The organism is Psychrobacter sp. AOP3-A1-26 (genome assembly GCF_052378235.1).
Lineage (GTDB): Bacteria > Pseudomonadota > Gammaproteobacteria > Pseudomonadales > Moraxellaceae > Psychrobacter.
The window spans coordinates 1-51930 of sequence record NZ_JBQSXN010000015.1; the positions used below are offsets into that span (position 1 = coordinate 1).

Here is a 51930-nt window from a genome sequence, read left to right on the forward strand (position 1 = left end):
GAGCCTATGTAAATAGGCTCTTTTTTTATACATTGAAAAATCATCATTGCTTTACTTAAGTTTATGATCATTTATTATTTATAATAAAAATACCAATCAACCGTTGTTATAAGGAATGTTTTTGTTTATATTATCGACACTTACATTTTTAAGCGTCGATAGAAGTGTGGATATCAAAAAAAGTTGATTGCTAATCTTTACAAGACTGTTCATTTAAGAATCAAAAAACTTTAGCTGTTAATAGAACTTCTATTTATTTTTATAACTCTTACATTAAAGTGGAAATTATTATGAATAAAAATAACGTCATTGATTTAGATAGTTTAAATGTCGATGAGCTACGTGCCATCACTGAAAACGCCCAGCAGCTTATTGAAAAGAAACAACATCAGCGTCTGTATGATGCTTATATGCAGTTTGAAAAAATTGCAGAAGACAGCAATGCGACCATCGAAGAGGTTTTACAGGCGGGCGAGAAACTAGAGAAAAAACGCAACATTAAATATCGTAATACCGATAATGACGAAGAAACGTGGACGGGTCGAGGCCGTAAGCCAACGTGGTTGGTCGAAGCGTTAGCAGCAGGCCGTAGTCTGGAAGATTTTGCTATATAGTTTGGCAATAGTACATTATTACAACCTTATCGCTTTTATTTCGAACGGACGATACTTAGGTTATAAGGCTTATTTATAACGGTCTATTTATAAATATTAGCTTTTATCGTTAGACAGAAGCCAGTATCTTGATTACCAGTATTTTGGTAAAAAGATACTGGCTTTTTTTCTGTCATCTGTATGCTATTGTTTGTTATGATAATGACGTTTTTGTCTTCTATAAGAGTTATACAACCGTGCCCCAAGTATCCGCGTCGTCTCATAAGCGTCCCCGTAAGCTGTGGTGGCTGGTTGGGCTTATATTATTTTCATTATTTGCGGTATTACAAATGCCAGCGTCGTGGTTACTGGAGAAGTATGCCCCTGATACACCTTACGTGCAGCATGTGTCTGGCAATTTATGGCAAGGCTCAGCGATTTGGCAGATGCCTGTGTCAGCGACATCGCTTACAGGTACGGCTGAATGGTCGTGGCAGCCATGGCATTTGTTATTGGGTAAGCTAAGTGCTGATGTCGATATCAACTCAGAGCAAACTCGCCTAAACGGACAAGTTAAAATAGGTCTAAACTCGTGGCAAGTGAAAAACATGAGCGGTAAAATTGCACCTGAAACCTTAGCTAATATCGTCGATTGGCAATTGCCCAATACGCCAATTCAGGTCAATAACGTCTCGCTCAAACGTCAGTCTGGCTCAAATATGTCAGCGGACACTGACCCATCAAGGTCATCTAGTAAGCTAACTGGTTTTAGTCAAGCAGATGGTCAATTGACATGGGTGGGTGGTGAAATAGGCTATCCTAGCGGCGGCAAGGTTTTTTATCTGACCATGCCCGCATTGCATGCTGAATTAAGTGCCGAACAAAAAAATAATAAAAACCTGCTTCATATCAATTTGTTAAACAATCAAGACAAGCGCTTAGGCGACCTATATATCGATAGTGACAATATGTTGGACGTCAGTTTGACCCAGCGTTTACTAGAAAACATGCCTGACTATAAAGGCCAAGCCCCGCAAGACACACCGGTTGTCAGTGTGCGTCAGCCGTTGCTAAATGGGCTGGGAGCACGCTAAATGATGAATGTCTCCACAAATTTAAAACCAGTGTTCAATACTCTCAATCGCTTTTCGGGTTGGTTATTATTATTAGCCATTGGCTGGTTATGCTGGACAGCAGCACGGCTATTGTGGCTGTTATTGGCTGCGCCGTTAGCGCCCGCATTGCCATTAGCGCCTTTGAAAAACACGTCTACATCGGGCAAAGATTATAGTAGTTTATTCGCTATTTTTGCCGATCCTGACCCTATCGCTGCGGTCGTGCAGCCACCACCCAATATCAGTTTAAAAGGAGTGTTGTTGGCAATACCAGAGAGCATGTCTTCAGCACTATTGGATGTCGATGGTGAGGTAAAAAACTATCGTATCGGCGACCCGTTAAAGGACAGTGATTATACTCTGATCGCCGTCGATTGGAATGAAATCATTATCGCTGACGCCAACGATAAGCAAACGGTTATTAGCATGCCAGAAGCGATGCCATTAGACCAAAGCGCTATGATGGCAGGCGCGGTTAGCAATCAGCGTTTGCCAAACAGTGACACGTTACCTGTTGTTCCTCAATCAGCGCAAAATCCTGATATGGAACCAGCAGCGGCTAGCAGCGACAGTGACGAAAGCAGTCCACAATCTGCTATCGAAGAAGCGGTCACGGCATTGCAAGACAACCCTGCCAGCTATCTAAGCAGAATGGGTGTGATGGCATCAGGTGAAAGCTATCAAGTAACAGCAGCGATGCCTGCCAAATTGCGTAATCGTCTAGGGCTTGAGCCGGGCGATAAAGTGCTGACTGTCAATGGCCAAAGCGTCGGCAACAATCCTGCACAAGATGCTGGGCTGCTACAACAGGTACAGCAAACAGGTGAGGCGCAAATAGAAGTACAACGTGGCGATCAAGTCATTACTATACGTCAGCAGTTTTAGATGAAATATAGTTGATATACTTTAAAAATAAATGTTTGTTAGCTGCTATCCTTAGCGATATGATAGCCAAAAATCCTAGCACCCATTAAACGCAGCACATACTAAGTGACATCACTGTAGGTAAACATCAATATGGTAAGTTTTTATAATTTTTCAGTCACACCTTTGCACCATATCTTGCAGCGTCTGATGCGACTGTGTCGTCCGTTTTGCCTAGCGGTGCCACTATGGGCGGCGAGTACGGGTCTGGCGAGTGCTGAAAGCTGGAAGGTTAACTTACAAGATGCCGATATCAAAGCCTTCATCAATGAGGTGGCCACCATCACTGACCAGAACTTTGTCCTTGATCCTCGTATCAACGGTAATGTGACGGTCATCTCTAATAAAGCCTTGTCCCGTGATGAGATTTACCAGCTGTTTTTGAGTGTGATGCAGGTCAATGGTATTGCCGCCATCGACTCAGGAACCACCGTTAAGCTGGTACCAGATAACGTCGCCAAACAGTCTGGTGTGGCAGTCGATTTGCGTGGTGACAGTGTCGGTGAATCGCTGGCAACTCGCGTTATTTATTTGACCAACACTCAAGCTGCAGAAGTCTTGGGTGTCATTCGTCCGCTAATGCCGCAGTCGGCGCACGCGGCGGCTGTACCGGGAGTCAATGCGCTAGTATTATCTGATCGTGCGGATAGCCTCAATCAACTGACGGCGCTCATCCGTGATTTGGATAGTAATGTGAATGATAGCCTGCGCGTGATAACGCTACGTCATGTCGATGCCGAGCGCATGATGGAGCTGATTAGTGCACTGGTTGCGAGCGCTGGTAGCGGTCAAGCACAAGGCGGCAACAATCAGCTGAAAGTTATCGCCGACACGTCCAGTGACAGGTTGCTAGTCAAAGGCAGCCCTGAGATGATTGCCAAAGTTCAAGAAATGGTCAATCAGTTGGATACGACACCGACAAGGCGTTTGAGTGGTTTGCGCGTTTTTCGTTTAAAATACGCCAGCGCCAATCATATTGCAGAGATGCTACGTGGGTTGCTCGCCAATCAATCGATTAATAGTTCTGGTGCAACTTCCTCCTTAGAGTCAGCATCATTGGACGATGCGGGTAATGGAGGTTCTGCCTCGACGACTGAAACTAATGGCATCAACGCGGGCTCTGCAACCTCAGCTATATCAGGCTCAGGCTCATCTGGTGCAAACACAGGTATAGGCGGTCGACCCTTTAGTATTATCGCTGACGAAACCCAAAACGCGGTCATCGTCAATGCGGCGCCTGAATTGATGTTTGAGATTGAAGATGCCGTCAACCAATTAGACAGTCGCCGCGCGCAAGTCTTAATTCAAGCGGCAATCGTTGAAGTCTCAGGTGATGATGCGACCCAGCTTGGCGTGCAGTGGGCATTGGGCAATGCCAATAGTGGTTACGGTGTGGTGAACTTTAATAACGTTGGTGCGAGTGCTGTTTCACTTGCCGCAGCGGCTTTGTCAGGTGGTGCAAATATTAGCGCCGCCGCAGGTTCTATTGCAGGTGCTCTGGTTGGTATTGGTGATAGCCGCAAAGATAGCGAGGGCAATACAGAGTTTTATGGCGCAATCTTGCAAGCGCTTGACTCCTCAACCAGTGCCAATCTGTTGTCTATGCCGTCAATTTTGACCCTAGACAATGAAAAAGCCAGTATTTTAGTCGGTCAAAACGTGCCTTTTGTCACAGGTTCTTATACCACAGGCAGTGACTCTTCTACCAATCCATTCCAAACCATTGACCGCCAAGATATTGGTATTAATCTCAATGTTATCCCGCATATTGGCGATAATGGCACAGTGCGTTTGGAGGTCTCGCAAGAGGTTTCCTCAGTTGTGCCAGGCAGCGCTGGAAATGCGAGTGGCTTAGTGACCAATAAAAGCCTTATCAATACGACGATTTTAGCCGACGATCAGCAAACCATTGCTCTAGGTGGCTTGATGCGTGACAACACAACCACACGGCAACAAAAAGTCCCGGGATTAGGTAGTGTACCCGTCATCGGACGGCTGTTCCGCTCTGACAATGACAGCACTCAAAAGAGTAACTTAATCATATTCTTACAGCCAACCATTCTCCGTGATGGCGGGGCGGTTGCTAGCGTTACTGAGCGTAAGTTTAATCAGATGCGCGTCTTACAGTTGGTTATTGATAAAAACGGTACCATTAAGCAACTGCCACTGAGCGGGACTGAAGGTTGGAATGGCGACGTCAGTGCAGATTATAAGCTGATGCCACTCAATCCATTAGTGCCTAAACGCGATCAAACGCCAAATGCTGCGCCCCAGGGATTTACCAAAGTAGATAGTCCTAACGATGGCATAACAACCTATCCGCTAAAACGCTAAAATGTTAATGTTTCGATAAATAACCGTCTTGGCGCGACGTCAACTAAGCAATAACCTCCTACCTCCAAGTCTTTATAAGTACGGTACAATAAATCAAATTGTACCGTACATTAGCTTGCTTATTCATAACACAGATAAACATAGCCCTCTGACTATCCAAGTATAATAAGTAATAGTTAGATAATGAACATGAATACTGCGTATGATGATGTAGAGGTTAGGAGTCAATATAATGACCGAGCAAAAAAACACAAAGAAACGCCTTGCCTTGGGCGCTATTGCTATCGCTTTGCTGATTATCCCTCGGCGTAGTAGCCGAAAAGCGGATAACAAGTTACCTGCCCGTGATAGCATAAAAAAATAGCCGCCACCAGTGTCACATTTGAATATTCAGCAAGCTTTAGTGCTGACAGAGTATTTTGATAAAAATATTAATAGAGTGTTTTGATAAAAATATTAATTTTGGAGTCTGTTTATGACCTTTGTTGATTCATCTGCCATGGCCAAACAGACATCACCCAGTATTTACCCCCTCATTGATACTCATACTCATTTTGATGCCCCCGTTTTTGATAACGATAGACAGCTACAAGCGCAGCAAGCCTATGAGCGAGGTGTACGTCATTTGGTGTTAGTAGGGTATCTGTATCGGCATTTTGAGCGGCTATATGACATTGAACAGGTATTAAACCAGCAATCATTAAATAAGCTGTCGCATCTTTCTACATCACAATCCTCTACCATGAAAGCTGATGACGATGATGAAGGTAGTGATAAAAGCAGTGATAAATTACGTATAATAAGTCATGTGGCGTTAGGGCTGCATCCGTTTTATATTGAACAGCATAACCAAGACCACCTAAAACAGATGGCAAAAATTATCGCTGAGCGGCGCCCATTAGCCATTGGTGAGATTGGCTTGGATACCTTTACCGATGCTATGAAAGTACCCGCTATATTTGCCAAGCAACAGCAGTTTTTTAAGGCGCAACTGGATATGGCGGTAACTCATCAACTACCAGTGATGCTGCATATCCGTAAAGCGCACGCAGAAGCATTAGCAATACTAAAAGCGCATGATTATGATGCGCATCAGTTAGGTGGTATCGCCCATAGCTTTAGTGGCGGCGTCCAAGAGGCCAAGGCGTTTGTAAAGTTAGGTTTTAAGCTTGGCGTGACCGGCCAAGTGACCAACCCAAATGCTAAGAAATTGCGCCACGCTATCCAAGCTGCCGTCGACGTTTACGGTATTGAGTGTTTGGTGATAGAAACCGACTGCCCAGATATGACGCCTATCATGTGTCAAACGTCAAACGGCAGCCAATCAGCTCGATCAGCCTCATCAGCACTGGGGCAGAGTCCAAATAATGAATGGGGCGATGCGCCATCACATAACAGAAATGTGCCTGCCAATCTGCCATGGGTGTTATCAAGCTTAAGTGAGTTATTAGATGTGTCAATTGCCAAGCTTGCTGAGCAGTTATGGCACAATAGTTGCAGTGCTTTACAGACAGAATGGCGCTATCCCATATAAAATTAGTAGGCTATACCAGCAATAATAGAATAGTAATAATAGAGTATTTAAACATTTATGAGTGAAACACAACCATTTGAGCAAGCATTCGTTGAGCCGTCTACTACTGAGCACTCTGCCATAGGGGGAGCAACAGCAAAAGGCGTTACTAAAGAAGCCGATGAGCAATATGAACGCCGTTTCCAAGGCACGCGGACGCTTTATGGAACCGCTACAGTTGATACTTTTGCCGCGGCTCATGTCTATGTTATTGGAGTAGGCGGTGTTGGTTCGTGGGCAGCAGAAGCACTGGCTCGAACGGCAGTGGGTACGATTACGTTGATTGACTTGGATGTGTTGGTGGCGTCTAATGTGAATCGCCAGTTGCCAGCCTTAGACAGTAATTTTGGGCAGAGTAAAATTGCCGCGATGGCGGCGCGTATTCGTGAAATCAATCCCAAAGTAACGCTAAACTTGGTTGATGATTTTTTGACCACAGAAAACGTCACTGCCTTGCTGCCGAGTCGTGACCAAGCAAAGGCGGCTATTGCACAAGGCCAGCCTATCGTTGTGCTAGACTGTGTGGACGATATGGATGCTAAGTTGGCTATTGTGCTCCATTGCCGTTTTAACAAACTAAAACTGGTCTGTGCTGGCGGTGCAGGTGGTAAGATAGATCCCAGTCAGATTAGAGTGAGTGACTTAAAAGACAGTTATCAAGATCCGCTACTCGCCAAATTACGTAATAAACTACGTCATGAAAAAGGCATTAATAGGGCATTAAAAGAAAAGTTCGGGATTAAATGTGTCTATTCGATAGAGCCGCCGCGTGTGGATAAGAGCTGTCAGGCAGGTGGTCTACAATGTGGTGGTTATGGCTCAGCAGTGGTCATTACATCAGTGGTCGCAATGATGATGGTGAGTGAAGCATTACAATTATTGATAAAGCAGCCTCACGCCAAGTCGAACGTTTGATATTACTTAATGGAGTCCATCTTGTCTATATCTAACCCACCTCAAAGCAGTTACCCAGTAGCGGTAGATGAAGCAGAGCGTATCACTAAACTTAAAAAATATCAGGTGCTCAATGACAATGATGAGCCTGCATTTAAGCGTCTTGTTGATCTAGCAAAGCTGTCTTTTGATATGCCGATAGTCACCATTACCTTTATGGATGAAGAAACACAGTATCTAAAATCTATTCATGGTCTTGGCGATGTATGCCGTACCACACGTGAAGTCGCTATTTGTAACTACACGGTGTTATCTAACGACGTTTTTGTGGTAGAAGATTTATCAAAAGACAGTCGTTTTAGTCAAAACCCATTGGTTACAGAGTCTCCTTATTTACGGTTTTATGCTGGCGCGCCGATTATCATTCATGAGGGCAATAAAAGCTTCCGTTTGGGCTCTTTGTGCGTGATGGATATGAAGCCTAAGTATGATTTTGATGAACAACAAGCAAAGATATTGGCTCAGTTTGCCACGATGGCAGCAGATGCCTTGCAGCTACAGGATAAACAGCGTGATGCCAAACTTGCCAATGAAATGAAGTCAGATTTTTTGGCCAACATGAGTCACGAAATCCGCACACCAATGAATGGTATTATTGGTATGGTGGATATGCTGGGCGAAACAAAACTCAGCAGCGAACAACAAGAATATATAGACAATATTAAAGTCTCCAACGAGCATTTGATGGCCATTATCAATGGTATTTTAGACTTATCAAAAGTAGAGTCTGGCAAGATGAGCATTGACTTTATTCCTGTCAATCTATCTGCATTGTGTAATGAAGTGGTTAGCCTGTTTACCGCCAAGGCCCGTCAGCGAGGATTGATTTTAGACTATCATTATACGGAGTCACTATCGCCATATATCGAAGGTGACCCGGTGCGCCTTAAACAAATCATCGCAAATTTGGTTAATAACGCGATTAAGTTCACTCGTGAAGGCGGGCGAGTCAGCATCGATGTTAAGCATGTGCCCAATTGTCATTGTGATGAGGTTGATGAGCGCCGCACTAAAAAAAGGAACAACACTAAAAACGGTCAGGCGGCAGCAGATAACCCGATTGATAGTAATACGGTTTATTATGAAGACATGACCCTATGTATTGAAGTAACTGATAGTGGTGTGGGTATCAAACCCGAATCTTTGGAAGCGATATTTGAGGCTTATGACCAAGCGGATAAGTTCACACATCGCCTCTATGGTGGTACTGGGCTCGGACTCTCTGTTTGTAAGTCTTTGGTCGATTTGATGGGTGGGTATATTAACGTAGATAGCGAAGTGGGTGTTGGCACTACGTTTAGCGTTCTACTGCCATTACCTGCCATTGATGAAAACAAGTATGAGACATGGCAGGATTCAAACGACTTTACCATGATTGATCCCACTCATGAGCTTGCGGGCCATATACTGTTGGTCGAAGATGATGCCGTCAATGCTATTATCGCCAAAAAAGCCCTCACTAATAGTGGTCATACGGTAACCCATGTCACTGATGGGCAACAGGCTATCGAGACTTTTTCCCTGTCTCCTGAGCGTTATGATGTTATTTTGATGGATCATCATATGCCAATTTTGGATGGCGTACAGGCAACCATTAAGCTGCATGAAATCTATGATCCTAAAGAGCTGCCGCCTATTATCGCTTTGACTGCCAATGCCATGGATGGTGAGCGCGAAAAATATTTAAAGGTCGGAATGCAAGATTACTGCACCAAGCCTTTTACCCAAGAACAGCTGAATGCGCTTGTGCAATATTGGCTAATGCATAAGCAGATATTGGTAGAAGAGTAGTGCTGTCAAACTCGCTTAGTCTACTAAAGGCAGTACTTGCATTCGTATTTCTAGCTACTCAAGATTTTGGGAATGGTATTAGGGCGTGTCCTAGCCCGTGACGATTATTGTCATCGATACAAAAAAGCTGAATCACTCATAGGGTGGTTCAGCTTTTTTATTGGTTAAGAGATAACCGCTATCTCTTGTTTCTAAGTACTGTTATTTCTAAGTACTGTTATTTTTAAGTACTGCTGTTGCTAAGTGCTATGAGCTAACGCGAGTTTGATAGTCACCAGTGCGGGTATCGACACGAACGGTTTCACCTTGCTGGACAAATAGGGGCACACGTACCACAGCACCTGTCTCTAGTGTCGCAGGTTTACCGCCACCGCCAGAAGTATCACCACGCAGACCAGGATCCGTTTCGGTGATTTGTAATTCAACAAAGTTAGGTGGCATCACTGACAATGGCACACCATTGAACAAAGTGATGGTGCAAAGATCATTGCTGTTGTCTTTTAACCATTTTATTGCATCGCTAACGGCTGTTTTATCTGCTTGCAGCTGCTCAAAAGTCTCAGGGTGCATAAAGTGCCAAAACTCACCGTCATTATAAAGATAGTTCATTTCAGTATCTAAAACGTCTGCTGCCTCCAAGCTCTCTCCAGACTTAAACGTTTGCTCCAATACTTTACCACTACGAAGATTACGCAACTTAACACGGTTAAAAGCTTGACCTTTACCAGGCTTAACGAATTCATTTTCAAGAATGGCACAAGGGTTGCCATCTAGCATGACTTTGAGACCAGCTTTAAATTCATTGGTAGAAAAACTTGCCACGAGAGACTCCTAGGGGTTGTTAATATTATGATCGGTCGTTAAATTTAAATAGAGGGTTTACTGTGTAAAAACTACCGTTACGCTTAGGGTTGTAAGAGGTAATTGGTATATTTTGATAGGATACACCCTAAGAGCGTATAATGTCGGCTTTTGGGTATAGGTAGTAGGCTGTCATGATAAACCATTTAATCACACAAAAAAACTGGCAAACGCAATTATCCGAAGCCATTACCTCGGTTGATGAGCTATTAAGCCTTTTAAAGCTCGAATCACTGCGTGCAGACGTCTATGTGCCTAAGCATTTTGAGCTACGTGTGCCACGTGGGTTTGTGGCAAAAATGACTGTCGGTAATAGCAATGACCCCTTATTAAAACAAGTTTTACCCGACCAGCGTGAGCAAATCAACGTAACAGGCTATGTGGCAGATCCGTTAAGTGAAAACACACAAAACCCAGTCAAAGGGCTACTGCATAAATATCAATCAAGAGTATTGTTAACCATTACTGGTGCCTGTGCCATTCATTGTCGTTATTGTTTTCGTCAGCATTTTGATTATAGTGCCAATATGCCAACGGCGGATGCAAAAGAAAATATCGTCAATTATGTCACTGCACATCCCGAGATTAATGAAGTTATTTTGAGCGGTGGTGATCCATTAAATGTGACTAATAGACGTTTATTTGCATGGCTGGATACGCTAGAGTCACTCCCGCAAATAACGACTATTCGGTTGCACACACGCCTGCCATTGGTCATTCCAGCGCGTTTAGATGATGCGTTATTGGAGAGACTATCCCAAAGCCGCTGTCATATCGTGATGGTAGTCCACTGTAACCATGGCAATGAAATCGATAGCGTTACCTCAGAACATTTACAGCGTGCTCGCGCGGCTGGTATTACTTTGTTAAACCAAGCGGTATTGCTAAAAGGTATTAATGACAGCGTTGAGACTCAAGCGCAATTAAGCCAGTGCTTGTTTGCTGCTGGTGTCTTGCCTTATTACTTACATGTATTAGATAAAGTGGCGGGTGCTGCTCATTTCGATAGCGATGAGCGGTCAGCCATCGAGCTTTATTGGTCATTATTGGCGGCGCTACCAGGATATTTAGTGCCTAAGCTGGTGCGAGAGCTGCCGAATAGACCGTTTAAGGTACCGATTAACATTTACAATGCTGATTAATATAGGCATTATAAAGTATTTGGAAATTAGTGAACAAATAATGACTATTGAGTGGTAAGTAGGTTAATAGGCAATCGCATTAAAATGAGTATTCTCTATGGGTTGCAAATATTTATGTTATAACTAGGGCGTATCCTCAGTCTGAACGCAAGCGACTATAGTCAGTTGAATGTAAAAACGATACGGCGAGACTGTAGTGAGACTACGGCGAGTCTAAGAAGTTTTTGTTTAAAAAAAATATTCAAAGTTAATAAATATTCAAAGTTAATAACAGGTACTAGGAATACTGATGATAACTTTATCGATGTTTCAAAATCATTTGTCTGTGACAGCGCCAATGTTGTCCTCAACTAGTCAGTCGGTTAACGATCAGGAATATTATTTACTAAAACTGTTGGCAGCCTTGCCCGCGCAAGCCGAAGAACAGCAAGCTGAATATTTGGAAAAAGCACTTACGATGTTGCGCAGTACTGATATGGATGACCAACAACGTCTTAAGTTAACGTCTGCTGTGATCGATACAGCCAATCAATTTATTGCCACTCTACGGCAGTATTATATTTATGAGACAGGCGCGTTGAGTGAGGCGCAGTTGGACTATGTGGCTCAAATAGAATCCCTATACTATCAATTCATTATGGTTTATGACGGTGTTCTACGCCGCAATCGTTCATTTTTAAACCTAGACGGTCAGCAGAAACATCTGACAAAAAGTGGCTGGAAGCGCTATTTTAGTGCCGAAAAATCTTCGTCAATTATGCTGGCGACTGCTATTTACCAGATGCTATTGATGTATCAAAAGCTATTGGGTGAAGATGCGTTGTGCTATCGCAAACCATCGTCATACTTATGGTCCAAAATTAACCAACTGTATCATCTTGCTCATCAACATCATGCCGCAAATATAGATTTGAGCGTATATATCACCACAAAACGCGCTAACGATATACATCAGTTGTATTGTCAAATATGCTTGCACAGTTTGTTAAACCTGCGTGCCATGCGTCGTCCTAATATTTTGCTCGTGCAACGCCTATTGCCTGAATGGGCGAAGCAGATGGTTGCGACGATAGAACCAAAAACAGAAACACGAGTGTTCGTTGATTTATGTAGTGACCATCCGCCTAGTTATTTAACGGCAAAGTCTGGAATTAACCCATACGAAGATCACTATGTTTGTTTGTTTATAGAGCTTGCGCCAATGGTGGAGTATTTTAAATGGCGCAAGCAAGCATTAGCTGAGGGTAGCGGCGAAGGAGTAGAGTATTGGTTGCTTAATAAAATAGCGATGACCATCACTTATCGATACTTACAGCCGCAACTGACTTTGACAACTAAACACAGTGCTAAAAAATCGGCAGTTTTGATTACTGGGTTTAACAACATTCATTATCGTGCCAGTCATTCGAGTAGCTTTACAAGTTTGATGATTGTAAAGAATCTACCAGATGAACAGCGACCTCGCTATGATACTGTTCGTAAAAAGCAAGATAGTAATAGTGCGTTAACTATTGAAGCCATTGAGACTTTTGATAGTCATGATGAGCTCTCGCTATTCCGTACGCTGCGCTTGTCACCAATGGTAGATAATCTCAACGCGGTAGGTAAGAACAATGAGGTTGTCACGACGGCACCACCGCCATTACACATTATGAGTCTTTTTTTGGTTTGCCGTTCTGATGATGCCATGCCGGCTGATTGGTCAATAGGGGTAGTACGTTGGCTTGACCTTGATGACGAAAGCCCAGAGGTTGAGTGGCAAGTGCTCGGGCATCAGCTGGTAGCTTGTGGGCTGCGTTTAGAAGGCGGAGAAACGCGCAGTCGACATTTTGTACCTGCGTTTGTCCTTGGTAGGGATGAGCAACTGCAAACCTTGGGCACTCTCATTGTGCCGTCTTCTTATTTCCAGTCTAATGATAGGGTCGTTATGCGCATCAATAACAAACAAACCCTTCTACGCCTCAAACGTAGGTTGCTGGTTACCGATGAATTCAGTCAGTATGAGGTCGTCCAACTGTAGCTCAGAGCGTGTCTTTATTTTTATCACCATTTTCAAAACAAGGACACCGCCTAGTATTTCCATCCAAATAGTCACACCGATAAATGCTGGTTGTAAGTTAATCTGCAGCCGTTTAAATTATTGTCTATAATGACTGACATCGTTACTATTTACTTTGCGATAATCGTATCGCTTTTATTTTGAACCGACTATCGTATTTTTTGTACTAAGTTGGTTTGTGTAAAAGATATAAGTTATCAAAAGTGAGACATAACAATAAGATCGCAAGATTAAAAAAGGCTTTTTATGCGCACTCAGTCCACCTTAAACCTATTAGTTATCGATGACGATCAGCTCTATGCTGAACGCCTTGTGTACTTATTAGGTTCTTATTACGTCAATGTACACTTAGGATTTTTGGATGACAAAGAGGAGCTACTAAAGCTGCTACGGCAATCTTGGGATGCTTTGGTTTTTGGTAGTGCCTATGATCTGAGTTTTACCGATGTCGTGGGCATCATTCAAGAACAAGATATTGATCTACCCGTGATCTGTTTGCTAAATGAAGAGATGGCAGCGGCGAGTAATGACGAGGGACTGCCTGATATTATTAGTGGTACGATGGTCAAGTCGCTCAAGGTAGAACAAGAAATGGCAGTGGTGATGTCTATTTGTCTACAACATGACAATTTGCGCAGTCGCCGCGAGCTAAAAACATTACGGTACGTACTTTCTGAAGCCGAGCAGCGCGCTAACGTACTGATCAAAAACTCTAAAAGTGCGGTTGCCTACATAGACCAAGGCATTCATATTTTTGCCAACGATCCTTATCTGCAATTATTTGGTTTTGAGTCGATGAACGATGCCATAGGCGTGCCTATTATTGATCTGATTGCAGGCGGTGATAACGTCAAAGGCTTCAAGCAGTTCTTGCGTCGATTCGATAAGGGTAGCCGACAAGAAGTAGAGTTTGAGTTTGAAAGCGTACGCACAGACGGCAGTACTTTTGAAGCAAAGCTGCAATTGGCTGCCGCGACCTTAGATGGTGATCCGGTAACTCAGGTTATCATTCAACAAAACAGTAGCAACAGCGCTGACGTTGCCAAGCGTTTGGCAGCGGCTGAGCGCAAAGACAGCTTGACTGGTATCGATAACCGCTACGGTTTTGAAGCGCAGATGGCGACGATACAACAGCAAGCGCGGCAAGGGGCGCTCACGGCGGGGTTGTTATATATACAGCTCGACAATGTCGGTAAAATCAGGAGCAGTCTTGGTCTGCCAGGTATAGATGCAGCTGTCAAACAAGTGGCCTATACTCTAGATGAACTGGTATCAGATGGACACGTCAGTCGTTTTAGTGATACGGCCTTTACCATATTGGTAGAGGACAAAACCACCGCTGAGCTTGAGCAGCTTGCTAAACATATTGGTTCGCGTATTAGCGATATGCTCATCGAGGTAGATAAGCGTACGACCAATACCACAGTCAGTATTGGTATTGTCAAAATTGAGAAAAACACAACAGAACTCAATATAGTGCTTGAGCGGGCGATGGACTCTATCAACCAGATTATGGTTGAGACCTCTAACCGTGGCGATAGTTATCATTTATATGACCCAAGCGAACATGCCAATAGTGATGACCATGCACTGGCTGAGTCTTTAGTCGATGCGATTGCCAATAACCGTTTTGAGCTAACATTCCAGCCGATATACGACATCAGCAATGATCGTAGCGACTTTTTTGAAGTATATCTACGTTTGCCATTGGCCGATGCTGATAATACTGTATTGACGCCTGATCAGTTTATGGCGGTTGCTAAGACCCATAAATTGCTTGAAAAAATAGATCGCTGGGTACTTATCAATGCCTGTAAAAAAGTGAGCGATGTACGTAAAACACATCCCGAAGCGAGATTGTTGGTGCAACTGACAAGTGCCTCACTCATTGATAAAAACCTACCAAATGTCGCCAGCCAACTAATCAAAGCGGTAGGCGGCGCGGCGGGCGCGCTAACATTACAGTTTAATGAAAAAGATATCTCAGATTATTTAACGGTAGCGAAGTCTCAGTTTTCGGCCCTTAGTCAAATTAATTGTCAGATTGGTATCAATAACTTCGGTTCTTCTGCCAAATCTATTGAAATTGCTGGTTATGTACAGCCAAATATGGCGCGTTTAGCGCGTAGCTATGTACAGGATGTTGATTCAGCCGATAACCTAGATACGGTCAAGTCGCTGATCCTACACACCAATGAAGTCAATGTCGATGTACTGATGCCTTATATTGAAGACGCGGCGACTATGTCTGTGGCATGGAGTGTGGGTGCGCGCTATCTGCAGGGTTATTATTTAGAAGCGCCTAGTAGTACTATAAAAGTATCTAGTGAGTCTTAAAAGCTATCAAGAAAGCCTTTGAAAGTGCCTGATTGATACTTATTATTAGTAACTCATTGCAGTAACAGGCAGTTTTTAACCACAAACGACTCACTACCTATGCACGGCTATGTATGTCCATCAATTTTGCATTGTATTATGCTTGACGTGGACTCATACATAGCAATGCCCCTCTAATTAAAGATTAAAAAACATGTTTATTACCAATAAGTATCAACTGTTAGGTATGTTTGCCGCGGTGTTATTACTCACTGCTTGTGATCGTACGCCACCTGATTATAGAGACCCTGTCACGCTACCACTTTATACAGAGGGCGATGCTGATAATGGCGCTCTTATCTTTCAGGACGCTTGCGGGCAATGTCATCAGCTGAATCCTGGGCTCAATAAAAAAGGGCCGCAGCTGATGAATGTTTATGGTGCGCCAGCGGCTGAACTAGAAGATTATACCTATAGTGAAGGCTTGCAAGCGTCAGGTTGGGTATGGGACGCTGAAACGCTTGATCCTTATATCGCCGATGCTGAAAAAGCCATGTCAGACTCAAAAATGTTATCAGACCCGATGCCAGATGCTAAAGAGCGTGCTGACGTGATTGCTTATCTATCAACGCTGCGTGCGCCCGCACCGATAGTAGAGGATGAGGCGAAGTAGTCTTTAATTATTATTCCCATAAAAAATGAGCAAATAACACTATATGACCCATGCAGCTACTGACTACTACCATAATCAGCAAAAAATCGCTCAATTGATGACACAGTTAAATCAAATCGTATTAGACAAGCCGCAGGTAATTAAACTGTCGCTTAGTGGTATCTTAGCTGGTGGGCACTTACTGTTGCAAGACTTACCGGGCATGGGTAAGACCACTTTGGCGCAAGGATTGGCTCAACTGTTAGGTCTACGTTTTAGCCGGGTGCAGTTTACCAATGATATGCTGCCGGCAGATATTTTGGGCATGAGTATTTATGATCAAAATAAGCAGCAGTTTGAGTTTCGTCCCGGTCCTATCTTCACCCAGCTATTGCTTGCTGATGAGATTAATCGCTCTAGCCCTAAGACCCAAAGTGCATTACTTGAAGCAATGGAAGAGCGTCAGGTGACGCAAGATGGGCAAACCTATCCCTTAGCGCAGCCATTTTTTGTGATAGCCACTCAAAACCCATTACAGCAAGCCGGTGTCTATCCGCTTCCTGAATCGCAGCTCGATCGGTTCTTATTATGTTTGTCGCTGGGCTATCCATCGCCGGCAGCAGAGCGCGAGCTTCTAAAAGGCCAGAATCGCCGTGAGTTATTAAAAGATTTGGACGCCGTACTTGATACAGAAGCTGTTTTATTAGCCCAGCAAGGCGTTAAGCAGGTTTATGTTGCTGATGTGGTCTTAGATTATCTACAGCGTCTGGTCGCAAAAACTCGTGCGAGCGCCGAGTATCATGGCCTATCACCGCGTGGCGTACTGTCGCTTCAGCGTGCTGCTCAGGCTCATGCTTATGTGTCTGGACACATGGAAGTGACGCCTGAAGATATCCAAGCGGTATTTGCAGCGGTCACGGATCATCGTCTTGGCCAGCGCTTTGTGCATGTGACGGGTGGGCAAGCCACGCAAACCATCGCGCAACGAATTTTAGCAGAAGTGGCTGTTGTATAGCTGATTCACTTTAAAACTGATACGAGTGCTACTGGAGTAAATTTTTCGCAGCCTCTGTCACGCCTGCGAACAGCAAGCAAGAAAAATTAGCACCAGTAGTACGGGATTATTGACGTGTCGATTTTATTTAGAACTGACTATACTTTAAAACATTAGCTATCTAAACTTTTCCATTTCACGTTCAATACCTAATTTCTAAACCTAGTTTTTAAAACCATATTTAAAATACGATTATCAACCCACTTCGCCGCATCTCATTGAGATGGCCAGTTCTATGGTAATGATAGGGTAATCATGAGTTTTTTACCAAAAGCCTTAACCGCACCAATCAGCTCATTGTTAAGCCGTTGGTTTGCCTCGCGAGCACCAAAAAGTGATAGCGCTACCCTTAATTTGCGTAACGTTTATATATTTTTTAGCCGTGAAGGGATGTTGTTTGCGGTGCTGTTGGTCATCACCTTTATCGCTGGTATCAACTATGGCAATAACTTGGTACTTGGATTGTGCTTTTATCTCGTCAGCGTTTGGCTCATCAGTTTTCATATAACCTTTGCGCATGTTTCAGGATTGCACGTTCAGCTGTTGGATGTGACCATGGCAGAAGCAGGCGCGCCTGTTTGGGTCACTTTGCAGGTACGTAACGATAGCACTCAGCCGCGACGGCAGTTGTTATTTCGCTTTGAGCAGGCTGTTAAAAAAACGAATAAAAAAGCCGATAAGAGACTTAAAGAGAGTGCTGATAATCAAGAATCAGTATTAGTCACACAGTTGCAAAGCGAGCAAGTTATTCGTTTGCCTGTTCAGGCTCATTCTCGAGGTCAGCTTGAATTGCCACGCTTAATCATAAAAACTGTTTATCCTTTAGGTATCATGCGCGCATGGTCATATGTGTATTTTGCGCGCACGGCTTGGGTCTATCCCAAACCTGAAGCCTTCGATTGGCAAGACCAATATTCTGCCGCCAGTTTGGAGGATTTACCGGTAGGTGGGCAATATCGGCAAGGTCAAGACGACTTTGAACGGCTGGATAACTATGTCGAAGGGGAGTCGCTGGCACGGGTTTCTTGGGGGCATGTGGCACGCGGTCAAGGTATGTTTACCAAGCATTTTGCCGATCCTGTTGGTCACGAACAAACCTTGGATTATGCAGATATGCCAGCGGCGCACCACGAGCAAAAACTTGCACAAATGGCGTACGGGGCAATGACACTGGGTCAGCTAGGTGTACCATTTAATATGCGCTTACCAAATGATGCTCATTCTGCTGCCACTATGGGTGAAGGAGAAAGCTTTGCGCAGGCTTGCTTGCTAAGATTGGCGAAAGCACCATGAGTAATTTCAAACGTTACCCTTCAAATGAGACAGTTGCCATAAGTCTTGCAAGCTTTGAGCAATTGGCATTGGGTCAGAACAGTAATGCCCATGCAGGCCTTGAAAGCAATAATAAATGGCATCGTAAGCTATTGGCACTACCTGCTTATTATTGGGTATTAATTACCCAAGTGCTCGTTATTTTACCGCATGCAGCGCATTTACCCTTATGGTTAATGGGCTTTGCTATCGTTAGTGTGCTTGCCCAGCTGCCCCTTATTAAAGCCAAATTTAAAAAAGGTCGTCGTCTAAAGCGTGTTTATCAAAGTATGCAAATGCTGGGCTTCTTATTAGGGCTGGCAGGGCTATGGCTGACTTATAATACAGCGTTTGGACTGGATATGGGCGTGGCATTTTTAGTGCTATGTCTGATTAGTAAGCTATGGGAATTGTATAAGCGCCGTGATGCTTATGTGGTATTGAACTTATCGCTGTTTGTACTTGCGGCGCTATTTTTGATGGATCAAGGAATTATTACGACTTTAGCAGTGATTGTTGGTGTGGTGATTGTGTTATTGGCGTTTATTGCGCTAAATGATGATGGCAATACTCGCGGGGATGGTCGCCTGCGCACTTTGGGAGTATTGGGCGTTGGTGCGTTGCCGTTATTAGTCGTGCTGTTTTTATTCTTCCCGCGTCTGCCACCGTTATGGTCAGTACAGCTATCAGGTCAACAAGCGACCACGGGCGTTTCTGACAGTATGTCACCGGGTGATTTTGCCAATTTAGGACAATCGACCGAATTGGCTTTTCGCGTCGAGTTTGACGGTAATCGCCCACCGCAACAACAGTTATATTGGCGTGGATTGGTATTTAGCAACTTTGATGGAGTGACGTGGCGTCCAAGTGCTAAGCAGCGCCAATGGCAACCTGCATTGCAGAGTCCGCCTTGGATTAAAAATGCAATTGAGACTATCCCTGATGAGGCGAAAGCAACGCCGAACAGCTATCAAATTATCTTAGAGCCCACTCAGCAAAATTGGCTGTTTGGACTCGATTATCCGTTTGCTCAGCAGCAAGATATCAGTATTACCTCAAACTTTACCTTATTAAAAGACCAGCCCGTCACCCAGCAGCTGCGTTATGATGTATTGCAGTTTGCGCCGATGCGTATTGATTCTAATCTCACTGAGGAATCAAGGCGTTTGAATCTTGCTTTACCTAACAACGGCAATCCGCAAGCACGAGCGCTAGCGAAGCAGCTTTTTGCACAATCAGGCTCAGACCCAGTTCGCTATATGGAAGCTATCGAGCGCTGGATTAATCAAACAGATTTCCGTTATACCTTATCACCACCACGGCTGAATAATAACCGCATTGACGAGTTTTTATTTGAGACCAAAGCGGGATTTTGTGAACATTACTCTTCAAGCTTTACCTTTATGCTGCGGGCGGCAGGTATTCCAGCGCGGGTGGTAGCAGGCTATCAAGGCGGTGAGCCGAGCCGTAATGGTAATGTCTGGGAGGTGCGGCAAATGGATGCGCATGCTTGGACAGAGGTTTGGCTTGAGGGTCAAGGTTGGATACGCGTTGACCCGACTGCTTTTGTTGCGCCTGAGCGTGTCGAGCAAGGCATGGAGGCGCTGACACAGGCACAAGGGGCTGCGATGTTTGGCGACGGGGCAGGTGCGCAAATTAGCTATCAACAGTATCAAGTGCTACAAACCTTACGCCGTTTGTCGGACCAAGCAAGCTACTATTGGCAAAAAGACGTCGTCGGCTATGATCAGGACAAGCAAGCAGATTCGCTATTGAAATGGTTTAACATCCGCTCAATCATGCAGCAAATTACTTGGCTGGCGATCAGTGCTATTACGATCATGGCTATTTTAGTCTTTATTATTTGGCAACGTCGCCGCAAGCGTTGGCACCCAGCAGACTTACCGCTTGCGCAATTATCAAAACGTATAGGCAAAGGTGATAAATCATTAGCACGCACGGATAATGAAGGACAACTGGCGTGGCTTGAGCGCTTAGCAGAAGCTATGGGTTCGAAAGCTGCTCAAGCAAAAATCGTGCAAATCAAGCAAAACTATCGTCAGCTACGCTATGGATATTTAAGCCCACTTGAAACTCGTGATAGTGAGTACCAAAAAGTGCTCAAGCAGCTCAAAAGAAATGTGCGTGAATTGCTTTAATGGTCGTTATCGAAAATATTGCTCAGTCAAAATAGAGCATAATGGCACGCAAATAATGCGAGCGATAAGAGTATTCAAGAAATAAAGTAGCTCGACAAACAAATCAATTAGGAAGTTTCATGCGTAACAAAAAAGACCGGATTCGCCATGCCTTAGGGTTTGAAATTATAGGTCTGCTTATCTTTGCCCCACTAGCAAGCTTAGTATTTGGTTTTGAGCTACATCTGATGGGAGTCATGGCGTTGGCCGGCTCTATCGTCGCCACATTTTGGAACTACTTTTATAATATTTTGTTTGACCGTGCCATGCTCAGGTTACGTGGTGTAGTACAAAAGACAGTTCTGATACGGGTGCTACATGCGCTGTTATTTGAAGGCGGATTGTTATTGTTATTTCTACCCGTCATCGCCTGGTATTTAAATATCAGCCTTTGGGAAGCATTTAAGATGGATATCGCAATGGCAACCTTTTATCTCATCTATGCTTTTATCTACAACTGGATTTATGACAAAGTATTTCCTATCCCTACAAGCAGTTATAGTTAAAATGCATCTACTATAGACTGTTCTATACAATAAATAAAAGGAGCGGCTATATGGCGATATATGTAGATTTTATGCAGATAGAATTTAAAGGCTATAAGTGGTGCCATATGCTGGCTGATACTTTGGAAGAATTACATGAGTTTGCGGCATACATTGAAGTAGATAAGCGCTTGTTCCATCGAAACGCCAGTTATCCTCACTATGACGTCACAGTACAAATGCGTGAAACAGCACTTAAACATGGTGCTATCCCTGCCAATCGTAAAAAGATTATCGAGTGTGCGAAGAAGCTAAAAGTAGAGTTAAATTGTCAAATAGAGCGTTCTGGTAATGTCGGATAAATGAATAAAAACCTAAAAAAGGTGGGTTATGCTTTTGCTAATCCACCTTTTTTATTTATAATTTTTATTTTGCGACGGCAGCTTTACTGACATTGTTAAGTGCTTTTGAGATGTTATCAATCTCACTATCGCAGCCTTTGATATTATGACGAGATTTTAAATATTCAGGATTGTTATAAGACAACCATACCCTTTTATCAGCACCTTCACTGATGAGAATTTTTTGTGGTAAATCAATGGCCACGCTTTGCTCGCAATTCATCAATGGCGTACCCGCTTTAGGATTGCCAAATATAATAACTTGCGTTGGTCTTAATGTTGAATTAACGCCTTGCGCATTTTTTTGATGGTCAACGCGCGCAAATACTTTCATACCTTTGCTTTCGATAATCGACGCTAGCTTATCAGCGGTATCGGTGACAGAATGATTACTTTGCAGGGTTATCAGCCCATTTTTAGTGTTGAGAGAAGTGGTTGTTTCTTTAACTGAAGTGCTGTCATTAGATGAACCCAAGATATTTTCAACACTGGCGCAAGAGGAAACGGCTAAAGCTAACGCTGCTATAGAAATAATTTTAATCATATGTAGTCCTTTTTTATGGTGGTCGTTTATCCAGCGAGTGATAGTTGGTAACATCAAATATTTATAGTGCGTCATCACATTGTGGGTCATCATACATCACATTGTGCCGTAATGAACCGTGCATAGTAAAGAGTAGCATGGCAAGACGCCTGCACAGATTTCTAGGCCAAACGCTCTGCTAGATAATCGACAAGCAGTCTAATCTTTGGCGATAAATGCCGGTTATGCGGATAAACAGCCCAAATGCCTTCTTCTGGTTCTCGATATTTATCCAATAAGCTAATGAGCTGACCGGATGCTAAGTGTTTTTTGACATAATAATCAGGCAACTGCACAATACCTAGACCTTTTAAAGCCGCATCGACTAGGCTATAACCACTGTTATATTGCACCGTCCCCGAAACTCGTAGGTTTCTTTCTTTAGATGCTCTTTGAGCATGTTTTCTAGTAATGTTTTTACTCGCTTCTTGATCATCTTCGATAAAGTGCCAATAATCACGCGTGCCAAGTAAGCAGTTATGTTGACTCAGTTCGCTCAGAGAGTGAGGTATGCCGTATTTTTCAAGATAAGCGGGTGCGGCACAGACAAAGTTAGTGCGATGACTGAGTTTTTTTGCCATCATCGTCGAGTCACTTAACTTACCAATACGAATCGCCAAATCATAACCGCCTTCAATTAAGTCAATCTTTTGATTGCTTAAAAAAGCCGTCACTTCGATATCGCTATATTGCACCATAAAATCATTTATTATTGGTAATAATTGCTGCTCACCATAAGTCACAGGCGCGGTCAGCTTAATCCTACCTTGCGGTTTTGATTGTAAGTTACTGACAGCTTGTTCGGCGGCATCTAAGCCATCAAGCACCCCGCGGCAATGCTGATAAAACACGCGTCCTTCTTCGGTGAGCGATACTTTGCGCGTGGTACGATAGAGCAATTTAACATTAAGTCGCTTCTCTAAAGCGCTAATCTGACGACTGACTTGTGCGGTAGAAATGCCCAACTCTTTTGCAGCGCGCGTAAAGCTCTCATATTCTGCTACGTAAACGAACTCGCTAATTCCATCCCAGCGCATGATTATTACCAGTGTGTAAAAGATATTTGCAAATATAGCATATTGTTATCCTTATAGAAAAAACTATAATGGTCAGTATAAAATCAAATGTTTTACAGACTGCTACAACTGTCGCTTGCCTCCATTCGGCAAGCAAGATAAGCTGAAGAGGTCTGTGTTTAACAACCAATAAAATACATTAAAAAGAGAGATAATGATGTCAGATAAATTTATCAAATCTAAAGCCGCCATTGCTTGGGGTCCAAACCAGCCACTGTCTATCGAAGAAGTGGATGTGATGCTGCCAAAAAAAGGCGAAGTACTGGTCAAGATTGTTGCCAGTGGTGTCTGTCATACCGATGCTTTTACCTTATCCGGTGAAGATCCAGAAGGTGTATTTCCAGCGATTTTGGGTCATGAAGGCGGCGGTATCGTTGAGCAAATTGGCGAAGGCGTGACCAGTGTACAAGTTGGTGACCATGTTATCCCTTTATATACCGCAGAGTGCGGCGTCTGTAAAATGTGCCGTTCAGGCAAAACTAACTTGTGCTCTGCGGTACGCGAAACTCAAGGCAAAGGCTTAATGCCCGACGGTACGACACGTTTTTATAAAGATGGTGAGCCAATTTACCATTATATGGGCTGCTCAACTTTTTCTGAATATACCGTTTTGCCAGAAATTTCTCTAGCTAAAGTCAATAAAGAAGCGCCACTAGAAGAAGTTTGCTTACTTGGTTGCGGCGTAACCACTGGAATGGGCGCTGTCATGAATACCGCAAAAGTCGAAGAGGGCGCAACCGTCGCCATCTTTGGTTTGGGCGGTATTGGTCTATCAGCGATTATCGGCGCAGAGATGGCAAAAGCCAGTCGTATCATTGCGATTGATATTAACGAAAGCAAGTTTGAGCTGGCTAAAAAACTTGGCGCGACTGACTGTATCAATCCAAAAGATTATGACAAGCCGATTCAAGATGTTATCGTTGAATTGACCGATGGCGGTGTGGATTATTCTTTTGAATGTATTGGTAACGTCGATGTCATGCGCTCAGCACTGGAATGCTGCCATAAAGGGTGGGGCGAGTCGGTCATCATCGGTGTGGCGGGCGCTGGGCAAGAGATTTCTACCCGTCCATTTCAGCTAGTGACTGGTCGCGTTTGGAAAGGCTCGGCATTTGGTGGTGTGAAAGGTCGTAGCGAGTTGCCAGGCTATGTTGAGCGTTATCTTGCTGGTGAAATCCCACTACAAGACTTTATTACGCATACTATGCCATTAGAGGACATCAATGAAGCTTTTGACTTAATGCATAAAGGTGAAAGTATTCGCTCTGTGGTACATTTTAAGAGTAAGACTTAGGTAAAATATCAAAGCTAGATAATAAAAATAAAATGCTGCTCCTAGCTGCTTATATAAGGGGCAGCATTTTTCGTTTTAATATGACTTAAGTATAGTCAGCTCTAAATAAAAGAAATACAGATATTATAACGCGCTACTGGGATAAATTTTTCTTGCTTGCTGTGCCTACGCAGACAGAGGCAGCGCAAAACTTATCCCAGTAGCACTGAATTTGTTTTATAGTGGATCGACTATAGCTTATACCAAACCATTAATCTTTTTTAAAACTGTGCATGTCCTCTAAAATAGCTGTAAATCGATCGTATAACCAAGGTTCATTATCATCAATCATTTGGTTGTATAAATGCGGACCTATCGTTTCGATAATGAAATCCAATAAAAACTTAGCCGGTAAATTACCGATATCAACGTCGAATTCATCGTTCATATAAACCCTCAGTTCGTCTAAAACGAGTGTTTCCGCTTCATCTGATAATGTCAGCAGTTTATCTTTGCTCATCTATGATAATCCTATTAAAAAAATATTTATTCTCGCATATTGGCCAATTGCTCTAAAATATTGACATAATTCTCTACACCTTGCGCGCCACTGACCAAATGCCGCTCATTAAAAACCATCGCCGGTACACTCTGGATACCTTGCTGTTGCCAGTGCTGCTCTTCTGCGCGCACCTCGGTAGCAAAACGCTGATCTTCTAATATGATTAGTGCTTGGTTACGATCGAGTCCAACCTCAGCCGCGATATCAGCAAGCACTTCGATATCGGAGATATTACGCCCATTGGTAAAGTGAGCGGTAAATAATGCTTGTTTTAAATCATGCATATGGCTTGGCTCTGTCTGATCTGCCCACTGCAAAAGCTGGTGCAGATTAAAGGTATTGTGCATACGCAGCTCATCAGTAAAATTAAACTCAAAGCCAACCTCAGAACCCACAGCTGTTATTTGGGCGCGGCTAGCATCAGATTCTTGCTTGCTCGAGCCATATTTTCCTGTGATATGTTCACGCATGTTTTGACCCTCGCTTGGCATGTTTGGGTTGAGCTCAAACGGGTGCCAGTGTATCTCATGAGCAGTATCGGTCTGCTTTAGTGCTGCTGCTAGTTGGCGATAGCCGACGACACACCAAGGGCAAACGACATCTGATACGATATCGATGCGTAGTGGCTGCTCTGATGACAACTGCTTTGAATTTTGCATATTTTTCTGCCTAATTTATTATTTATATATTTGTCTTTTATCTGGGCTGCTTTTTTTAGAGCTTATCGTGCAATACTCAATAAAAGCTAAGGCAATCAATACTAAGAGAAAGATGGCGTGATTACAATGTGCGCTAAGTTACCAATGGAAAGTGTTGACCCTAACTCTCGGTAACACTCATCATAAAGTGAGTCGAATGTGCATATGATTAAAAAACTACCCTGCAATGACTACAAAGTAAAAACAAATCGACATTTTTAATAAGACATAATAAATCAGTTAGCGCTATTTTAAAGGGCGTTTATTTTATCTCTTTTATGTTTTTCTGCCAGCGAGAAGCCAGCATGTCTACTTTGACGTTATCAATTAATAAGTTAGATTATCAGCTCGATAATCTTGATCCGCGCACGACCTTGCTCGATGTCTGTCGTCAGCATCTACAAATTACTGGACCCAAAAAAGGCTGCGACCACGGTCAATGTGGTGCCTGTACCATACTCATCAATGGGCGACGAGTTAACTCTTGTCTAACCTTGGCAGTCATGCATGACGGTGATGAGATTACAACGATTGAAGGTCTTGGTTTACCGGATTCGCTATCTGAATTGCAACAAGCCTTTAAAGACCACGATGCTTTCCAATGTGGTTATTGTACGCCTGGACAGATCTGTTCGGCGACGGCTTTGATAGAGGAGGTCAAACAAAATTGGCCAAGCTATGTGACCACCGATTTGCAAAATCCTGATGGGCTGCTGGTTCAAGAAATCTCTGAGCGGATGAGCGGTAATATTTGTCGCTGCTCTGCCTATCCAAATATTATCAATGCCATCTCGCAGGTTTTGGAGAATACAACAAAAAACGAGGTAGTGGACGGTAAGGCTTCTAAAGCGACGATAACGAAAGGCTCAACTGTCAGTGGTATTTGGTCTCCGCCGCCTAGCGAAGCGCAGCTCAGCAAGCCCACGCAAAACAAAGCCAGTACGACCGTATCAGGAGATCGCTCATGAAACGCTTTGAATATATCCGCGCTGATGCACCTCAGCAAGCAGCAGTTTCGGCCAGCCCAAAGGCAGCTTCGTTTATTGCAGGCGGTACCAATTTATTAGATTTGATGAAGTTAGAGATTGAAACCCCTATCAAGCTGGTCGATGTCGCTCGCTTAGAGTTGGGACAAGTAGAAACGACTGCTGATGGTGGGCTACGTATCGGTACGCTGGTCACCAATAGCGATTTGGCAGCGCACCCGCAAGTGATTGCCAATTATCCAGTATTATCACGAGCGATCCTTGCTGGCGCGACTGGACAGCTGCGCAATAAAGCCACCACGGGCGGCAATTTTTTACAGCGTACCCGTTGCTATTACTTTTATCAGACCGATAGTCCCTGTAATAAGCGCAATCCCGGTACTGGCTGTCCAGCTATCAACGGTGAGAATCGTACCCTTGCCATATTAGGTACTAGTGACGCTTGTATTGCTCAGCACCCCTCCGATATGGCTGTTGCGATGCGTTTACTCGATGCGACAATTGAAACGATTAAAGCGGATGGTGGCACACGAAAAATTGCGATCAAAGACTTTTATTGCCTACCAAAAGACACGCCTAGTATCGAAACTGTTTTAGAGTCTGGCGAGCTCATTACTCATGTGGTCCTGCCAGCGCCTATAAAAGGCAGCCACACTTATGACAAAGTTCGCGACCGCGCCTCTTATGCTTTTGCATTGCTATCATGCGCTGCCGTGATAAATGTTAATGATAAGGGTGATTTAGAAACAGTACGTTTGGCGTTTGGCGGTATCGGTACTCAGCCGTGGCGTAATGAAGCGGTTGAAGCCTTATTAATCGATACTAAAGGTGATAACGATACTATTGAGCAGGCGGCAGATTTATTATTAAAAGAAGCCAAAGGTCAGGGTCAAAATGACTTCAAAATACCACTGACACGCCGTCTATTAAAACAAGTTATTCAGCGCGCCTTAGCGGGCGAGGGAGCATAATTATGTCATTATTGGACTCAGTATTTGCATCAGAACCCACCAAAAAAATGACGATGAATGAACCCGTCGAAACCTTGTTTAACAAAACGGCAAGCAATTTGGTTGGTAAACCCATTAACCGTGTCGACGGTTCGTTAAAAGTCAGCGGACAAGCGCCTTATTCGGCAGAAATACATCGAGAAAATCAGCTATATGGCGTTTTAGTCAGCGCCAAGATTGCCAAAGGTCGAGTTGAAAATATCGATAGCAGCGCTTTAGAGAATATTCCTGGCATTATTAAGGTGGTGACTGATCCTAAGCACTTTTTGCGCAATGCCCAGCAAGGCGGTGCAACCAAAGCACCAACACAGGGCGCAAGTGAGATTTTTTATCATGGTCAGCCGATTGCAGTAGTGATTGCTGAAACCTTTGAAGCAGCGACCGAAGGCGCGAATGCTTTGAAGGTTAGTTATAAAGACGAAGCTGAACAAGCGGCCTTAAATTTTACCAAAGAACTTTCGAGTGCTCATGATGTCGATGAAAAAAACGGCTCAGATAAAAATGCCATAAAGGGTGACCCAGAGCAAGGACTTGCTGATTCTGCTGTAACCCTTGATCGTTTTTACCATACGCCAAGCCAGAGCAACTCACCTATGGAGCCGCACGCTACGTTGGCTTACTGGGAAGATGATAGGCTCATCATGTACACTTCAAATCAAATGATCGCCTCTTGTAAGCAGCAAGTAATGGATGCCTTGGACTTAACAAAAGATCAAGTGCAGTTGATTTCATATTTTGTCGGCGGCGGTTTTGGTAGTAAGTTGGGCATCGCCCCTGAATCGATTGCAGCGGCTATTGCTGCAAAAGAATTAGGTCGCCCTGTGTTGATTAGTATGACCCGTCCGCAAGTTATGGAAGCCACAGTAAGACGTTCAAATACTCGTCAGCGTATCGCGATTGGCTGTGATAAAGACGGCATTATCAATACCATGATTCACGATACGATTACCAGTAATCTACCGGGTGAGGCATTTTTTGAACCAACGGCTTTGTCTACTAAGTATTTATACCGTGGCGAAAACCGCCGCGTCAATTATAAAAAAGTAGACATGAACCAAGTACTCTCAGGCTCTATGCGCGCGCCTGGCGAAGCGGTCGGCATGATTGCCGTTGAATGTGCGATGGATGAATTGGCCTCGCAATTGAATATCGATCCCATTGAGCTGCGCCGTCGTAATGAGCCTGAGCAAGACCCGAGCCAAGATATTCCATTTTCGACGCGCCAGCTTACTGCCTGTATGCAACAAGCGGCAGAGCAGTTTGGTTGGGATAAGCGTAATGCCAAACCTGCCAGTCAGTTAGAGGGTGATTGGTGGATTGGCACGGGTATGGCAGCATCCGCTCGCGGTAATCAGTTAAAACTTTCTGAAGCGCGAGCAACCCTGCAAGTCGATGATACAAAAAAACTGGGTATCAAAGCTATTATCGAAACCGATATGACCGACATAGGTACCGGCTCTTATACGGTATTTTCGCAAGTCGCTGCTGATTTATTGGGCTTACCAATCGATCATATAGAGATGAAATTAGGCGATAGTGATTTGCCGCCTGCAGTCGGTTCGGGCGGTAGTATGGGTGCGGCAAGTGCCGGTAGCGGGGTTTACCTTGCTTGCGAGCAGTTACGTGACATGTTAGCGGAAAAAGTAGGTTTACATTCTGATAGCATCTGTTTCGATAATGGGCAAATCAAACAAGCAGGTCAACACAACTCTAACGTAACAGAAGCTGCTATTGAGAGCGTTAAAAATAAAGCTGAAGACTTAACAGATAAAGTCGCTGAAAAAACTGGTTTACCCTTACCAACAGCAACAGATAAAAAGTACGATTTTACCAGCTTTCACTCTTATGCTTTAGCCGACGTCGTCGCTGATTATGATGAGCAAAAAATTAGCGCTAAAGGACAAATAAAACCGGGTAAAAATGCTAAAAGCCATCGTCAGGCATCTTTCGGGGCCAATTTTGCAGAAGTAGCAGTACATAGAGTTACTGGTGAGATTCGCGTCAAACGTATGGTAGGTGCATTTGCCGCTGGACGTATACTCAATCATAAAACCGCGACCTCACAGTGTTACGGCGGTATGGTTTTTGGTATTGGATCAGCACTGATGGAAGAAGTCATCCATGACAAGCGTGATGGTCGTTTATGCAATCATGACCTTGCTGAATACCATATCCCCGTCAATGCAGATGTGCCGCAACTAGAGGTTATATTAGTCGAAGAAGATGATCCTTATACCAATCCCATGCACATCAAAGGCATAGGCGAGACCGCAATATCAGGCGCAGCGGCAGCTATTGCCAACGCTATATATAACGCAGTTGGCGTTCGAGTTTATGATTTCCCCATCACACTTGATAAGCTGCTTTATGAGCTGCCAGAGTAGATTTTGTAGTTGAACAGAGTAATCAAAGAAGCCCGTTAGCTATAACAGTTAGCGGGTTTTATAAGCTGATGATTATGGATACAAATAGTAGATAGTATATAAGAGGAATTATGAATCAGGTCGCTGATATTCTTAAGCTAGCAAGCACCGCGCAGGAGCAAAACGTTGACGCGGTGCTGGCGACAGTGGTGCGTACCGAAGGCTCGGCATATCGCCGTGCGGGCGCGATGATGCTTATTTGTGCAGATGGACGCTCAGTTGGCATGATTAGTGGCGGTTGCCTTGAGCCGCATATTATAAAACGCGCCTTTTGGTTGACTCGCAACGGTGCAAATGTGCAGGTTTACCAAACTGGCGATGAGCCGTTAGACGAAAATAATGAATATAGTGGTCGTAGTGATTTAGAGAGCGAGCTAAATTTTGGTTTAGGCTGTAATGGAAAGATACACGTATTATTTGAGCGTTTAAAAGCTGCGCTGCCATTCCTAGATATTATCCGCCACGTACGTCGTACTCAGCAGCCAGCAATGATAGCTACTTTAATCCGTTCGGATAGCAATGATATTAGACCGTTACCAGCTGGTATACGAGTAGATATAGAAACTTATATTAATAGCGGAAAACTCACTATTATTAAGGATGATAATATTTCTAATCAAGCTTTAATAGATGCTTCAAACCCTGTTACTCATGCGCTTAGAGAGACGGTTGAAGCGTTATCAAAGCATGAGGTTTCTGATAAAAACACTGAATACGTGATCTTAAAAAATGAAGGTTTAACGACAGAGTGGCTGCTACAGCGCTTACAACCACAAATACGTTTGCTTATTTGCGGGGCCGGTAACGACGTGATGCCACTGGTGACCATGGCAAAGCTGCAAGACTGGCATGTCACTGTCATTGACAGTCGCGCACAATATGCCAGTCGCCTACGCTTTCCTCAAGCTGATATCGTGATGCCATTGTTATTAGATGCACACGAGAAACTACTCAGATTGAGTGAGAATGCAGCGGTAGCTTTGATGTCACATAGCCTTACCCAAGACCGTGCTCGTCTTTTAGTATTACTAGAGCATTCGACCCATTATAAATATCTTGGGCAATTGGGTCCGCGTTATCGTACCGAGCGTCTAATTAATGAGATTAATGCCGTCAAAAAGAATCCTACTGCCTTAAAGGAAGGTATTAGTAAACTACACTATCCTATTGGCTATAAATTAGGCGGAGACGGACCTGAAGCATTGGCACTTGGTATCATGGCGCAGATAACTGCCGTTGTGCATCATAAAAAATCGCTAACAGGTACTTTAGAAACTGAACTTTCAGGTACAGCAGCCATGAGCAGTATTGCAACGCTGAGCTGCGTATGAATAAGGATAAATCGACAACAGTAGAAGCTAAAACACAGCAGCTAAATGGCGTGCAACAGCAAAGCTATACTCAACATAAAACCCATCCGCCACATAACAGCCACGCCATCATTATATTAGCAAGTGGCTTGAGTCGCCGTCTTGGTCAAGCCAAGCAATTACTTTGCAAAAATAGCGAACCATTAATTAATCATATGCTTAAGTTGGCATTGAGCACTCAGCCACAAGCTATTATTGTTGTCATTCCTCATGACAATTCTGTGACTCAAAACAAGTCGTGTATTAGTAATAGGATTCAATCAGCAATTGAGCCAATAGCTGTACAGTATGCAACTATTTATACGGTTATAAATCCTACGCCTGAAACAGGTATGGCGAATAGCTTGAGCTTGGGTATTGAGACATTGGTTAATCTTGATGACAGGCTTATTGATCGTGTGTTAATCATGGGCGTTGATCAGGTTTTATTAGATAAGCCGCATTTAAATGCATTATTAGCTGGCAAGAAGATAGTGGTTGCAAGCAGTTATAGTAACAATGATGACTGGATGTATTTAGATAGCGCAACAGAAGATAAAACTGCCGTTACTGCACAGGCTAAAAAAGATATCATCGGACTGCCTTTAGCGATTAATTATGACCTACTAAAGCAATGGCAGGCAGAGCTAGTAGGTGATAAAGGACTGCGCCACTTGATTAGAGGACTGCCGCTAAGTCATATAAGTACCGTCAGAAATAAGCAACTCAGTTATGATATCGACACACCCGAGCATCTTGCTTATGCCAAGCAACAAGGCTGGATTGATGAGTAATATTAACGATGGCGAATATTCCATGATACAGGTTTTAGAAACAGAACGTCTTTTTCTTAGGCAATGGCAGCCAGCTGATTTTGCGGTATTTGCTGAGATGAATGCCGATCCAGAAGTTATGCGCTATTTTCCTAAGTTATTAACTCCTAAAGTCAGTAATATGATTGCTAATAAATGTCAGCAGCTTATTGCTGATCAAGGTTGGGGACTTTGGGCGGTAAGTTTGAAAGACGGCTCAAAAACGTCTGGAAATTTTATCGGTTTTGTTGGCTTGAATAAAACCCATACAGATATGTCTTTTGCCCCTGCTGTCGAGATTGCATGGCGACTGCGCAAAGAGTTTTGGGGACAAGGTTATGCTACCGAGGCGGCACGTGCTTCATTAGCGTTTGCTTTTAACGAGTTAGCACTCAATGAGGTCGTCTCATTTACTGCTGCTATAAACAAGCGCTCGCAGCTTATTATGCAGCGTATTGGCATGACCAACATGCAGGATAATTTCTATCACCCTGCGCTTGATACGAATCATCCACTGGCTGAGCATGTATTATATAAAATTACGCGTCAACAGCAGCATAGTATGGATTAATTTTGATAAACCATCATAAACAGTTAGCAGGCTTATGAGTATAATACAACGCCCAGACCTTGATCTTAACAGGACTACTCGAATATATTACCACCGTCATACAAGATGAAAAACGCGCTACGATATAATATGCTTTCTATTAAATATAAAGTAAGGTCGTGTTATGAGTCGTACGTTATGGCTGGTGGTCGGTATCATCAGTATTCTTGGAGGGATTTTTGCATTCTTTAATCCGCTTAGCGCCACTTTTGCCGCTGAACAACTAGCAGGGTTTATATTCCTTTTGGTGGGGGTGTTACAGTTTATTGCCCTATTCCGCGCTCATAGTACCACTGGCAAAGTGCTGGCTGCAATCGGTGGTGTGCTTGGCATATTGATCGGTATTGAGCTGCTACAAGATCCGCTGCAAGGTATATTAACGTTGACCATGGTGGTTGCTATTTTATTTATGGCAACAGGTATCGTGAGAGTGGTTGTTGCTTTCGGCCTACGCAAGACAGTGGCTTTTATACCCGTATTAATCTCAGGACTTATCTCGATTGCGTTAGCTGTTATGATATTTAGTGGATATCCGCGCTCGGCGACCTATATTCTTGGTATATTATTGGCAGTTGAGCTGATCTCAAACGGCATATCGCTGATTATGTATTCACGTGTACAACCACCTTTGGTTCGAAATACATAGATTTTAGTGGTGACACACCCTAAAAAGACTCCATCAATGGAGTCTTTTTTATTTTATACAGTATTTTTATTTTATACAGTATCAGAAATTTCAATACAGCGTAACAGGTTTGTCCTATAAAGCCGCACGCGAAAACGTCAAGATATGCCCTTTAAATGGTACGTCAAGGTAAGTGGTATCCTCAGGCTTAATATGCTTGCTGCTAAATCCAAACTCTATCATTTTCTTTGTGAGTTTGTTTTTGCGACCACGTCCTGGGTCGACGACGATGACTTCACACTTTGGCAGGGCATGACGCTCGATGAACTCAGCCAACATATCGATGTGTTGGTCTTCATATAATAAATCACTACCGATAATCATATCAAACTGACCAAGTCCACTGTTGTCTTGGGCCCAATCTAAACGCTCAAAATTGATCTCTTTATTATTGTTGAGCGTGGTATTCCTATCGAGGAAGTACTCAACGGTTGGGTGATAATCGGTTGCGGTAATATCGGCATGGCGATGGTTGAGTAATAGGCTTGACAGCGCCATACCGCAACCCACTTCCAAAATCCGCTTGCCCGTAATATCGTAATCAAGCATATGGTTGGCCAGTACCAAGCTCGATGGCCATATCACCCCAAACATCGGCCAAGAAGCAGAGCAAATGCCTAGCTTAAGCGCCTCATCGTCTGGATCACTAAATTGCTGATTGTCACGGAGGGTGCAAATGTGGATGTCGGTGCTGCCAATTTCAATTGTTTGATAACGTACGCGCACAGTAGTCAGCGAAGTCATAAACTTTCCTAAAAAATAAGCAAGAGTGCAAGGTTTGGCAGTGATTGCCACTTTCAAATAGGAGGTTGGTTTAAGAGGATAAATGATTAATGTATGGTAGTTTTATAAAGTTTTCAATTAAATAATATAGTGAGTGATAGTATGACCTAACATTTGACAAGTTGTTGTTAATTTTGAGGGTATTCTTATTACTGGCTTTGGGGGGTGAGGTAGATGCGCCTAATATAGAGTTAGGCACATCTTTACTTTATGGAATGCACAGGCTAATGGTTTAATGTTGAGTTTAGAGTAACTGAGGGCAGGCCCTAGTTAAGGAATCTCAATCCAGACGTTTTTAACGCCCAAACCAGCTCTACAAAGGCTCGACTGTTGGTTAAGGGCTCGCCATCGATGATAAGTACGTAGCCCGAACCGTCAATCCACAAAAACACAAAACTGGTCTCAGGAATCAGCAAATCGACTTGTTGAAAGAAGGAGATAGCTTGGCTTTCTACTGCCCAGCCGCGTTGTTTTTGGCGTAACATAAATCCTGAAAAATCCGCCGCTGCCACACTGAGCATATCGGCTTCTTCTTGAGTGTAGCCGATACGCGCTAGGCAAAACCCTTCATCAGAGCCAATTGCTGCACGGCGTTTACCAGATAAGCTTGCCACTACATAGGGTAAAAACTGATCTAATGGTAAATTGGGCGCTGGCAAAAATAAAGAAAGCTTTTCAATCCATCCATGCTCAATAAAAGTATCTAGCCATTGGTCAGAATAGCGTTCAAGCCAATCGGCGGCCAGTAGTGTTTGCCCATAGGACAACAAGTCTTGCAATGCCAGCTGCTCAGCAGTAGGTTCATTTTGTGAAAACGCTTCAAAAATACCAGCTGGGGTTAAAGTTAGATAGGTTTTATCAGCATTTAAGTAAGAGGACATAGCGGCTACCATTGTGATGAAGGGGGTAAAGAGGCAATAAATTAAGTCTTAACGGTTTGCTCAAGGCGTTGTTGGCAATCGTTCCAGCGTTCATCGAACTGCCAGTCGCTTTTGCCCAAACGGAACCAAACCAAAGAAAAGGCTAGCCGATCATGACGAGCGATACAATGAGCAAAGAACTCGTTTTCGACTTGCTCAATCGTACTCCAGTCCTTATCCTCACGGGCTTGCATTAGCTCTTCGGTGATGTCCTTAGAGATTTCTTTGGCGTCATCACTACTGATACGTAAGCGTTGTTTTTGCTCGTTAAGAGAAGGCGATATCAGTACACTCCAGCGGGTCGCCAGCATACTATTTCGGCTGATATAGCTTTTTTTATCAATACAATCGCGAAAGCCTTTTTCTACATGAGGGTAGAGGCGATCTTTAATACGCGTAAACAGATTGTTTACATCGTAAGGGATGTCATACCAGCAGCCATAAAAAAAGTCGGCGACGGCGCCTTGCAGCGGCTCTTTTTCGTTTAGTAATAAGGCAGCATTGATACGTTGTTCATGAAAATGTCGGTTGTTTGGGGCGATAAATATTTTGCGTGAGTAATAACGATACACTCGGCGCGCTTCCATTTCATTTTCTTTGATAAGGTCTAAATCAGACATAATCGTGTCCTGTCAGTCATAGCCAATATTGTAGCGCAATAGGCTATGACCTAAGTTAGATGCCAGTGAACCTGCTAGTCCATTAAAGTTTCCATCAAGTCTATCATAAACTCAGCATCTTCCTCGTCCATGGCTTCAAAACCTTGAGGCATACCAAGCTCTGTTAAGGCTTCTTTACCGTCATCATCGTTATGCAAATTCAACACGGCATTCATCAGAATGTCTGTATCAGGAAAGCCGTCTTTAATTAGTAATACATGGCTAATATCTGCCAAATCACTTTCGATTAATACGTTTAATTGGGCTTTGGTCAAACGTGAAAAGCTGTGAAAAATCTCAGCCAAAAAGAATGCTGCTTGTGCATCGCCTTTGATAACTTGGCGTGCTGCTGCTTGATAGGTTTCGGTCACCGACCAATTCAAATCGCCCTCGTTTAAATCGACCGCCTCAAGCAAGCGTAAACCAATGAGCTTAACATCACGGTTATTGGCCATCGCAATGGTCGCGCCATTTGCTAGGTCTTCTAAATTATTGATGTCGCTATTGGCACCAGCGGCAATGACCATTTCATCAGATTTGCCGATAGGACGGGCAACTGCACGGTAGCCTTGCTCACGGATAAGCGTCGCTGCATCAAAAGGGTTGGCATAAATAACTTGCATGTCGCCTGCATCGATAAGCGCCTCTTGCTCAGCATGTGAGGCAGGCATATTGAGATGCATGTTTAGGTTGGCACGTTTTTGAATCAAGATATTAAACATGTGCCAGCCTGCAAAACGCTCAGGCGAAAAATCAGGGGCGATTAACATATTGTGTGTCGTCATGATTTATCCTTCCTCGTTTTGTTTCATTTCGGCGTACTGAGCGATGGCGGCGTCAATTTTGCTGCGCGAAGGCTTGCGGCGTACCGAAGTATAGCCAACCGTTTCGCCGCGGCGAACGTTAGGTACAACCGTCGCATAAACCCAATAATGACTGCCGTCTTTGCACAAGTTTTTAACATAACCATGCCATTTTTGTCCTGCTTCAGCAGTTGCCCATAGGTCTTTATAGGCGGCTTTTGGCATATCTGGATGGCGCAAAATAGATTGTGGCTGGCCGATGAGTTCATCAGCAGTGTAGCCGCTAATTTCGACAAAGGCATCATTGACGTGCGTCAAAATACCGTCTAAATCGGTACGTGAAACAATCAGCTTACCGTCAGGATAAGGGCGTTCAACACCAGTATCATAGATAGTACGTGAGGTGCCGTCATGATAGGTCAGCGTGATCTGCTCAGCTGGCGTGTCAGGCTTCATTGCGTCAGGGAGTGGAGAACCCATCGTAACCTCCTTTATTTATTGTGGTATAGATAATAATGAATAAGCGGGTTTGCTTCATGCTTATTTTCAAGGTACTGGTCTTTAATGTGCTTCTACATGCTTATTTTTCATGAGTAGCACTTATACGGTGCTGAATATGATGACGCGCTAGGATTGGGTTTTCTCAATTTTTAAAAGCTCAAGTTTCAAAAACCTCAATCATTGACTCAGTATAAACAGTGTGTAATACCTTAAATTATTTTTATGAGACAGTGAGCTCATTTTCATTTAAAGTATTATACACAGAAGAAGTCTATATTGTAGACGCCGAAGAGAACCACAGCGTTAGCACTTTAAGAACGTTAGCACGTTAAAACCAACGATTAGATAAGTTTGGCCAGCGCCTCTGAAGCACGTTTGATGTCTAGAAATATCAAACCAAGTTTGGCGTTTGGTTTTGCCATAATAGTTAGTACCGCTTCATCACCTGACGAGGTCATGATGACGTAGCCTTTTTCACCTTGAATCATGATACGGTCAATGCTACCGCGAGCCAATTCGCGTCCTGCACGGTCACCTAGTGACAATAGAGCTGCTGACATTGCACCAACGCGGTCTTCATCAACACCTGTTGGTAGAGCAGATGCAATCATAAGGCCATCGTTAGAAATCAAGGCAGAAGCCTCAACATCAGCTGATGAGCTGTTTAAATCTTCCAAAATTTGCTGGAATGAATCAGTACGCATATCGAACTCTCTATGACGGGTTATTAATTGAACAAAATAACGGTTAATAATGTTTTAAGCAGTCTTTAACTAGCGGCAATATTATAAGCCCTTACTATTAATATTGATATGATATGAGGTGAATAAAAGGCCAAATATTCAATGTTTTTTAACCTTTCAAGGCAGTTTAATAACCTTTCGTCATTCACTTCTTAATCTTATATAACAAAAGTTTGTTTTAGTGGTTTAACTATTACTTTTATTTTTAGCTTGACGCTTATTCCATACAGTAAGTTTGATAAAATCAATAAAAGAACCTAAGTTTCTAATCATAAAGCAGTCAAAATATTCAACATTGGCTTTGATTTTTTTTGACTACTAAGTTTTCGTCAACGGTCATTTTATACATTATAATTATAAAAAAGTTGTTCATCACTTTTGATGATGGTGATATTTACTAGACTTATACGCCTAAAAAATGATATATAGATGTAAGGCAAAAAAGTTTGTGCTTCTGGATGTACTATTTAGAGACACAATTAACGGACTTCTAATCCCACCAGTTCCTAGACAGAACAGCGTACAGGAGCGACTGCAATCCCACATTAGCGTTTGCCATCCGATCGTTTGCAGTAATGCGATAAAACGCCAATGTAAATCAGCACGACCACAATTTTTACCTTAAGGAACCTATATGAGCATCAGTCAGGCTATCGAAAAAATTGAATCACAATACGCCCACCAATCTGAATTTATCCAAGCGGCAAAAGAAGTGGCCCTTACGATTAAGCCACTATATGATGCGCATCCTGAATACGAAACTTTGAAGATATTTGAGCGCCTGACTGAGCCTGACCGTATTTTTAACTTCCGTGTTAACTGGGAAAACGATCAAGGTGAAGTACAAGTCAACCGTGGCTGGCGTATACAGTTCAACAATGCTTTAGGCCCTTATAAAGGTGGTCTGCGCTTTCATCCAACCGTGAACGAATCGGTTCTAAAATTCTTAGGTTTTGAACAAATATTCAAAAACGCACTGACAGGCTTGCCTATTGGCGGCGGCAAAGGTGGCTCTGATTTTGACCCTAAAGGCAAAACAGACACTGAGATTCGCCGTTTTTGCTATGCTTTTATGCGTGAATTGCATCACTACATCAGCAAAGATATGGACGTACCAGCGGGCGATATCGGTGTTGGTGGACGTGAAGTCAGTTATATGTTTGCCATGTACAAAAACCTGACGCGCGAATCTACCGGTGTTCTGACTGGTAAAGGCGTCGGTTTTGGCGGCAGTTTAATGCGTACTGAAGCGACGGGCTATGGCGCCGTATATTTCTTAGAAAATATGCTTGCCGCACAAAACGAAGAACTTAAAGGAAAGAAAGTCTTAGTATCAGGCGCGGGGAATGTCTCGCTACATGCTGCTGAAAAAGTCTGCATGCTTGGTGGTATTGTCTTGACGGTTTCCGATTCTCAAGGCACTTTATATGATGAAAAAGGCCTCAATCAAGAAAAAATCGATTGGCTCAAAGCGCAAAAAGAGCAAAGCAAACCACTAGCAGAATATGTCGATGTTTTTGGTGGTAAGTGGCTTGCAGGCGAAAAGCCTTGGCAATTCAAAGCGGACATTGCGATACCTTCAGCGACCCAAAATGAAGTCAATGAAGATGAAGCCAAACAGTTGGTAGATAATGGGGTCAAATACGTCGTTGAAGGCGCAAATATGCCGCTGACTGCTGATGCCATCGATCATATTCGCTTGTATCGTGTGCATTATGCACCAGGAAAAGCGGCAAATGCTGGTGGCGTCGCTGTTTCAGCGCTGGAGATGTCACAGAACTCAGTGCGTCAGTATCAGACCTTTGATGAAGTAGATGAGCGCCTAAAGTGCATCATGAAAAACATCCATGACTGTGCGGCTGAAGCGTCAGAAGAATATAACCAAACGGATAAAGGTTATATTGACTATATGGCGGGCGCAAATATCGTTGGTTTCAAGCGTGTTGCTGACGCGTTATGTGCTTATGGTATTTTGAACTAAGTTTTGATCAGTACTACTTCTCTATCAGTGCTATATAAAAACTTATACCATTCACAAAAATTAGAGTGGCAAGGAAAACGAGTGCAAGTACTACGCTTTGTAGACTAAACGAGTTTGACACAGCTAATCTTACTTTTTGGGTTTGGTATAAGATTGAGTTATGGTCGCTATCATGAATAGCGCCTGAAAGGACACCATACATACCGCGCCTACTTTGATGAGTAGGCGCGTTTTTTTTCTATAAACAATGATAATACATTGAGATACTTTTTTGCGCCAAAGAGCTCTCTAATCAGCGTTATGATAGGAAACACGATAACGTTAGATACTCAAAATTTAGGTAATACCATTCACAAAAATTAGAGTAGCAAGGAAAACGAATGCCAGTGCTACGTACTGTAGACTAAACGAGTTTGACACAGCTAATCTTACTTTTTGGGTTTAGTATAATTAGAAAAAAATCTATACAGCATAGATAAGGAGATAATTATTATGAATAAGGCTCTTAAGCGTTTTCAACTAACGACATTAGGTGCTTGTTTGACATTGGCTTTGACAACAGGTGTCATGACGACAGCCGCCAGTGCCTCTAGTCATTCAGATGAGGTGCGCGCTGCTCAAGCTGCAAAAATCAGCTTAAAGCAAGCCATTAATATAGCCAGTAAAGAAGCTACTGGTACTTTAGTTAGTGCCGAATTCGATGACGATGATAGTGATGCTGACGGCAATGGTGGCGTGTATGAAGTAGAGTTCAGCACTGACCGTATCAACTATGAAATCAAAATAGATGCTATGACTGGTAAAGTTGTCAAATCTGAATCTGAGCGTTTAGATAGCGATGATACTAACGATTATAAAGTACAGAAAAAGGCAAAAATCAACATTGTGGCGGCGATGAACCTTGCTGAAAAGCAAACAGGCGGTCAGGTGATGGAAATTGAGTTTAAAAACGACCGTGATTATGCAAAACATACCTCATATTATGAGGTTGAAGTACTCAAGGGTCAGAAAATTATTGAACTCAATATCGATGCCAATACAGGTTCAGTGTTTAAACGTAAGGTTAAAAAGTAATCGCCTAATGATATAAGTTAAACCATGGGTGTAGGGCGTGTCCTCAATCTAAACGATAATACCTAAATGGGCTAAAATGGCTAAATTTTGCTAAACATCGTCAAATATTTGGCTAATATCCCGATATTATCTGCACTATTTTCCTTGTTTAACTGCAATTTAACTCATTTTCATCACCATTTTTAAAATGAGGACACGCCCTAGTACTATTGCTATAAAGTTTTTCGCAGCCTCTCTCAGTTCCTTAGCTGAATTCTATACAACCCCTAATATGAATGACTCTTTTTGATTTAGATCTGGCTATGCTATCCTTTACGCCATTGTCCTTTGATCATAATACCTTGGATAGGGTTGAGTCCTATCTGATAGCATAAATCGGCAGGGCGGGTAATATCCCAAAGCGCTAAATCGGCATCACAGCCAACTTCTATACGCCCTTTATTAGGTAGTCCTAAAGCCTGCGCAGCATGGACGGTTGAGCCTGCCAATACTTCTTCAGGGGTTAAATAAAATAGCGTACAGCCCATATTCATCGCTAATAACAGCGATGTCAGTGGTGATGTACCAGGATTACAATCGGTAGAGATTGCCATGGGCACTTGATGCTTACGTAGCGCTTCAATCGGTGGCAACTTGGTATCACGCAAGGTATAAAATGCACCAGGCAAGAGTACAGCAACCGTATTACTTGCGGCCATCTTTTTTATATCACCTTCTGATAAATGCTCTAAATGATCGCTGGATAATCCTTGATATTCAGCAACCAAGGCGCTACCACCGATATCAGATAGTTGCTCAGAGTGCAGTTTAACCGGTAAGTTCAGCGCGCGCGCAACCTCAAAGACGCGCCTGATTTGTGCCGCACTAAAGGCGATGTTTTCACAAAAGCCATCGACCGCATCGACCAAGCCTTCTTTATGTAGGATTGGCAACCATTCGCAAACTTGCTCGATATAGTCATCGGCACGGTCCTGCATGTGAGACTGGTATTCAGGGGGCAGGGCGTGAGCCGCCAGATAAGTGGTGCTGACATGTATGTCGTATTTGTCCCCGAGCTGGCGTGCGACTGTGAGCATTTTACGTTCGGTGTCTAAGTCCAAGCCATAGCCAGACTTAATCTCGATACTGGTCACGCCTTCTTTAATCAAAGCAAGCAGGCGCTTTTCACTTTGGGCAAATACTTCTTCTTGACGGGCTTTACGAGTGGCGCTGACCGTCGCGACAATCCCGCCACCTTGTGCAGCGACCTCTTGATAACTGGCGCCGTGTAGACGCGCTTCAAACTCATTGCTGCGATTACCAGCATAGACCAGATGTGTATGGCAGTCGATTAAGCCTGGCGTTATCCAACCGCCATTAATATCTTTGATTTGATCCGCTTGATAATGAGAAAGGTGTGATGTCATCTGTTCGGTCGCGCCAATCCATGCAATTTTCCCGTCTTTGATACCGATAGCTGAATTTTCTAGTTGACCATAAGGGGTGGTTTTTATTGAGGCACTGCTTGCTACCGCCGATTCATTGTCCTTGTTGCCAGCATGAATATCAAAACCATACTGCGCTGAAAATGTGGCAAGATTGGCATTGATAATGATGTGATCAAAAGAGGTCATCGTTGCAGCATCAGTTGTTTGGTTTGCTGTGTTAGTCATAATATACTCCTGTTAAGTGCTGATAATCAGGTGAGTTATAAAAGTGGTTATGTGTTTAAACCAGTGTCGTTAATAAGTGTTGCTCAATAATAGTTGCTAATAGTCTCGCCGCGACTTTACAGCTGCGGGCATCAATATCAAAGGTTGGGTTAATCTCAGCAATATCGGCTATTTTTACTTTATTTGATGCCATAATAAGCTTGACCGCGCGTTCAACGAAACTCAGCTGAATACCATAGGCGGCGGGCGCACTAACGCCGGGAACAACGCTTGATGGCAAGCAGTCCATATCGATCGTTAAATAAATAATATCCACGCTATCGATGAAGGTTGTTATTTGAGCAGTAATTTTTTTCCATTTTTTATTGGTACAATCTTCATCACTGATGATATGTACACCCAACTGCTCAGCACGATCAAATAGAGCTGCAGTATTCGAAAATCGACTGACACCAATACAGCAATAGTTAAATGGCTGACCGTGCTCATCAAGGTGTTCTGCTATTTGTCGAAATGGTGTGCCAGAAGTAGCCACATCAGACTGACGAATATCTAAATGCGCATCAAAGTTGATAATGCCAATACGCGGCGTCGCGCTTGTATCAGTCGAGCTTATATCATTGGCAGCATCTGTTTGTCGTAGCGCCTGCCATAACCCTAAAAAGCTACCATAAGCGATGGCATGACCACCGCCAAGACCAATGGGCAAGCCACCTTGCTTAATAATCTGACTCACCTTATCGGCATAGTGTGCTTGGGCTTGTTCTAGAGTGCTGGCGGCAAAGCCATCATTGTCATGGCAATGTATATCACCGGCATCACCCAGTAAAGTTAGCAGCTGACCATTAAAGCGCTGTTGCAAGTCAGCGATGACTGGTAGCGTAGCAAATGCCTGACGAATCAATGGCGGAGCAGCTCTTGCGCCCACACGTCCTTGATTACGTCTGACACCTTGGTCACAAGCAAAGCCAATCAGTCCAATACGCTGTCCTGCCCTTGGTATAGCACCATCAAACGCATAAGGCTGTGCAAGCTGATACCAGTAGCAGGCGCGTGCTGTCTCAAACGGTTCGGCACGTCCTGTCCAGCGGCTCATATCCGCTGCCGTGTGGCTAACATTTATTGTAGTCATCGCCGATCTCCTTTAACATACATTTAAAGCTATCTGCTTACTTAGACTCGTACCAATTGCTACGTAATTCTTGCCAATGCTCTGCAAGGGTACCAGCTAATACTAACTGCTTTGCCGCTTCAATATCAGGCGCTAGGTAGCGGTCTTTATCATAAAACGTCACTTGCGCGCGTAGTGTTTGATGCGCGGTCGTCAATGCTTCTGAAGTATCTAGTCCACGATGGAAGTCGATTCCTTGACCCGCAGCAAGTAGCTCAATACCGATAATAGTGGCAGTGTTTTGCGCCATTTCATACAAGCGTCGTGCGCAATAGGTTGCCATCGATACATGGTCTTCTTGGTTGGCGGAAGTTGGAATACTATCGACGCTGCCAGGATGAGCGATGGATTTGTTCTCTGAGGCGAGTGCGGCGGCGGTCACATGGGCAATCATAAAGCCTGAGTTGACCCCAGCATTGTCAACCAAGAATGGCGGTAAACCACCTGAGAGAGTCGCATCGATTAGCAAGGCGATACGGCGCTCAGACATAGAACCAATCTCGGCAATGGCTAAGGCTAGAATATCAGCCGCAAAGGCCACTGGCTCAGCATGAAAGTTACCACCTGAGATAGCAACAGGACCGTCTTCATTGTTAAAGATAAGTGGGTTGTCAGTGACGGCATTTGATTCAATCAATAGTGTCTTGCCTGCTTGATTGATGATATCAAGGCAGGCACCCATTACTTGCGGCTGACAACGTAAGCAGTAAGGATCTTGTACTCTATCGTCTTGCTCGCCGTCATGGGAGGCGCGAATGGCGCTACCTTTAATAAGCTGACGGTGGGCTTTGGCGATTTCAATTTGACCATGGTGCCCACGTACTTCGTGAATACGGGCATCAAACGGTGCATCTGAGCCTTTAGCGGCATCGATAGACAGTGAGCCGACGATAGTTGCTGTCTCAAGTAAGTCACGCGCCAAGAAATAACCACGCAATGCCAATGCGGTGGATACTTGGGTGCCATTGATAAGGGCAAGACCTTCTTTGGCCGCTAGGGTAATTGGCTCAAGACCATGCTGCGCTAACGCCTCAGCGGCTGGCACGCATTGACCAGCGACATAGACGTCGCCTTCGCCCATCATTGCCAATGTCATATGTGACAAAGGGGCGAGGTCTCCTGACGCGCCAACTGAGCCTTTGGCAGGAATGTTTGGCGTGATTTGATTATTAATTAAGCCAAGTAAGCTATCAACGACCTCGCGACGTACGCCAGAGAAGCCTTGCGCCAAACTGGCAACCTTCATGACCATAATCAATCGAACCACACTATCTGGCAATGCCTCACCAGTACCCACCGAGTGTGAAACGATAAGGTTACGCTGAAGTAGCTCGAGCTGATCATCACTGATACGGGTCTTTGCTAAAAGCCCAAAACCGGTATTGATACCATAAGCGCTCTTATCACGTGCAATGATGGTGCGTACATCTTCATGTGAGGCATCTATCGCTTTATAAGCGCTGTCAGGCAGGGTCAATACGACAGGCTGCTCGTAAATATCGCGCAACATCGCAAAACTTAATTGGCGAGGGTGTAGAGTTAATTGTTTGATATTGTTCATAGGGAGAATCCTTGTTATATAGGCAATTCTAAATAAAGTCGATACGACTGTAATAAAGTAAATAACCACGTGCTACTGTTATCAATTTTTCTTGCTTGCTGTTCGCGAGCGTGACAGAGGCTGCGAAAAAATTACTCCAGTAGCACTCGTATCAGTTTTAAAGTGAATCAACTATATATTTATTTTTATAAGGTAAAAATGATTTGGGCTACTTAATCATCGGCAAGTTTAGGCCGTATTCTTTGGCTGTCTTAATCGCCAGCTCATATCCTGCATCAGCATGACGCATGACACCTGAGCCGCAATCATTGACCAGTACTCGCGATAAGCGTTTGGCTGCCGCATCAGTTCCGTCAGCGACGATGACCATGCCTGAATGTTGCGAATAGCCCATGCCAACACCGCCGCCATGATGTAGAGAGACCCAAGTTGCGCCGCCTGCGACATTAAGCATACCGTTCAATAGCGCCCAATCAGATACGGCATCTGAGCCATCTTTCATGCTTTCTGTTTCACGGTTTGGACTGGCAACAGAGCCTGTGTCTAAATGGTCGCGTCCGATAACGATAGGGCCCTTTAGCTCACCATTTTTGACCATCTCGTTAAAGGCAAGACCCGCTTTGTCACGCTCACCAAGACCTAACCAGCAAATACGCGCAGGCAATCCTTGAAACTGGATACGCTCTTTTGCCATATCAAGCCAGCGATGGATATGTTGATTTTCTGGGAACAGCTCTTTAATCTTTTGATCAGTTTTATAAATATCTTCTGGATCACCTGATAATGCTACCCAGCGAAATGGCCCTTTACCTTGGCAAAATAGGGGGCGTATATAAGCCGGAACAAAACCTGGGAAATTAAAGGCGTCTTTAACCCCTTCATCAAAAGCCACCTGACGGATATTATTACCATAATCGGTCGTTGGAATATCCATGTCTTGTAGATCTAGCATTGCTTGTACGTGAACCGCACAAGACTGAGCCGCTGCTTTGGTTAGCGCGGCATGTTGCTCTGGATTTTCTTGAGCAGCTTTCCATTCTTCAACGGTCCAGCCACTTGGTAGATAACCATTAATCAAATCATGTGCTGAGGTTTGGTCAGTGACCAAGTCCGGCTTCATGCCGCCAGCGTTAGCGCGTTTGACCATTTCAGGTAAGATGTCCGCAGCATTGCCAAGTAGGGCGATAGAAACCGCTTCACCAGCATCGGTATGCTGCTTGATAAGCTCGTAAGCATGGTCTAGATTATCAGCCTGCTTATCGATATAGCCCGTACGCAAGCGAAAATCGATACTAGATTGTTGGCATTCGATATTTAGCGAAGTCGCTCCAGCAAAGGTCGCGGCCAATGGCTGCGCGCCGCCCATACCGCCAAGACCGGCAGTCAAAATCCAGCGGCCTGCCCAGCTACCATCATAATGCTGACGACCAGCTTCGACAAAAGTCTCATAAGTACCTTGGACGATGCCTTGGGTACCGATATAAATCCAACTACCAGCAGTCATCTGACCGTACATAAATAAGTCTTTGCGGTCGAGCTCATTAAAATGCTCCCACGTGGCCCAGCGCGGCACAAGGTTGGAGTTAGCAATCAATACACGCGGTGCATTTTCGTGAGTCTGAAAGACGCCGACTGGTTTGCCTGATTGCACCAGTAAGGTTTCATCATTTTCTAATTCTTTTAGTGATTCTAGGATTTGATCGTAGCTTTCCCAATTACGGGCTGCGCGTCCGATACCGCCATAAACGACCAAGCTTTTTGGGTTTTCAGCGACATCAGGATGCAGATTGTTTTGCAGCATGCGATAAGGCGCTTCGGTCAGCCAGCTCTTACAGTGTAGGGTACTGCCGGTCGGTGCGGCTATATTGCGGCTCTCGTCACGGCGGGTCATTTTATTAGTCATCATCGTTCCTTATGATTTTCTAAGTAGTGGTTCTTTTAAACTAAAGCTTTTAAAGTTGTATATACAAATTATCAGGAATGTTTTTTTTATGCAAGGTTTTTTATTTATTACCCATTAATTTTTTAGTGATTTTGTAGTTAGGTACTTACCATGTAGTTTTGCTGAGGCTTGTCAGGTTATCTCGTGATATTATGGCGCTATTCCCATGAGTACAGTTGACGGTTAAAGGCGGATATGACAAAGACAATTCCAGCGTATCAGCGGATTAAAAATGCGATATTAGACAATATTCATTCTGGTAAATGGCAGGCAGGCAATGCGATTTCTACAGAAATGGCGCTAGCAGAAGAGTTTGGTGTGTCACGGATGACGGTAAATCGCGCTTTAAAAGAGCTGAGCGAGGAGCGGGTATTGGAGCGTCGGCAAGGCTCAGGGACTTTTGTCGCTCAGCAGCAGTTTAATCACACCTTTGTGGAAGTGCGCAATATCGCTCAAGATTTGAAATCAGCCAACCGCGATTATCAGGCGCAGGTTGTGAGTAAGCGTCCTCTGACAGCCGCTATGCTAGATGATGAGCTGCGGCGTAAGTTTGATCTTGAGGCAGCGGTTGTACCTTCTGGTTTACAAAAGGTCAGTCATGTTGATACTAATAATAGCGACGCAGTGGTTTTATATGAGGTAAAAATTATCCACTTTGCTGATGGTCAACCGATACAGTTTGAAGAACGCTGGGTCGATGCCGTCAAAGTTCCTGAATTTATCGAGCAGGATTTTAGTGTGGTCAACACCAGCGATTACCTCATTGCCAAAAGTCCACTGGAGCGCGGCAGCTATACCATTCGTGCCGTAGCCGCACCTGATGCGATTGCAGCTGCCTTACAGATATCCGTACAATCGCCAACCTTAGTCTTGCGTCGGCAAACCTATTCGTCAGGTCAAGTGCTGACCTTTGTCAAAATGTGGCATGCAGGTGACCGCTATCAGTTCTCAGGCGAGTTATAAATGAGATGTAACCTTACGCATGCTCACTGTTTTTGTACGTTTATTCTCTCCCAATTACGCTAACATATGGAATAGCCACTATTTAGACGACATCGCCAATTAGACGACATCGCCAAAGTTCTGTTTTGTTCTAAAAACCCTAAAGTTTAAAGATAATATAGCCGTAGTATTGAAAAATATACTGCATATCCTCAAATCGGGCAGCCAAGGCCAAAGATAATAGAGCACAGGCTTTATCGCCATCCCTGTATTTCATGAGTTAGCCATTTTGTTCGGCTTATATAGTTTTGCTCCAGTTATATTTTTGTATTATTCATTCATCTTATAAGGACGCCTTATGAAACGTCGTACTCTTTTAGCCCTTGCCGCCAGTACCGTATTACTGGCCGCTTGTGGTCAGTCCACTACTAATGACACCGATACCACTGCAACAGACAGTGCTGCGAGTGGTAGCTCAGATTTGCTGCAACGTATCAATAATGGCGATACTATCATCGTTGGTACAGAAGGCACCTATCCACCGTTCACTTATCACAATGAGAGCGGCAAGCTCACCGGTTATGATGTCGAAGTCACACGAGCTGTTGCGGATAAGCTAGGCGTTGAGGTGGATTTTAAAGAGACCCAGTGGGATGCGATGCTGGCAGGTTTGGATTCAAAGCGCTTTGACATGGTGGCGAATCAAGTGAGCTTGACCACCCCTGAGCGTCAGAAAAAGTATGATATCGCGACACCTTATAGCTGGTCAGGAGCCGTCGTATTAGCACCGACTGATGACAATCGTTACAGTTCGTGGGAAGGCTTAAAAGGCTTGCGTACCGCGCAATCACTGAGCAGTAATTACGGTGAGCTGGCAGAACGCTATGAAGCAGAAATCGTCCCTGTCGACGGTATGGCGCAAGCCGTGCAATTGGTCAAACAAGACCGTGCTGACTTTACAATGAACGATCGACTTGCCGTGTTAGATTATCTAAAAAAATTCCCAGATGCCAATCTTGAGATTAAGCTGACGGCCCCTAAGAGCGAGCAGCGTGGTTCAGGTTTGATATTGATTAAAGGTGATGACGCAGTCGTAGAAAAACTTAACGACGCGATGGCGACATTACAAGCTGATGGGACGCTAACCGAACTTAGCGAAGAATTCTTTGGTGCTGATATAAGTCAACAAAAATAATGCTAGCTTCCACTATACCAGCGTCTGTTATGTCGGCGTCATGGCTCGCAGATCTATTGGCGTTATTGCCTTTTATGAGTCCTGATCGGGCACAAATCGTTATCTCGTCTTTTTGGCCCATGCTCAAAGGTGGTATCTATTATTCGATACCGCTGGCATTGATATCATTCGCCATCGGTATGGCCATTGCGCTGACAGTGGCGCTGATTCGTATCGTGCCGCGTGCTGGCTGGTTTCATGAGGTGATTTACAGACTTGCCCGTATTTATGTGTCTGCCATTCGTGGTACGCCGATGCTGGTACAGTTGTTTATTATCTTCTACGGTTTGCCGAGTATTGGGTTAAAACTTGATCCATTTCCCTCCGCAATCATTGCTTTTTCACTCAATATCGGTGCTTATGCATCTGAGACGGTGCGCGCCTCTATTTTATCTATTCCAAAAGGACAGTGGGAAGCAGGCTCAACCGTCGGCTTGACCTATTTGCAAACCTTTCGCCATGTTATTTTGCCGCAAGCGCTGCGTGTGTCAGTGCCGCCGTTATCGAACACCTTTATCAGTTTGGTAAAAGATACCTCGTTGGCGTCACTAGTATTGGTCACTGAGCTGTTTAAACAGGCGCAGATTATCACGGCGCGTAACTATGAATTTATGCTGGTTTATACCGAAGCGGCGTTTATTTATTGGGGTATTTGTCTGTTTTTGACCTTTATCCAAGGTAAGCTTGAGACCCGCCTAGATCGCTACGTCGCTAAATAATACCCAACCCGAAAGTACGATTGGTGGCGTCAAACGTGCTTAGCCTATTAGGTGTAGTACTTACGCTCGTTTTCCTTGCTACTCAAGTTTTGGGAATGCTATAACCTATTCTTTATAAAGCATCTTTTCTAATGTTTAAACGGAAATCTTTATGATTCAAGTCAGTAATATTCACAAAGCGTTTGGTAGTAATCAAGTGCTAAAAGGCATTGATTTGACCATTCATAAAGGTAAGGTGGTGGTGATATTAGGGCCATCAGGATCAGGTAAAACGACGTTTTTACGTTGTTTGAATGCGCTTGAGATTCCAGATCAAGGCGTGATTGCCTTTGATGATGGCAGCTTGACGGTCGACTTTGCTCATAAGCCGAATAAAAAAACTTTATTGGCCTTGCAGCGTAAATCAGGCATGGTGTTTCAGTCTTATAATTTGTTTCCACATAAGACAGCAATTGAAAACTTGATGCTTGGGCCTACGGTGGTACAAGGGCAACGTAAAGCGCAAGCGCGCGAGCAAGCAGTGGCACTACTCGATAAGGTAGGATTGTCTGACAAAGCCAACCTTTACCCGTTTCAGCTATCTGGCGGTCAGCAGCAGCGTATTGGTATTGCTCGTGCCTTAGCGATTGAGCCGTCATTGTTATTGTTCGATGAGCCAACGTCTGCGCTGGATCCTGAGTTGGTACAAGACGTACTCGGGACTATGAAACAGCTAGCGTCTGAAGGTTGGACGATGGTGGTGGTGACCCATGAGATTAACTTTGCGCGTGATGTCGCCGACCATGTGGTGTTGATTGAAGATGGATATGTGGTCGAGGAGGGCAGCGCGGAGCAAATGTTTGAGTTATCAACGCACCCACGCACGCAAGCATTTTTGCAGCGTATTCAGCTATAAACTACTTATTCAGCTGTAACCTATTCAATCGTAAAAAAATCATCAGTCGATCGGCTGATGATTTTTTTGGCTCATTCCTCATTTTTATCAGTATTAGATCACTTGCATAAGTCTGCATTGTTTACGTTCGAAATGAGTCTGTCTGCAATATACCCTAATATCTGTTGAACATATTTCTCTGAAGGTATCGCTAATTTAGCGCAACCGATACAACGGCTTTTTTGTGCAAGAAACATTTACCATAATCATCGTTATGGGGATACGTTCGGTGCGCTGTCAACGAACCGAACTGCTAGTGTTAAATATGAGTTTAATGACTATAGAATCGTCAATGCAGGTCATTACCATTGAAGTGTATGGTTAAAAAATTTAAAGTTTAGTTATACGAATTTGACAACGGGAGTTGTTTTTTGCAATGTGGAGGATTATTCATAAGTGGAAAAACTATTATTTTTTATCTTTTTTTAGATTTTCTAACTTCTCCATGTGTCTTTTTTGCTCTTCTTTAATTGCTTGAGTA

The 51930-nt window shown here is 43.8% G+C and carries 46 protein-coding genes; 31 read left to right on the forward strand and 15 right to left on the reverse strand.

Features of this window, described 5'->3' with window-relative positions; genetic code table 11:
• Positions 1 to 290: 290 nt before the first annotated feature.
• The 8 genes from ACT3TU_RS04325 to ACT3TU_RS04360 all read left to right on the forward strand — a co-directional run bounded on the left by ACT3TU_RS04325 (position 291) and on the right by ACT3TU_RS04360 (position 9284).
• On the forward strand, positions 291 to 614 hold the full coding sequence (locus tag ACT3TU_RS04325) for an H-NS histone family protein (RefSeq protein ID WP_192524183.1): 324 nt from the start codon (positions 291 to 293) through the stop codon (positions 612 to 614).
• A gap of 236 nt (positions 615 to 850) precedes the next feature.
• A complete protein-coding gene (gspN, locus tag ACT3TU_RS04330) occupies positions 851 to 1687 on the forward strand; it encodes a type II secretion system protein N (RefSeq protein WP_192524184.1) in 837 nt (278 codons plus the stop codon).
• Complete coding sequence (locus ACT3TU_RS04335; RefSeq protein WP_192524185.1) at positions 1688 to 2593, forward strand: type II secretion system protein N; 906 nt, start codon at positions 1688 to 1690, stop codon at positions 2591 to 2593.
• 132 nt (positions 2594 to 2725) lie between these two features.
• Complete coding sequence (gene gspD, locus ACT3TU_RS04340) at positions 2726 to 4966, forward strand: type II secretion system secretin GspD (RefSeq protein ID WP_192524186.1); 2241 nt, start codon at positions 2726 to 2728, stop codon at positions 4964 to 4966.
• 232 nt (positions 4967 to 5198) lie between these two features.
• Positions 5199 to 5330: a hypothetical protein gene (locus ACT3TU_RS04345; protein WP_263972269.1), complete on the forward strand. Its 132-nt coding sequence runs from the start codon at positions 5199 to 5201 to the stop codon at positions 5328 to 5330.
• 111 nt (positions 5331 to 5441) lie between these two features.
• Positions 5442 to 6500, forward strand: a complete 1059-nt coding sequence (locus ACT3TU_RS04350) for a TatD family hydrolase (protein ID WP_192524187.1) — start codon at positions 5442 to 5444, stop codon at positions 6498 to 6500.
• Between the two features lie 57 nt (positions 6501 to 6557).
• Positions 6558 to 7454: a tRNA threonylcarbamoyladenosine dehydratase gene (locus ACT3TU_RS04355; protein WP_192524188.1), complete on the forward strand. Its 897-nt coding sequence runs from the start codon at positions 6558 to 6560 to the stop codon at positions 7452 to 7454.
• 21 nt (positions 7455 to 7475) lie between these two features.
• The gene (locus ACT3TU_RS04360; protein ID WP_444784070.1) at positions 7476 to 9284 is read left to right on the forward strand and encodes an ATP-binding protein; all 1809 of its coding nucleotides are present in this window, start codon (positions 7476 to 7478) and stop codon (positions 9282 to 9284) included.
• Positions 9285 to 9530: 246 nt separating this feature from the next.
• Here ACT3TU_RS04360 and efp read toward each other — a convergent pair whose 3' ends face one another.
• The gene (efp, locus tag ACT3TU_RS04365) at positions 9531 to 10106 is read right to left on the reverse strand and encodes an elongation factor P (protein ID WP_192524190.1); all 576 of its coding nucleotides are present in this window, start codon (positions 10104 to 10106) and stop codon (positions 9531 to 9533) included.
• Positions 10107 to 10279: 173 nt separating this feature from the next.
• Between efp and epmB the strand changes: the two genes are divergently transcribed.
• The 9 genes from epmB (at position 10280) to ACT3TU_RS04410 (ending at position 21724) form a co-directional block, all read left to right on the forward strand.
• Entirely contained in the window at positions 10280 to 11287 is a 1008-nt protein-coding gene (gene epmB / locus ACT3TU_RS04370; protein ID WP_192524191.1) for an EF-P beta-lysylation protein EpmB, read from the forward strand.
• A 289-nt stretch (positions 11288 to 11576) separates the two neighbouring features.
• The gene (locus ACT3TU_RS04375) at positions 11577 to 13307 is read left to right on the forward strand and encodes a hypothetical protein (RefSeq protein ID WP_192524192.1); all 1731 of its coding nucleotides are present in this window, start codon (positions 11577 to 11579) and stop codon (positions 13305 to 13307) included.
• A 285-nt stretch (positions 13308 to 13592) separates the two neighbouring features.
• A complete protein-coding gene (locus tag ACT3TU_RS04380) occupies positions 13593 to 15683 on the forward strand; it encodes an EAL domain-containing protein (RefSeq protein ID WP_192524193.1) in 2091 nt (696 codons plus the stop codon).
• A gap of 193 nt (positions 15684 to 15876) precedes the next feature.
• Positions 15877 to 16335: a c-type cytochrome gene (locus ACT3TU_RS04385; protein ID WP_192524194.1), complete on the forward strand. Its 459-nt coding sequence runs from the start codon at positions 15877 to 15879 to the stop codon at positions 16333 to 16335.
• Positions 16336 to 16378: 43 nt separating this feature from the next.
• A complete protein-coding gene (locus ACT3TU_RS04390; RefSeq protein ID WP_192524195.1) occupies positions 16379 to 17329 on the forward strand; it encodes an AAA family ATPase in 951 nt (316 codons plus the stop codon).
• Positions 17330 to 17623: 294 nt separating this feature from the next.
• Entirely contained in the window at positions 17624 to 18661 is a 1038-nt protein-coding gene (locus ACT3TU_RS04395; protein WP_192528756.1) for a DUF58 domain-containing protein, read from the forward strand.
• A complete protein-coding gene (locus ACT3TU_RS04400; protein ID WP_192524430.1) occupies positions 18658 to 20838 on the forward strand; it encodes a transglutaminase family protein in 2181 nt (726 codons plus the stop codon). The genes ACT3TU_RS04395 and ACT3TU_RS04400 overlap by 4 nt, the downstream gene beginning before the upstream one ends.
• Before the next feature lie 119 nt (positions 20839 to 20957).
• The gene (locus ACT3TU_RS04405) at positions 20958 to 21383 is read left to right on the forward strand and encodes a PACE efflux transporter (protein WP_192524431.1); all 426 of its coding nucleotides are present in this window, start codon (positions 20958 to 20960) and stop codon (positions 21381 to 21383) included.
• Positions 21384 to 21433: 50 nt separating this feature from the next.
• Positions 21434 to 21724 carry a DUF4031 domain-containing protein gene (locus tag ACT3TU_RS04410; protein WP_192524432.1) on the forward strand — a complete coding sequence of 97 codons (291 nt, stop codon included), beginning with the start codon at positions 21434 to 21436 and terminating at the stop codon, positions 21722 to 21724.
• 64 nt (positions 21725 to 21788) lie between these two features.
• Here the strand turns inward: ACT3TU_RS04410 and ACT3TU_RS04415 are convergent, their stop codons facing one another.
• Together ACT3TU_RS04415 and ACT3TU_RS04420 are read right to left on the reverse strand one after the other, a co-directional pair.
• Entirely contained in the window at positions 21789 to 22307 is a 519-nt protein-coding gene (locus ACT3TU_RS04415; protein WP_192524433.1) for a DUF302 domain-containing protein, read from the reverse strand.
• A 161-nt stretch (positions 22308 to 22468) separates the two neighbouring features.
• On the reverse strand, positions 22469 to 23383 hold the full coding sequence (locus ACT3TU_RS04420; protein WP_192524434.1) for a LysR family transcriptional regulator: 915 nt from the start codon (positions 23381 to 23383) through the stop codon (positions 22469 to 22471).
• Positions 23384 to 23579: 196 nt separating this feature from the next.
• Between ACT3TU_RS04420 and ACT3TU_RS04425 the strand changes: the two genes are divergently transcribed.
• Positions 23580 to 24716 carry an S-(hydroxymethyl)glutathione dehydrogenase/class III alcohol dehydrogenase gene (locus ACT3TU_RS04425; protein ID WP_225735162.1) on the forward strand — a complete coding sequence of 379 codons (1137 nt, stop codon included), beginning with the start codon at positions 23580 to 23582 and terminating at the stop codon, positions 24714 to 24716.
• A 250-nt stretch (positions 24717 to 24966) separates the two neighbouring features.
• On the opposite strand, the gene ACT3TU_RS04430 is transcribed toward ACT3TU_RS04425, so the two are convergent.
• The gene (locus tag ACT3TU_RS04430) at positions 24967 to 25215 is read right to left on the reverse strand and encodes a DUF2164 domain-containing protein (protein WP_192524435.1); all 249 of its coding nucleotides are present in this window, start codon (positions 25213 to 25215) and stop codon (positions 24967 to 24969) included.
• Between the two features lie 26 nt (positions 25216 to 25241).
• Positions 25242 to 25916 (reverse strand): DsbA family oxidoreductase, encoded by a 675-nt coding sequence (locus ACT3TU_RS04435; RefSeq protein ID WP_192524436.1) that lies wholly within the window; start codon positions 25914 to 25916, stop codon positions 25242 to 25244.
• A 344-nt stretch (positions 25917 to 26260) separates the two neighbouring features.
• Here ACT3TU_RS04435 and ACT3TU_RS04440 point away from each other — a divergent pair, with 344 nt between their 5' ends.
• The 7 genes from ACT3TU_RS04440 (at position 26261) to ACT3TU_RS04470 (ending at position 33791) form a co-directional block, all read left to right on the forward strand.
• Positions 26261 to 26923, forward strand: a complete 663-nt coding sequence (locus ACT3TU_RS04440) for a 2Fe-2S iron-sulfur cluster-binding protein (protein ID WP_192524437.1) — start codon at positions 26261 to 26263, stop codon at positions 26921 to 26923.
• Complete coding sequence (locus ACT3TU_RS04445; RefSeq protein ID WP_192524438.1) at positions 26920 to 27912, forward strand: FAD binding domain-containing protein; 993 nt, start codon at positions 26920 to 26922, stop codon at positions 27910 to 27912. Before ACT3TU_RS04440 ends, ACT3TU_RS04445 begins: the two co-directional genes overlap by 4 nt.
• 2 nt (positions 27913 to 27914) lie before the next feature.
• Positions 27915 to 30335: a xanthine dehydrogenase family protein molybdopterin-binding subunit gene (locus ACT3TU_RS04450; protein WP_192524439.1), complete on the forward strand. Its 2421-nt coding sequence runs from the start codon at positions 27915 to 27917 to the stop codon at positions 30333 to 30335.
• A 110-nt stretch (positions 30336 to 30445) separates the two neighbouring features.
• Positions 30446 to 31705 (forward strand): XdhC family protein, encoded by a 1260-nt coding sequence (locus ACT3TU_RS04455; protein WP_192523445.1) that lies wholly within the window; start codon positions 30446 to 30448, stop codon positions 31703 to 31705.
• Positions 31702 to 32517 carry a nucleotidyltransferase family protein gene (locus ACT3TU_RS04460; protein ID WP_192523444.1) on the forward strand — a complete coding sequence of 272 codons (816 nt, stop codon included), beginning with the start codon at positions 31702 to 31704 and terminating at the stop codon, positions 32515 to 32517. Before ACT3TU_RS04455 ends, ACT3TU_RS04460 begins: the two co-directional genes overlap by 4 nt.
• Positions 32510 to 33106 carry a GNAT family N-acetyltransferase gene (locus ACT3TU_RS04465; RefSeq protein ID WP_225735159.1) on the forward strand — a complete coding sequence of 199 codons (597 nt, stop codon included), beginning with the start codon at positions 32510 to 32512 and terminating at the stop codon, positions 33104 to 33106. Before ACT3TU_RS04460 ends, ACT3TU_RS04465 begins: the two co-directional genes overlap by 8 nt.
• A gap of 163 nt (positions 33107 to 33269) precedes the next feature.
• Positions 33270 to 33791, forward strand: coding sequence for an HdeD family acid-resistance protein (locus ACT3TU_RS04470; protein WP_192523443.1), 522 nt, complete (start codon positions 33270 to 33272; stop codon positions 33789 to 33791).
• Between the two features lie 114 nt (positions 33792 to 33905).
• On the opposite strand, the gene ACT3TU_RS04475 is transcribed toward ACT3TU_RS04470, so the two are convergent.
• From ACT3TU_RS04475 to ACT3TU_RS04500, 6 genes are all read right to left on the reverse strand, one after another.
• A complete protein-coding gene (locus ACT3TU_RS04475) occupies positions 33906 to 34574 on the reverse strand; it encodes a class I SAM-dependent methyltransferase (protein WP_192523442.1) in 669 nt (222 codons plus the stop codon).
• 305 nt (positions 34575 to 34879) lie between these two features.
• Positions 34880 to 35494: a hypothetical protein gene (locus ACT3TU_RS04480; RefSeq protein ID WP_192523441.1), complete on the reverse strand. Its 615-nt coding sequence runs from the start codon at positions 35492 to 35494 to the stop codon at positions 34880 to 34882.
• A 41-nt stretch (positions 35495 to 35535) separates the two neighbouring features.
• Positions 35536 to 36153 (reverse strand): hypothetical protein, encoded by a 618-nt coding sequence (locus tag ACT3TU_RS04485; RefSeq protein WP_192523440.1) that lies wholly within the window; start codon positions 36151 to 36153, stop codon positions 35536 to 35538.
• A gap of 74 nt (positions 36154 to 36227) precedes the next feature.
• Positions 36228 to 36977: a PhnD/SsuA/transferrin family substrate-binding protein gene (locus tag ACT3TU_RS04490; RefSeq protein WP_192523439.1), complete on the reverse strand. Its 750-nt coding sequence runs from the start codon at positions 36975 to 36977 to the stop codon at positions 36228 to 36230.
• Positions 36978 to 36980: 3 nt separating this feature from the next.
• Positions 36981 to 37475 (reverse strand): PAS domain-containing protein, encoded by a 495-nt coding sequence (locus tag ACT3TU_RS04495; protein WP_192523438.1) that lies wholly within the window; start codon positions 37473 to 37475, stop codon positions 36981 to 36983.
• A 362-nt stretch (positions 37476 to 37837) separates the two neighbouring features.
• Positions 37838 to 38200 (reverse strand): roadblock/LC7 domain-containing protein, encoded by a 363-nt coding sequence (locus ACT3TU_RS04500; protein ID WP_010201036.1) that lies wholly within the window; start codon positions 38198 to 38200, stop codon positions 37838 to 37840.
• Positions 38201 to 38873: 673 nt separating this feature from the next.
• Here ACT3TU_RS04500 and gdhA point away from each other — a divergent pair.
• Together gdhA and ACT3TU_RS04510 are read left to right on the forward strand one after the other, a co-directional pair.
• On the forward strand, positions 38874 to 40220 hold the full coding sequence (gdhA, locus tag ACT3TU_RS04505) for an NADP-specific glutamate dehydrogenase (protein WP_192523437.1): 1347 nt from the start codon (positions 38874 to 38876) through the stop codon (positions 40218 to 40220).
• Positions 40221 to 40712: 492 nt separating this feature from the next.
• The gene (locus ACT3TU_RS04510) at positions 40713 to 41294 is read left to right on the forward strand and encodes a PepSY domain-containing protein (protein WP_192523436.1); all 582 of its coding nucleotides are present in this window, start codon (positions 40713 to 40715) and stop codon (positions 41292 to 41294) included.
• A gap of 305 nt (positions 41295 to 41599) precedes the next feature.
• Here ACT3TU_RS04510 and hutI read toward each other — a convergent pair whose 3' ends face one another.
• The 4 genes from hutI to hutU form a co-directional block, all read right to left on the reverse strand.
• Complete coding sequence (gene hutI / locus ACT3TU_RS04515) at positions 41600 to 42946, reverse strand: imidazolonepropionase (protein WP_192528755.1); 1347 nt, start codon at positions 42944 to 42946, stop codon at positions 41600 to 41602.
• Between the two features lie 55 nt (positions 42947 to 43001).
• The gene (gene hutG, locus ACT3TU_RS04520; RefSeq protein WP_192528754.1) at positions 43002 to 44078 is read right to left on the reverse strand and encodes a formimidoylglutamase; all 1077 of its coding nucleotides are present in this window, start codon (positions 44076 to 44078) and stop codon (positions 43002 to 43004) included.
• A 37-nt stretch (positions 44079 to 44115) separates the two neighbouring features.
• Positions 44116 to 45678, reverse strand: a complete 1563-nt coding sequence (gene hutH, locus ACT3TU_RS04525; protein ID WP_192528753.1) for a histidine ammonia-lyase — start codon at positions 45676 to 45678, stop codon at positions 44116 to 44118.
• Between the two features lie 208 nt (positions 45679 to 45886).
• Positions 45887 to 47569, reverse strand: a complete 1683-nt coding sequence (hutU, locus tag ACT3TU_RS04530; RefSeq protein WP_263973693.1) for a urocanate hydratase — start codon at positions 47567 to 47569, stop codon at positions 45887 to 45889.
• A 246-nt stretch (positions 47570 to 47815) separates the two neighbouring features.
• Here hutU and ACT3TU_RS04535 point away from each other — a divergent pair, with 246 nt between their 5' ends.
• The 4 genes from ACT3TU_RS04535 (at position 47816) to ACT3TU_RS04550 (ending at position 51410) form a co-directional block, all read left to right on the forward strand.
• The gene (locus ACT3TU_RS04535; protein WP_192528751.1) at positions 47816 to 48583 is read left to right on the forward strand and encodes a UTRA domain-containing protein; all 768 of its coding nucleotides are present in this window, start codon (positions 47816 to 47818) and stop codon (positions 48581 to 48583) included.
• Between the two features lie 337 nt (positions 48584 to 48920).
• Positions 48921 to 49757, forward strand: coding sequence for an amino acid ABC transporter substrate-binding protein (locus ACT3TU_RS04540; RefSeq protein ID WP_192528750.1), 837 nt, complete (start codon positions 48921 to 48923; stop codon positions 49755 to 49757).
• A complete protein-coding gene (locus ACT3TU_RS04545; RefSeq protein ID WP_444784071.1) occupies positions 49757 to 50515 on the forward strand; it encodes an amino acid ABC transporter permease in 759 nt (252 codons plus the stop codon). Before ACT3TU_RS04540 ends, ACT3TU_RS04545 begins: the two co-directional genes overlap by 1 nt.
• A 151-nt stretch (positions 50516 to 50666) precedes the next feature.
• On the forward strand, positions 50667 to 51410 hold the full coding sequence (locus ACT3TU_RS04550; RefSeq protein ID WP_192528749.1) for an amino acid ABC transporter ATP-binding protein: 744 nt from the start codon (positions 50667 to 50669) through the stop codon (positions 51408 to 51410).
• The last annotated feature ends 520 nt before the right edge of the window (positions 51411 to 51930 follow it).

Excerpts from the sequence above, each read along its gene's own strand:
- ACT3TU_RS04325 (WP_192524183.1), top strand. The coding sequence starts at position 291 with ATGAATAAAAATAACGTCATTGATTTAGATAGTTTAAATGTCGATGAG.
- ACT3TU_RS04335 (WP_192524185.1), top strand. The coding sequence starts at position 1,688 with ATGATGAATGTCTCCACAAATTTAAAACCAGTGTTCAATACTCTCAAT.
- gspD (WP_192524186.1), top strand. The coding sequence starts at position 2,726 with ATGGTAAGTTTTTATAATTTTTCAGTCACACCTTTGCACCATATCTTG.
- ACT3TU_RS04345 (WP_263972269.1), top strand. The coding sequence starts at position 5,199 with ATGACCGAGCAAAAAAACACAAAGAAACGCCTTGCCTTGGGCGCTATT.
- ACT3TU_RS04350 (WP_192524187.1), top strand. The coding sequence starts at position 5,442 with ATGACCTTTGTTGATTCATCTGCCATGGCCAAACAGACATCACCCAGT.
- ACT3TU_RS04355 (WP_192524188.1), top strand. The coding sequence starts at position 6,558 with ATGAGTGAAACACAACCATTTGAGCAAGCATTCGTTGAGCCGTCTACT.
- epmB (WP_192524191.1), top strand. The coding sequence starts at position 10,280 with ATGATAAACCATTTAATCACACAAAAAAACTGGCAAACGCAATTATCC.
- ACT3TU_RS04375 (WP_192524192.1), top strand. The coding sequence starts at position 11,577 with ATGATAACTTTATCGATGTTTCAAAATCATTTGTCTGTGACAGCGCCA.
- ACT3TU_RS04380 (WP_192524193.1), top strand. The coding sequence starts at position 13,593 with ATGCGCACTCAGTCCACCTTAAACCTATTAGTTATCGATGACGATCAG.
- ACT3TU_RS04385 (WP_192524194.1), top strand. The coding sequence starts at position 15,877 with ATGTTTATTACCAATAAGTATCAACTGTTAGGTATGTTTGCCGCGGTG.
- ACT3TU_RS04390 (WP_192524195.1), top strand. The coding sequence starts at position 16,379 with ATGACCCATGCAGCTACTGACTACTACCATAATCAGCAAAAAATCGCT.
- ACT3TU_RS04395 (WP_192528756.1), top strand. The coding sequence starts at position 17,624 with ATGAGTTTTTTACCAAAAGCCTTAACCGCACCAATCAGCTCATTGTTA.
- ACT3TU_RS04400 (WP_192524430.1), top strand. The coding sequence starts at position 18,658 with ATGAGTAATTTCAAACGTTACCCTTCAAATGAGACAGTTGCCATAAGT.
- ACT3TU_RS04405 (WP_192524431.1), top strand. The coding sequence starts at position 20,958 with ATGCGTAACAAAAAAGACCGGATTCGCCATGCCTTAGGGTTTGAAATT.
- ACT3TU_RS04410 (WP_192524432.1), top strand. The coding sequence starts at position 21,434 with ATGGCGATATATGTAGATTTTATGCAGATAGAATTTAAAGGCTATAAG.
- ACT3TU_RS04415 (WP_192524433.1), bottom strand. The coding sequence starts at position 22,307 with ATGATTAAAATTATTTCTATAGCAGCGTTAGCTTTAGCCGTTTCCTCT.
- ACT3TU_RS04420 (WP_192524434.1), bottom strand. The coding sequence starts at position 23,383 with ATGCGCTGGGATGGAATTAGCGAGTTCGTTTACGTAGCAGAATATGAG.
- ACT3TU_RS04425 (WP_225735162.1), top strand. The coding sequence starts at position 23,580 with ATGTCAGATAAATTTATCAAATCTAAAGCCGCCATTGCTTGGGGTCCA.
- ACT3TU_RS04430 (WP_192524435.1), bottom strand. The coding sequence starts at position 25,215 with ATGAGCAAAGATAAACTGCTGACATTATCAGATGAAGCGGAAACACTC.
- ACT3TU_RS04435 (WP_192524436.1), bottom strand. The coding sequence starts at position 25,916 with ATGCAAAATTCAAAGCAGTTGTCATCAGAGCAGCCACTACGCATCGAT.
- ACT3TU_RS04440 (WP_192524437.1), top strand. The coding sequence starts at position 26,261 with ATGTCTACTTTGACGTTATCAATTAATAAGTTAGATTATCAGCTCGAT.
- ACT3TU_RS04445 (WP_192524438.1), top strand. The coding sequence starts at position 26,920 with ATGAAACGCTTTGAATATATCCGCGCTGATGCACCTCAGCAAGCAGCA.
- ACT3TU_RS04450 (WP_192524439.1), top strand. The coding sequence starts at position 27,915 with ATGTCATTATTGGACTCAGTATTTGCATCAGAACCCACCAAAAAAATG.
- ACT3TU_RS04455 (WP_192523445.1), top strand. The coding sequence starts at position 30,446 with ATGAATCAGGTCGCTGATATTCTTAAGCTAGCAAGCACCGCGCAGGAG.
- ACT3TU_RS04460 (WP_192523444.1), top strand. The coding sequence starts at position 31,702 with ATGAATAAGGATAAATCGACAACAGTAGAAGCTAAAACACAGCAGCTA.
- ACT3TU_RS04465 (WP_225735159.1), top strand. The coding sequence starts at position 32,510 with ATGAGTAATATTAACGATGGCGAATATTCCATGATACAGGTTTTAGAA.
- ACT3TU_RS04470 (WP_192523443.1), top strand. The coding sequence starts at position 33,270 with ATGAGTCGTACGTTATGGCTGGTGGTCGGTATCATCAGTATTCTTGGA.
- ACT3TU_RS04475 (WP_192523442.1), bottom strand. The coding sequence starts at position 34,574 with ATGACTTCGCTGACTACTGTGCGCGTACGTTATCAAACAATTGAAATT.
- ACT3TU_RS04480 (WP_192523441.1), bottom strand. The coding sequence starts at position 35,494 with ATGTCCTCTTACTTAAATGCTGATAAAACCTATCTAACTTTAACCCCA.
- ACT3TU_RS04485 (WP_192523440.1), bottom strand. The coding sequence starts at position 36,153 with ATGTCTGATTTAGACCTTATCAAAGAAAATGAAATGGAAGCGCGCCGA.
- ACT3TU_RS04490 (WP_192523439.1), bottom strand. The coding sequence starts at position 36,977 with ATGACGACACACAATATGTTAATCGCCCCTGATTTTTCGCCTGAGCGT.
- ACT3TU_RS04495 (WP_192523438.1), bottom strand. The coding sequence starts at position 37,475 with ATGGGTTCTCCACTCCCTGACGCAATGAAGCCTGACACGCCAGCTGAG.
- ACT3TU_RS04500 (WP_010201036.1), bottom strand. The coding sequence starts at position 38,200 with ATGCGTACTGATTCATTCCAGCAAATTTTGGAAGATTTAAACAGCTCA.
- gdhA (WP_192523437.1), top strand. The coding sequence starts at position 38,874 with ATGAGCATCAGTCAGGCTATCGAAAAAATTGAATCACAATACGCCCAC.
- ACT3TU_RS04510 (WP_192523436.1), top strand. The coding sequence starts at position 40,713 with ATGAATAAGGCTCTTAAGCGTTTTCAACTAACGACATTAGGTGCTTGT.
- hutI (WP_192528755.1), bottom strand. The coding sequence starts at position 42,946 with ATGACTAACACAGCAAACCAAACAACTGATGCTGCAACGATGACCTCT.
- hutG (WP_192528754.1), bottom strand. The coding sequence starts at position 44,078 with ATGACTACAATAAATGTTAGCCACACGGCAGCGGATATGAGCCGCTGG.
- hutH (WP_192528753.1), bottom strand. The coding sequence starts at position 45,678 with ATGAACAATATCAAACAATTAACTCTACACCCTCGCCAATTAAGTTTT.
- hutU (WP_263973693.1), bottom strand. The coding sequence starts at position 47,569 with ATGACCCGCCGTGACGAGAGCCGCAATATAGCCGCACCGACCGGCAGT.
- ACT3TU_RS04535 (WP_192528751.1), top strand. The coding sequence starts at position 47,816 with ATGACAAAGACAATTCCAGCGTATCAGCGGATTAAAAATGCGATATTA.
- ACT3TU_RS04540 (WP_192528750.1), top strand. The coding sequence starts at position 48,921 with ATGAAACGTCGTACTCTTTTAGCCCTTGCCGCCAGTACCGTATTACTG.
- ACT3TU_RS04545 (WP_444784071.1), top strand. The coding sequence starts at position 49,757 with ATGCTAGCTTCCACTATACCAGCGTCTGTTATGTCGGCGTCATGGCTC.
- ACT3TU_RS04550 (WP_192528749.1), top strand. The coding sequence starts at position 50,667 with ATGATTCAAGTCAGTAATATTCACAAAGCGTTTGGTAGTAATCAAGTG.